General features: G+C 60.9%; 42 protein-coding genes and 4 pseudogenes (1 of these 46 cut by a window edge). 37 read left to right on the top strand and 9 right to left on the bottom strand.

All coding sequences use genetic code 11. The features are described from left to right. The 4 genes from AC07V0_RS17990 to AC07V0_RS17975 form a co-directional block, all read right to left on the bottom strand. Positions 1-1,251 carry the 5' portion of an efflux transporter outer membrane subunit gene (locus AC07V0_RS17990; RefSeq protein WP_018926021.1) on the bottom strand. Its footprint begins 171 nt before the window's first position, so the window shows 1,251 of its 1,422 coding nt (coding positions 1-1,251); its start codon is at positions 1,249-1,251; the stop codon falls past the left edge of the window. Continuing rightward, complete coding sequence (locus AC07V0_RS17985; RefSeq protein WP_018926020.1) at positions 1,248-4,439, bottom strand: efflux RND transporter permease subunit; 3,192 nt, start codon at positions 4,437-4,439, stop codon at positions 1,248-1,250. The genes AC07V0_RS17990 and AC07V0_RS17985 overlap by 4 nt, the downstream gene beginning before the upstream one ends. A 15-nt stretch (positions 4,440-4,454) precedes the next feature. Then, a complete protein-coding gene (mexE, locus tag AC07V0_RS17980; protein WP_018926019.1) occupies positions 4,455-5,708 on the bottom strand; it encodes a multidrug efflux RND transporter periplasmic adaptor subunit MexE in 1,254 nt (417 codons plus the stop codon). A gap of 506 nt (positions 5,709-6,214) precedes the next feature. Further along, positions 6,215-6,796 carry a helix-turn-helix domain-containing protein gene (locus AC07V0_RS17975; protein ID WP_086944242.1) on the bottom strand — a complete coding sequence of 194 codons (582 nt, stop codon included), beginning with the start codon at positions 6,794-6,796 and terminating at the stop codon, positions 6,215-6,217. Positions 6,797-6,951: 155 nt separating this feature from the next. Here AC07V0_RS17975 and AC07V0_RS17970 point away from each other — a divergent pair, with 155 nt between their 5' ends. From AC07V0_RS17970 to AC07V0_RS17915, 12 genes and pseudogenes are all read left to right on the top strand, one after another. After that, positions 6,952-7,845 carry a DMT family transporter gene (locus AC07V0_RS17970; RefSeq protein ID WP_495019804.1) on the top strand — a complete coding sequence of 298 codons (894 nt, stop codon included), beginning with the start codon at positions 6,952-6,954 and terminating at the stop codon, positions 7,843-7,845. A gap of 56 nt (positions 7,846-7,901) precedes the next feature. Beyond that, positions 7,902-8,939: a beta-ketoacyl-ACP synthase III gene (locus tag AC07V0_RS17965; RefSeq protein ID WP_495019787.1), complete on the top strand. Its 1,038-nt coding sequence runs from the start codon at positions 7,902-7,904 to the stop codon at positions 8,937-8,939. 46 nt (positions 8,940-8,985) lie between these two features. Beyond that, positions 8,986-9,216 (top strand): acyl carrier protein, encoded by a 231-nt coding sequence (locus tag AC07V0_RS17960; protein ID WP_007936684.1) that lies wholly within the window; start codon positions 8,986-8,988, stop codon positions 9,214-9,216. Continuing rightward, positions 9,216-10,433, top strand: a complete 1,218-nt coding sequence (locus AC07V0_RS17955; protein WP_495019786.1) for a beta-ketoacyl-[acyl-carrier-protein] synthase family protein — start codon at positions 9,216-9,218, stop codon at positions 10,431-10,433. The genes AC07V0_RS17960 and AC07V0_RS17955 overlap by 1 nt, the downstream gene beginning before the upstream one ends. Positions 10,434-10,463: 30 nt before the next feature. Further along, positions 10,464-11,708: an acyl-CoA dehydrogenase family protein gene (locus AC07V0_RS17950; RefSeq protein WP_495019785.1), complete on the top strand. Its 1,245-nt coding sequence runs from the start codon at positions 10,464-10,466 to the stop codon at positions 11,706-11,708. Beyond that, positions 11,618-12,295: an acyl-CoA dehydrogenase gene (locus AC07V0_RS17945; protein ID WP_495019803.1), complete on the top strand. Its 678-nt coding sequence runs from the start codon at positions 11,618-11,620 to the stop codon at positions 12,293-12,295. Before AC07V0_RS17950 ends, AC07V0_RS17945 begins: the two co-directional genes overlap by 91 nt. 46 nt (positions 12,296-12,341) lie before the next feature. Further along, on the top strand, positions 12,342-12,773 hold the full coding sequence (locus AC07V0_RS17940) for an acyl-CoA thioesterase (RefSeq protein WP_495019784.1): 432 nt from the start codon (positions 12,342-12,344) through the stop codon (positions 12,771-12,773). Next, entirely contained in the window at positions 12,761-13,630 is an 870-nt protein-coding gene (locus AC07V0_RS17935) for a fumarylacetoacetate hydrolase family protein (RefSeq protein ID WP_495019783.1), read from the top strand. The genes AC07V0_RS17940 and AC07V0_RS17935 overlap by 13 nt, the downstream gene beginning before the upstream one ends. After that, positions 13,627-15,072 (top strand): annotated as a pseudogene (locus tag AC07V0_RS17930) (FAD-binding oxidoreductase). Before AC07V0_RS17935 ends, AC07V0_RS17930 begins: the two are co-directional and overlap by 4 nt. Then, complete coding sequence (fabG, locus tag AC07V0_RS17925; protein WP_495019782.1) at positions 15,069-15,827, top strand: 3-oxoacyl-ACP reductase FabG; 759 nt, start codon at positions 15,069-15,071, stop codon at positions 15,825-15,827. The pseudogene AC07V0_RS17930 and the gene fabG overlap by 4 nt, the downstream one beginning before the upstream one ends. A 74-nt stretch (positions 15,828-15,901) precedes the next feature. Continuing rightward, positions 15,902-18,580 carry a pyruvate dehydrogenase (acetyl-transferring), homodimeric type gene (gene aceE, locus AC07V0_RS17920; RefSeq protein ID WP_495019802.1) on the top strand — a complete coding sequence of 893 codons (2,679 nt, stop codon included), beginning with the start codon at positions 15,902-15,904 and terminating at the stop codon, positions 18,578-18,580. 19 nt (positions 18,581-18,599) lie between these two features. After that, entirely contained in the window at positions 18,600-18,749 is a 150-nt protein-coding gene (locus AC07V0_RS17915) for a hypothetical protein (RefSeq protein WP_495019781.1), read from the top strand. Between the two features lie 40 nt (positions 18,750-18,789). Here the strand turns inward: AC07V0_RS17915 and AC07V0_RS17910 are convergent, their stop codons facing one another. Further along, entirely contained in the window at positions 18,790-19,704 is a 915-nt protein-coding gene (locus AC07V0_RS17910; protein ID WP_086944243.1) for a LysR family transcriptional regulator, read from the bottom strand. Positions 19,705-19,972: 268 nt separating this feature from the next. Here AC07V0_RS17910 and AC07V0_RS17905 point away from each other — a divergent pair, with 268 nt between their 5' ends. The 4 genes from AC07V0_RS17905 to pgm all read left to right on the top strand — a co-directional run bounded on the left by AC07V0_RS17905 (position 19,973) and on the right by pgm (position 26,299). Next, on the top strand, positions 19,973-20,995 hold the full coding sequence (locus tag AC07V0_RS17905) for a zinc-dependent alcohol dehydrogenase family protein (protein ID WP_495019780.1): 1,023 nt from the start codon (positions 19,973-19,975) through the stop codon (positions 20,993-20,995). 588 nt (positions 20,996-21,583) lie between these two features. Continuing rightward, complete coding sequence (locus tag AC07V0_RS17900; RefSeq protein WP_495019779.1) at positions 21,584-23,074, top strand: hypothetical protein; 1,491 nt, start codon at positions 21,584-21,586, stop codon at positions 23,072-23,074. Between the two features lie 67 nt (positions 23,075-23,141). Beyond that, positions 23,142-24,542, top strand: a complete 1,401-nt coding sequence (locus tag AC07V0_RS17895) for an aminotransferase-like domain-containing protein (RefSeq protein ID WP_064618032.1) — start codon at positions 23,142-23,144, stop codon at positions 24,540-24,542. A gap of 110 nt (positions 24,543-24,652) precedes the next feature. After that, entirely contained in the window at positions 24,653-26,299 is a 1,647-nt protein-coding gene (gene pgm / locus AC07V0_RS17890; protein WP_495019778.1) for a phosphoglucomutase (alpha-D-glucose-1,6-bisphosphate-dependent), read from the top strand. A gap of 155 nt (positions 26,300-26,454) precedes the next feature. On the opposite strand, the gene AC07V0_RS17885 is transcribed toward pgm, so the two are convergent. Continuing rightward, positions 26,455-27,150, bottom strand: a complete 696-nt coding sequence (locus AC07V0_RS17885) for a pirin family protein (RefSeq protein WP_495019777.1) — start codon at positions 27,148-27,150, stop codon at positions 26,455-26,457. A gap of 281 nt (positions 27,151-27,431) precedes the next feature. On the opposite strand from AC07V0_RS17885, the gene AC07V0_RS17880 reads away from it, so the two are divergent. From AC07V0_RS17880 to AC07V0_RS17870, 3 genes are all read left to right on the top strand, one after another. Beyond that, on the top strand, positions 27,432-29,906 hold the full coding sequence (locus AC07V0_RS17880) for a UvrD-helicase domain-containing protein (RefSeq protein ID WP_495019776.1): 2,475 nt from the start codon (positions 27,432-27,434) through the stop codon (positions 29,904-29,906). 179 nt (positions 29,907-30,085) lie between these two features. Next, positions 30,086-31,462: a pyridoxal-phosphate dependent enzyme gene (locus tag AC07V0_RS17875; RefSeq protein WP_064618027.1), complete on the top strand. Its 1,377-nt coding sequence runs from the start codon at positions 30,086-30,088 to the stop codon at positions 31,460-31,462. Continuing rightward, positions 31,459-32,655: a cystathionine gamma-synthase gene (locus AC07V0_RS17870; protein ID WP_018926010.1), complete on the top strand. Its 1,197-nt coding sequence runs from the start codon at positions 31,459-31,461 to the stop codon at positions 32,653-32,655. The genes AC07V0_RS17875 and AC07V0_RS17870 overlap by 4 nt, the downstream gene beginning before the upstream one ends. Positions 32,656-32,761: 106 nt before the next feature. On the opposite strand, the gene AC07V0_RS17865 is transcribed toward AC07V0_RS17870, so the two are convergent. Further along, positions 32,762-33,037: a DUF1652 domain-containing protein gene (locus AC07V0_RS17865; protein WP_018926009.1), complete on the bottom strand. Its 276-nt coding sequence runs from the start codon at positions 33,035-33,037 to the stop codon at positions 32,762-32,764. A gap of 279 nt (positions 33,038-33,316) precedes the next feature. Between AC07V0_RS17865 and AC07V0_RS17860 the strand changes: the two genes are divergently transcribed. From AC07V0_RS17860 to AC07V0_RS17845, 4 genes and pseudogenes are all read left to right on the top strand, one after another. Beyond that, a complete protein-coding gene (locus AC07V0_RS17860) occupies positions 33,317-34,132 on the top strand; it encodes a helix-turn-helix transcriptional regulator (RefSeq protein ID WP_495019775.1) in 816 nt (271 codons plus the stop codon). A gap of 51 nt (positions 34,133-34,183) precedes the next feature. Further along, entirely contained in the window at positions 34,184-35,590 is a 1,407-nt protein-coding gene (locus AC07V0_RS17855) for an NAD(P)/FAD-dependent oxidoreductase (RefSeq protein ID WP_495019774.1), read from the top strand. Between the two features lie 2 nt (positions 35,591-35,592). After that, a pseudogene (locus tag AC07V0_RS17850) lies at positions 35,593-35,679 on the top strand (cupin domain-containing protein); the annotation flags it as partial. Positions 35,680-35,738: 59 nt separating this feature from the next. Further along, a complete protein-coding gene (locus AC07V0_RS17845) occupies positions 35,739-36,824 on the top strand; it encodes a polyamine ABC transporter substrate-binding protein (protein WP_495019773.1) in 1,086 nt (361 codons plus the stop codon). Positions 36,825-36,897: 73 nt separating this feature from the next. Here AC07V0_RS17845 and ahr read toward each other — a convergent pair whose 3' ends face one another. Further along, complete coding sequence (ahr, locus tag AC07V0_RS17840; RefSeq protein WP_495019772.1) at positions 36,898-37,929, bottom strand: NADPH-dependent aldehyde reductase Ahr; 1,032 nt, start codon at positions 37,927-37,929, stop codon at positions 36,898-36,900. A 514-nt stretch (positions 37,930-38,443) separates the two neighbouring features. Here ahr and AC07V0_RS17835 point away from each other — a divergent pair. The 11 genes and pseudogenes from AC07V0_RS17835 to AC07V0_RS17785 all read left to right on the top strand — a co-directional run bounded on the left by AC07V0_RS17835 (position 38,444) and on the right by AC07V0_RS17785 (position 53,442). Then, a complete protein-coding gene (locus tag AC07V0_RS17835; protein WP_495019771.1) occupies positions 38,444-39,892 on the top strand; it encodes a serralysin family metalloprotease in 1,449 nt (482 codons plus the stop codon). A 67-nt stretch (positions 39,893-39,959) separates the two neighbouring features. Beyond that, entirely contained in the window at positions 39,960-40,382 is a 423-nt protein-coding gene (locus AC07V0_RS17830) for an AprI/Inh family metalloprotease inhibitor (RefSeq protein ID WP_495019770.1), read from the top strand. 212 nt (positions 40,383-40,594) lie between these two features. After that, positions 40,595-42,382, top strand: coding sequence for a type I secretion system permease/ATPase (locus AC07V0_RS17825; protein WP_495019769.1), 1,788 nt, complete (start codon positions 40,595-40,597; stop codon positions 42,380-42,382). Further along, positions 42,379-43,728 (top strand): HlyD family type I secretion periplasmic adaptor subunit, encoded by a 1,350-nt coding sequence (locus AC07V0_RS17820; RefSeq protein WP_111453380.1) that lies wholly within the window; start codon positions 42,379-42,381, stop codon positions 43,726-43,728. The genes AC07V0_RS17825 and AC07V0_RS17820 overlap by 4 nt, the downstream gene beginning before the upstream one ends. A gap of 2 nt (positions 43,729-43,730) precedes the next feature. After that, positions 43,731-45,095 (top strand): TolC family outer membrane protein, encoded by a 1,365-nt coding sequence (locus tag AC07V0_RS17815; RefSeq protein WP_138867582.1) that lies wholly within the window; start codon positions 43,731-43,733, stop codon positions 45,093-45,095. Positions 45,096-45,275: 180 nt separating this feature from the next. Next, positions 45,276-45,779, top strand: a pseudogene (locus AC07V0_RS17810) (S8 family serine peptidase); the annotation flags it as partial. After that, positions 45,775-46,032 (top strand): annotated as a pseudogene (locus tag AC07V0_RS17805) (autotransporter domain-containing protein); the annotation flags it as partial. The pseudogenes AC07V0_RS17810 and AC07V0_RS17805, both read left to right, overlap by 5 nt. A 66-nt stretch (positions 46,033-46,098) precedes the next feature. Next, complete coding sequence (locus AC07V0_RS17800) at positions 46,099-49,146, top strand: autotransporter domain-containing protein (protein ID WP_495019768.1); 3,048 nt, start codon at positions 46,099-46,101, stop codon at positions 49,144-49,146. Between the two features lie 23 nt (positions 49,147-49,169). After that, entirely contained in the window at positions 49,170-50,867 is a 1,698-nt protein-coding gene (locus AC07V0_RS17795) for a polyurethane esterase (protein ID WP_495019767.1), read from the top strand. Between the two features lie 97 nt (positions 50,868-50,964). Then, a complete protein-coding gene (locus tag AC07V0_RS17790; protein WP_495019766.1) occupies positions 50,965-52,818 on the top strand; it encodes a polyurethane esterase in 1,854 nt (617 codons plus the stop codon). A 258-nt stretch (positions 52,819-53,076) separates the two neighbouring features. Continuing rightward, on the top strand, positions 53,077-53,442 hold the full coding sequence (locus AC07V0_RS17785) for a hypothetical protein (RefSeq protein ID WP_086944260.1): 366 nt from the start codon (positions 53,077-53,079) through the stop codon (positions 53,440-53,442). Positions 53,443-53,471: 29 nt separating this feature from the next. On the opposite strand, the gene AC07V0_RS17780 is transcribed toward AC07V0_RS17785, so the two are convergent. Further along, on the bottom strand, positions 53,472-54,398 hold the full coding sequence (locus AC07V0_RS17780) for a 2-hydroxyacid dehydrogenase (RefSeq protein ID WP_026286404.1): 927 nt from the start codon (positions 54,396-54,398) through the stop codon (positions 53,472-53,474). A gap of 272 nt (positions 54,399-54,670) precedes the next feature. Between AC07V0_RS17780 and gabT the strand changes: the two genes are divergently transcribed. The 3 genes from gabT to AC07V0_RS17765 all read left to right on the top strand — a co-directional run bounded on the left by gabT (position 54,671) and on the right by AC07V0_RS17765 (position 57,250). Next, positions 54,671-55,963 carry a 4-aminobutyrate--2-oxoglutarate transaminase gene (gene gabT, locus AC07V0_RS17775; RefSeq protein ID WP_204123552.1) on the top strand — a complete coding sequence of 431 codons (1,293 nt, stop codon included), beginning with the start codon at positions 54,671-54,673 and terminating at the stop codon, positions 55,961-55,963. A 96-nt stretch (positions 55,964-56,059) separates the two neighbouring features. Then, positions 56,060-56,716 carry an HAD family hydrolase gene (locus tag AC07V0_RS17770; RefSeq protein WP_064617999.1) on the top strand — a complete coding sequence of 219 codons (657 nt, stop codon included), beginning with the start codon at positions 56,060-56,062 and terminating at the stop codon, positions 56,714-56,716. Between the two features lie 45 nt (positions 56,717-56,761). After that, on the top strand, positions 56,762-57,250 hold the full coding sequence (locus tag AC07V0_RS17765; RefSeq protein WP_003174918.1) for an Lrp/AsnC family transcriptional regulator: 489 nt from the start codon (positions 56,762-56,764) through the stop codon (positions 57,248-57,250). The last annotated feature ends 421 nt before the right edge of the window (positions 57,251-57,671 follow it).

Below are 57,671 nucleotides of genomic sequence, written 5' to 3'. Positions count from 1 at the left end.
AATTTCGGCGAGGTCCGCAGCGGCGCGGCTTGATTCGCTTTGACGAATCAGCGAAATCAGGCGCTGCTGGCGTTTGCCGTAATCACTGAAGGCGTTCTCCGACTCTTCCAGTGCCAGCAATACGTGCTGCTCATAGGTCGCCAGGGCGCCCTCGGCTTCAGCATCGGCGCCGCGCAAACGGGCCCGCACGCTGCCCAGGTCGAACGCCGCCCAGGTAATGCTCGGGCCCAGTGCCCAGGCATTGGCCGCCGACGAGCCGATTTGTGAACCGCGCCCGGCAGTCCAGCCAAGAAAACCGCTGAGGCTCACCCGAGGGAACAAGTCAGCCTTGGCCACGCCGATACGCGCAGTGGCAGCCGCCAGTTTGCGTTCGGCGCTGCGGATGTCCGGACGACGTTGCAGCAGTTCACCCGGGTCGCCGATGGGCAGGGCCTTGGCGATCGCCGGCAAGTCTTTTGGACTCAGGTCGACGGTCAGCTTGTCTGGACGTTCACCCAGCAGGGTGGCGATGCGGTTGCGCTGACGAACCTGTTCGGCTTGCAGTTGCGGCACGCTGGCTTCGACAGACGCCAGGCGCGCATCGGCACGAACCACGTCCAGCTGATCGCCAACACCGGCGTCACGCAGGCTTTCGGTGATCTTGCGTGACTCCTGCTGATTGTTCAGGTTGGCCAGCGCGATTTTTTCTCGCAGTTGCGCGCCGCGCAGTTGGCCATAGGCGTCCACCAGTTCGGCAATCATGGTGACTTGCAGTTGGTAAAGATCGGCTTCGGCCGCTTGCTGCTCCGCGTCGCTGGATTCCAGGTTGCGCTGGATGCGACCGAACAAGTCCAGTTCCCAGGCCATGTCCAGACCCAAGTCATAGCGTTCGCTGTTGACCCGTTTGGTGGTCTGACCCGGAATCTGCCCTTTGCCCAGATCGCTGCTCGCGCGGCTGGTGATGGTCGGCATGGCGTCATTGCTGGCGTCATCGCGAATCGCCCGGGCCGCTTTCCAACGGGCAAAAGCCACACGCAAATCACGGTTGCCCTGCAAGGATTGCTTCACCAACTGGTTGAGGGTCGGATCGTCGAATTGCTGCCACCAGATGCCTTCGAAACGGGCGCGGTCAAAGTTCTTCTGACCGGCGCTGCCATCGTTGGCGGCCGTGATGTTGGCCGCCTCGGTGGCTGGGGTTTTATAGTCCGGGCCGACGGCACAGGCGCTCAGCGCCAGTACCAGCAGGCTCGGCAGGAAGGCTTTCAGGCTCATTGTTGCGCCTCCAGTTGCTTTTCCAATTTCAGTGCCTTGGCCGCTTTGCGTTGCTCACCGCGCTCCACAAAGTTGCGAATCAGTACGTAGAACACCGGCGTCAGCAGCAGACCGAAGAAGGTCACCCCGAGCATCCCGGAGAACACCGCCACACCCATGGCATGACGCATTTCGGCACCCGCACCGCTGGAGAAGACCAGAGGCACAACACCCATGATGAACGCGAAGGAGGTCATCAGGATCGGCCGCAGACGCAGACGGCAAGCTTCCAGTACCGCTGCCAGCGGGCCGAGACCTTCTTCCTGCTTATCCTTGGCAAACTCGACGATCAGAATCGCGTTCTTACAGGCCAGTCCCACCAGTACGATCAAGCCGATCTGGGTAAAGATGTTGTTGTCGCCGCCCGAGGCAATCACCCCGGTAATGGCCGACAGCAGAGTCATCGGTACGATCAGGATCACCGCCAGTGGCAGGCTCCAGCTTTCGTATTGAGCCGCGAGCACCAGGAACGCCAGCAGTACGCAGAGCGGGAACACGAACAGCGCAGTGTTGCCGGACAAAATCTGCTGGTAGGTCAGGTCGGTCCACTCGTAGGTCATGCCGTTCGGAAGTTCATCCTTGAGCAGTTTCTCGATGGCTTTCTCGGCCTGGCCGGAGCTGTAGCCTGGGGCTGCCGCACCGTTGATTTCAGCGGTGATGAAGCCGTTGTAGTGCATCACGCGGTCTGGCCCCGAGGTGTCGCTGACCTTGATGAAGGTCGCCAGCGGGATCATCTCGCCACGGTTGTTACGCACTTTCAGCTGACCGATCTGGTCCGATTCGAGGCGGAACTGTTGCTCAGCCTGAACGTTGACCTGATAGGTGCGACCGAAGCGGTTGAAGTCGTTGGCATACAGCGAACCCAGGTAGATCTGCAGGGTGTCGAAGATGTCGCTGACGGCCACGCCGTGGGTCTTGGCTTTTTCCCGGTCGATGGCGGCATCGACCTGCGGCACGTTCACGGTGTAACTGGTGAACAGACCGGCCAGTTCCGGCACGCTGCGGCTCTTGGCGATGATGTTCATGGTTTCTTTGTACAGCTCGTCATAGCCCAGGTTGCCCCGGTCTTCGATCTGCAGGCGGAAACCGCCAATAGTCCCCAGGCCTTGTACCGGCGGTGGCGGGAAGATCGCCATGTAGGCTTCCTGAATCCCGGCGTACTGGCCGTTCAACGCGCCGGCAATCGCACCGGCGGACATGCTCGGGTCTTTACGCTCGTCGAAAGGCTTCAGGGTGACGAACACGATGCCGGCGTTAGGGCTGTTGGTGAAACCGTTGATCGACAGGCCGGGGAAGGCCACCGCGCTTTCCACGCCAGGCTGTTTCAGGGCCAGGTCGGACATGCGCTTGATCACGTCTTCGGTACGGTCCAGGCTCGCGGCATCCGGCAGTTGCGCGAACGCCACCAGGTATTGCTTGTCCTGGCCAGGTACGAAACCGGTCGGCGTATTGGAGAAACCGAAGAAGGTCAGCACCATCAAGCCGGCGTACAGCAGCAGGGCGATACCGCTGCTGCGGATTACCCGGCCCACGGTGCCGACATAGCCATGGCTGGCCTTGTCAAAGAAACGGTTGAACGGACGGAACAACCAGCCACCGAAGATCTTGTCCAGCACCTTGGAGAAGCGGTCCTTCGGCGCGTCATGGCTCTTGAGCAACACAGCGGCCAGTGCTGGCGACAAGGTCAGCGAGTTGAAGGCCGAGATCACGGTCGAAATCGCAATCGTCAGGGCGAACTGTTTGTAGAACTGACCGGTCAAGCCGGAGATGAACGCGGCCGGGATAAACACCGCACACAGCACCAGCGCCGTCGCGATGATCGGACCGGTCACTTCACGCATCGCACGCTTGGTGGCTTCTACCGGAGTGAGTCCGAGCCCGATGTTTCGCTCGACGTTCTCCACCACCACGATCGCATCGTCGACCACGATACCGATGGCCAATACCAGTCCGAACAGCGACAGGGCGTTCAGCGAGAAGCCGAACAGGTGCATCACGGCAAACGTACCGATCAGCGAAACCGGCACCGCCACCAACGGGATGATCGAGGCGCGCCAGGTTTGCAGGAAGAGGATCACCACCAGCACAACCAGGATCAGTGCTTCGAAGAGGGTGTGAACCACCGCCTCGATGGAACCGCGCACGAAGATCGTCGGGTCATAGACGATGCTGAAGTCCATGCCTTCCGGGAAGTTCTTTTTCAGCTCGGCCATTTTCGCCCGAACGTCGTTGGAGATCTGGATCGCGTTGGAGCCTGGGCGCTGGAAGATCGGGATCGCCACCGCCGGTTGGTTGTTCAGCAAGGAGCGCAGGGCGTATTGGCTGGAGCCGAGTTCGACACGAGCGATGTCTTTGAGGCGAGTGATTTCACCATTTTCGCCAGAGCGAATGATGATGTTCTCGAACTCTTCCTCAGACACCAGACGGCCTTGGGTGTTGACCGACAGCTGGAACGCGGTGGCATTCGGCGCAGGCGGAGCACCCAGGGCACCGGCCGCCACTTGACGGTTCTGTTCACGAATCGCGGTGACCACATCGGTGGCGGTCAGATTGCGCGAAGCGGTCTTGTTCGGATCGAGCCACACCCGCAGCGAGTAATCGCCCATGCCGAACAGCTGCACATCACCGACACCGCCCAGACGCGCCAGCTCATCCTTGATGTTGAGCAAGGCGTAGTTGGACAGGTAGAGCATGTCGTAGCGTTTGTCCGGCGAGGTCAAGTGCACAACCATGGTCAGGTCGGGCGACGCCTTGTCGACGGTGATACCGATGCGCGTCACTTCCTCGGGAAGTTTCGGCTCGGAACGCGTCACGCGGTTCTGCACCTGCACCTGCGCGTTGTCCAGGTCGGTGCCCAGGGCGAAGGTGATGGTCAGGGTGATCTTGCCGTCAGCGGTGGATTGCGAGGACATGTACAGCATGTTCTCGACGCCGGTGATGGCTTGCTCCAGAGGAGCGGCCACGGTTTCACCGATGACTTTAGGGTTGGCGCCGGGGAAGTTGGCACGGACCACCACGGTTGGTGGCACCACTTCCGGGTATTCGCTGATCGGCAACTGGAACAGCGAGATGGCACCGGCGATCAGGATCAGCAGCGACAGTACCGCTGCGAAGATCGGCCGTGAAATGAAGAATTGGGAGAAATTCATCGGAGTAATTGCCCCTTAACCGCGTGGAGTCGCAGCAGCCAGTTTCACAACCGTACCCGGCGCGACCTTGGCAGGTGCGACTTGGGGCAGGTTGCTGGCTTCCAGCGCTTGTCGTTGTTGAGCAAGGGCCGCGAGGGTTTCCTTGCTGGCCATCGGGATCACTTCAGGGCTGACCGGCGAACCAGGGCGAACCCGTTGCAAACCCTTGACGATGATGGTGTCGTCTTTGTTCAGGCCGCTGCGCACGATGCGCAAGCCTTCGATTTTCGGACCCAGCTCGACGGGGCGATAAGCCGTTTTGTTGTCGGCATCCATCACCAGCACGAACTTTTTACCCAGGTCGGTACCGACCGCTTCGTCGTTGATCAACACCGCGGAGTAGGTGCCGCTGCCCACCAGTTTCAGGCGTGCATAAAGACCCGGGGTGTAGCTGCCGTCTCTGTTGTCGAACACCGCACGACCGCGGATGGTGCCGGTCTTCGGGTTGACCTGGTTGTCGACGAAGTTCATCTGGCCCTGGTGCGGGTTGCCGTCTTCATTGGACAGGCCCATGTAAACCGGGGTAGTGGCGCCGCGTTGACCCTGGCGGGCGAGCTGGTTGTACTTGAGGAACACACGCTCGTCGGCGTCGAAGTAGGCGTAGACCTTGTCGGTGGACACCACGCTGGTCAGCGCGGTGGTGTCGGCGGTCACCAGGTTGCCGGCGGTGATTTCCGCACGGCTGACGCGACCGCTGATAGGCGCAGTCACGCGGGTGAAGCTCAGGTTCAGTTTGGCCAGGTCCAGTTGTGCCTGAAGCGCGCCGACGGCGGCGCGAGCTTCTTGAGCAGCGCTGGTGCGCGAGTCGGCGAGTTCGGCGGAAATCGCGTTGCTGGTGCGCAGGCGTTCACCGCGTTGGGCTTCGTTTTCACTGCGGGTAGCCGTGGCGCGAGCTTGCGCCACCAGGGCTTCGAGGCGGCGGACCTCAGCCTGGAACGGACGCGGGTCGATCTGGAACAACAGATCGCCTTTCTTGACCAATGCGCCTTCGGTGAAGGTTACGTCATCGATCTGGCCGGAGACCCGTGGACGAATCTCTACCGTTTCTGGCGCTTCCAGGCGCCCGGTGAATTCGTCCCACTCGTTGACCGGTTGCTCCAGCACCTTGGCCACGCTGACTTTGGCCGCGGGCATGGTGGCGGCAGCGTCCGGAGTCTTGCCGCAGGCGCTCATCACCATCACGGCCAACAGGGCCAAGGGGAAGCGCAAATGTTTGAGTGACTGTTCCATGGATGCATCCGCCAATGTATTGAGATGGGCGGATAATGCTTGGCGGGGCGGTATCAAACGAATCGAACGAGGCAAAGGTAACTATCATTCGGAATGATATATGCCAGAAGCAAGCCCTCTAGCATGCACCTTTCGTTAGCGGGCTATCAAATGAAATGATGACAATTGTGTGTTGCGTGGAGTGCAAAGGTCTGGCTTGAAACCGTGTAGTGGCCTTCGCGGGCAAGCCTCGCTCCCACTGGGGATTTGTGTATCGTTGATCCGGTCCAGGAGCGAGGCTTGCCCACGAAGAGGCCATCAGCCTCAATACAACATCAGGATCAGGCCAGACTATCCGGATCCCCGAAGAATATTTTGACTTGACTCCAGGGCGGTGGTTTCAGGTGATAAAAAACTGGCGATGCCCCCACTTTTACCCCACTCACTATTAGAGTCAGGGGCATCGTGCGCAGCTGTCAGGGCGTCTAGAAAATTCAGGGTGATTCACCGTGTCGATGGCACCCACCTCAGGAATGCTCTATCACCATCACCGCAGTGGTGTCCGCCTCGAGTGCTTCGAACACGTGAGGCACATTCGCCAGGTAGCTGATGTAGTCGCCAGCGTTCAGCAATACAGGTCCAGTCGCCGGGCCGATATGGGCGCTGCCGCTGCACAACACCACGTGCTCTACGGTTCCCGGTGGGTGAGGCTGAGACAGCCGAACTTCGCCGGGCTGCACTTTGAGCCGGTAGATATCACGTTGTACTCCCGCCGGGCAATCGGCAAGCAGTGTCGCTGCATAATTGGCAGTCTCGGCATAGGTCGTCATACCCTCGTTGGCGCGAATCACCCGCAGGGTCTGCTGGGGTTGCTCGAAGAACCGAGTGACTTGCAAGCCCATTGCCATCGCCAGCGACCACAAGGTTTCGATGCTGGGGTTACCGATTCCCGACTCCAATTGAGACAAGGTCGACTTCGCCACCCCGGCGCGCTTGGCCAGCTCGGTCAAGGAAAGCCCGGCGGCCAGGCGCTCGCGTTTGATTGAAAGGGCCAGCAGATCGATTCGGCTCGGGTTATTTCTCAGTAGGGTGTTCGTTATGTTGGTCATTTGTTTTGTAAATCGTCCTGAAATTGGTTGACGCTCTCAGGCGTCTTGTTCAGTATAGTGGTCATCAGTTCATTATAAAGTTAGATTTGCCGAACCAACCCCCGCGAATGGCGGCTTAGGTTACGGCAATGCCGGCAGCAAGGAAGCAGTGAGTGATGAAGTCGCAAACCCGTGGGACGCTCGAAATGATTTCGGCCATGGTGATCTCCGGCACGGTGGGCTGGTTCGTCATCATGTCGGGGCAGAGCCCGGAGGCCGTGGTGTTCTGGCGTTGCTTGTTCGGCGCCATGGCGATGCTGGTCACATGCCTGGTGCTTGGGGTGCTGCGCCGCTCCCTGATCAACGCCCGGCAGTTCATTCTGGTGTGCCTGGGCGGGGTGGCGCTGATCCTCAACTGGGTGCTGCTGTTCAGTGCCTACAAACATTCCTCTATCGCCATTGCCACGGTGGTCTACCACGTTCAGCCGTTCATGCTGGTCGGTCTGGGTGTGCTGTTCTTCGCCGAGCGTCTCAGCACCGCCAAGGTCGGCTGGTTGCTGTTGGCCTTCGCCGGTCTGATGCTGATCGTGTCCGCCAAAGGCAGCGGGCAGGGCACTGGCGCCGACTACCTGCTGGGCGTTTGCCTGGCCCTGGCTTCAGCCTTCTTCTACGCAGTGGCGGCGGCGATCACCAAGCGCCTCAAGGACCTGCCCGCGCACCTGATCGTGCTGATCCAGATGGTGGTAGGCGTGCTGGTCCTGGCACCGTTCGTGGATTTCAGCAGGGGCGATACGGTCGAGGGCGCCTGGACATACCTGATCATTATCGGCGTGGTCCATACCGGGCTCATGTCGACCCTGCTGTACAGCGCTATCCAGAAAATCCCCACGGCGCTGGTCGGGGCACTGTCGTTCATCTATCCGATCGTCGCCATCCTGGTCGACTGGGTTGCCTTCGCCCACCCGCTCGGCGTCCTGCAAGTGATTGGCGCGAGCGCCATCCTGTTGGCGGCTGCGGGCATGAACTTCGGTTGGTCGCTGGGCCGCGCCCCGCGTCAGGAAGTGACCTAGGACCGGGCGCGACACCACACGCCATCTGAACCATCGTTAAATCAAGGGAGTTGATCGTGACTGTGATCTTGTGTGGCCTGGGAGGCTGCCTTCCGCCTCAGATAATTGACAATCAGCAAATTTCCAGCGGGCTGGATACCACGCCCGAATGGATAGAATCGCGCACGGGCATTCGTGAGCGTCGAATGGTCAGTGATGGGTTGAGCATGCTCGACCTGGCAATCAAGGCCGGCGCCCGTGCGCTCGCCTCGGCAGAGGGGCGGGCGGTGCAGGCGGTGGTGGTCGCGACCACCTCGCCGGAGCGCATCTGCCCGGCGGTGGCACCGGAAGTGGCGTCGGTACTGGGCCTGGGCGACATCGCCGCCTATGACATCACCTCTGCCTGCAGCGGCTTCGTGTATGGGCTAGCCACTGCTTCCGGACTGATTGCCGCGGGCATCGCCGACAGTGTCCTGCTGATCGGCGCGGAAGCCTTTACCACCTTCGTCAACCCGCAAGACCGCGCCACCCGGCCGATCTTCGGTGACGGTGCCGGTGCCGTGGTCCTGCGCCGTGGCGAGGCGGACGAGGCGGACGAGGCCGGCGCGCTCGGTTGCTTCGACCTCGGCAGCGACGGTGCCCGTTCGGACTTACTGGCCATTCCCGCCGGCGGCTCGCGACAACGTTCGGCCAGCGCGGGGCTGGGCCATGACGCGGTAGCGCCGGGTGAGTTCTATCTGCACATGGACGGTCGCGCGGTCTATGAGCAGGCCGTTGCACGCATGTCCACGTCGGCCCAGAGCGTGCTGGACCGCTCGCACTGGTCGATGGGCCAGGTCGACTGGTTCGTCGGTCACCAAGCCAATGTGCGCATCTTGCAATCCGTGGCGTTCGAGCTGGGCCTGCCCGCAGAGAAGGTGGCGGTGAATATCCAGCGGCTGGGCAACACCCTGACGGCCTCCATCCCGCTGCTGCTCAACGACCTGGCCCTGCGCGGCGACCTCAAGGCCGGCCAACGTGTGTTGGTGAGTGCATTCGGCGCGGGCCTCTCGTGGGGCTCGACCGTACTGCGCTGGCCGCAACTGACTACCCGCAACAGCGAGTGGCAGGACTGATTCAGACTTTTCCCAACCTACAGTTCCACACAACAGGAGTCATGTGATGACCGTAAGTAACGAAGCTATCGCCCAAGCCATTGCCGCGCGTTTCAACATCGAAGAAAGCCGTATCGTTCCTGATGCCTCCCTTGAGGACCTGGGTTTCGACTCGCTGTCGCAGGTCGACCTGGCCCAGTTGCTGAGAAAGAAACTCGGTGTGCAGATCAGCGATGCACAGCTGTCGGAGGTCGCCACTGTCGGTGACGTTCTGGCGCTGGCCAACGGTAAGGCGTGATGGCCGCCGAAGCGGTGGTTGTGACCGGTATCGGCCTGGTCACACCCGCTGGCATCGGCATCGAGGCGAACTGGCAGCGGGTGGTGGCGGGTGAAGCCACGGCCGCGCCGGACAAGATCCTCGAAGCGATGCCGGTGGGGATTTCGTGCCGTGTGCCGAGTTTTGACAGCGCCTTGCTGGGCGTCAAGAACCCCTGGCAATGGGACCGTTATGCGCAGTTCGCCTTGCTGGCGGCGCGCCAGGCCCTTGCGGATGCCGGTCTCGAGGCCGGCAGCTGGAAAGATGAGAGCCGTGTGGCGGTGATCATCGGTTCTGGGGCAGGGGGCACCGCCACCCTGGAGCAGCAGCATGCCGTGTTGCTCGCCGAAGGGCCTGACGATGTGTCCTCGCTGACCCTGCCCATGGGCCTGCTGAACATGGCCGCCGGGCAGGTTGCCATTGAACTGGGCGCACGCGGCCCGTGCCTGGCCCCGTGTTCGGCGTGTGCGTCAGGGGCTTCGGCGCTGGGCATGGCCAAGGACCTGATCAACCGCGGGGTATGCGACATCGTGGTGGCCGGCGGTGCGGAAGCACCGATCACACCGCTGTATGTCTCCGCGTTTGCCAAGATGCGCGCGTTGTCGCGCAACACCGATGCCGGCGGCGCATCGCGCCCGTTCGATGCCGCGCGTGACGGCTTCGTCATCGGTGAAGGCGCCGGGATGTTCGTGCTTGAGTCCGAGGCGCATGCCCGGGCCCGAGGTGCGCGCAACCGCGGGCGTCTGCTCGGTTATGGCGCATCGGCAGATGCTCACCACGTCACCACGCCTCATCCCCAAGGGCTCGGTGCCCGTTTGGCGATGCAGGCAGCACTGCGCGACGCCGGTATCGAGGCCAGCGCCGTGGATTACGTCAATGCCCATGGCACGTCGACGCCGGGTAACGATGTGATCGAGTCGCGCGCCATCGCCGAGTTGTTCGGTGCTCGCATGCTGGTCAGTTCGACCAAAGGTGTTACCGGGCATCTGCTGGGCGCCGCCGGTGCCATCGAGGCGGCCTACACCTTGCTCGCGCTTGAACACGGGCTGGTACCGCCGACGGCCAACTTGCGCAACCCCGACCCGCAGATAGCGGTTGACCTGGTCCAGGGCCAGGCGCGCGCGCAGCCAATCAAGGTGGCTATCTCCAATTCGTTCGGATTTGGCGGCCAGAATGTCTCACTGGTGTTCGCCGCCTGAGACCTCGCAGCTCACTGCACAGGACATGTCATGACTTATCCAAGCATCCCGGGAACTGTCGCCCCCTTGGCGCGCGACGAACTGCGCGACCTGCTATTCGCCGGCACGTTCGAGAGCCATCACCAGAGCATTCGCGACGTGCTGCTCGACCCGATCTTCGACCCGCAGCCGGGCCTGAACATGGAGCAGGCCGGACGGTTGGCCTATGCTCGCAGCCGTCATGTGCACGCGGCGCTCGAACGCCCGCTGCAGATTCTGGCCAACCCGCGTCGGCTGTTTGCCCTGGCGGAATGGCCAAGTCTGCTGGACGTCGCCAGCTTCTCGCTGCTGATGGTCCACTACAACCTGTGCCTGGGCACGGTATTCGATCATGCCCAGGGCCGTCCCGACATCGCCGGGCTCACCGAGGCGCTGGACGAACTGACCTCGTTCGGCCCCTACATGGCGACCGAACTGGGTTTTGGGAATAACGTCGCGGCATTGCAGACTGAGGCGGTGTATGACCGCCATAGCCAGACCTTTACGCTCAATACGCCGAGTGCCAGCGCGCAAAAGTACATGTCCTATAGCGGGTTCGGCGATATCCCCAAAGTCGCGACCGTGATGGCGCGCTTGAAAGTCGAAGGCAAGGATCACGGCGTATTTCCGTTCCTGATCAGGCTTTCCACTGAGGCAGGCTTGTGCCCCGGTATCCGCGCGGCCTTGTGCCCGGAAAAACCGGTGCAAGGGTTGGACAACGGCTTGACCTGGTTCGACAACGTGCGCGTATCGCGTAGCAGCTTGCTGCACGGCGATCTGGGCCACTTCGCTGAAGACGGCAGCTTTGTACTCGGCGCGGGCAATGCCCGGTCACGCTTCCTGCGCGCCATGTCGCGGATCGTGCCAGGCCGTTTGTGCGTGGCCAGTGCCGCCCAGGGCGCAAGTCGCGCGAGCCTGTACATCGCGTTGCGCTATGGTCAGCAGCGGCTGACCAACGCCCCCGGGACCAACGACATGCCGGTCATCGAATACCGCAGCTATCAGCGTGCGATGTTCTCGGCACTGGCCAGCACCTATGCGATGACGCTGCTGCTCAACGAAGCCAAGGCACGTTTCCTGGCCAATACAGCTGAGCCGGCTGCCGATGTCGTCAGCCTGATCAATATCACCAAGGCACTGGCTACCTCTGGGATGCCACCGCCGTTATCGCCGAGTGCCGCGAGCGCTGTGGCGCACAAGGTATTTTCAGCGTTAACCGCATCGCCGATTACGGTTCCCTGCTGCAAGGTTTGGTAACGGCCGAAGGTGACAACCTGGTGCTGCTCGCCACCGTAGCCGGCCAACTGCTCGCCCAGGCCTGGCAAGGTCCGTTGCCGCTGCGCCCAGCACGCGCGCGGCGTCTGGCCGAGCCGGAGTGGTTGATCGCGGCTATCGCCTTTCGCGAGTACCAGCTGTGGCTGACGGTTCGCGAAGAGATGAACGCTGACGAGCGCGGCTATTTCGAGGTGTGGAACGACGCCATGAATCCCGGCCTGGAGCTTGCGCGTTTGCGTGGTGAACGTGTGGCCCTGGAGCAACTCTGGAGTGCCTCGCTGCATGCGCAGCAGGACGAGGCCAAGGCGGCGCTCAATGGCCTGGCATCGCTTTATGGCCTGAACCTGCTGCAGCGTGACGCAGCGTGGTTTCTGGCACATGAGCTTATCGACGCCGGCCAGGCCCTGTCGCTGCCAGGTCGGATCGACCAGCAGTGCGCAGCCCTGCGCCCGCACGTTTCGACCGTGATCGACGGCTTTGCCCTGTCGCCTGAGCTGCTGCGCGCGCCCATCGCCCAGGACGACTACATCCAGGCGTTCTGCAAGCAGGTGCACGCCAATGTCGACTGATACCGCCAGCGCACGCGTTGCCCCTTCGGCCACTGCGGAGACCTCCATGTCCGTACACATTTATCAATGCCCCGTCCGTTGGTCCGACATGGACGTGTATGGGGTGGTCAACAATGTTTCGTTCCTGCGCTTGCTGGAGGAAGCGCGGGTGGACTTCATCTGGCGCCTGGGCGCGGAGCAGGGCGATGCCTTCTTCAGCGGCGGCTCGGTGGTGGTCAGGCATGCGATCGAGTACAAGCGCCCGCTGGTCCACCGTCACGAACCCGTGGCCATCCATATGTGGGTCTCAGAAGTTCGTGCCGCCGCCGTAACGATCGAGTATGAAGTGCGCGACGGCGACACGTTGTGCGCCCTGGCAGCGACCACCATGGCGCCATTCAACTACGAAGGGCGCTACCCGCGCACCATGAGCGATGAGGAAACGGCGTTTTTCGAACGCTTCCTCAACCCACACAAGGCGCTGTCATGCGTCTGCTGAGGGTCGGTGCACCGGGGCGCGAGCGCCCCTGCGCAGTCGGCGTCGATGGCTCGGTTCGGGACCTCAGTAGGTGGGTCGATGACTGGACCGGGGCAGCGCTGGCCGTGGTGGCAATGGAGGCGCTGTCGCGGCGCTTCACGCTGGAATGGGCGCAACTGCCGCAGGTTCATGTCGAGCACGAACGCATCGGCCCGGCATTGCGACCGGGGCAGATCCTGTCGATCGGCCTGAACTACCACCGGCATGCCCGGGAGGCCGGGATGGCGGTGCCGGAAGAGCCGATTGTGTCGAGCAAATCGGTGCATGCGTTGGGAGGCCCGTTCGATGACCTGGTGCTGCCGCTCGACGGCGACAAGACCGACTGGGAAGTGGAGTTGGGTGTGGTCATCGGGCGTCGGGTCCAGTACCTGGCCACGCCCGGCGACGCTGCAGCCTGCATCCTGGGTTACTGCACCGCCAATGATTTGTCCGAACGCAGTTGGTTACTGGAGCGGGGCGGGCAATGGATCAAGGGCAAGTCATTCGATGGGTTTGCGCCGCTGGGACCGTATCTGGTGACTGCCGATGAGGTGCCGTCGCCCCAGGCGCTGGAACTGATCTGCCGGGTCAATGGTGAGGTCATGCAGCGCGACAGCAGCGAGGACATGATCTTCGACGCGCATCACCTGATTCATTACCTCAGCCGCTTCATGACCCTGCACCCTGGCGACGTGATCCTCACCGGAAGCCCGGGCGGCATGGCGTTGGGGCGACCAGACCAGCCGTTTCTGCGCGACGGCGATGTGGTCGAGGCCGAGGTGGTCGGCCTGGGCGCGCAGCGTCAAGTATGCCGCGCATTCTATAAGGAAGTGATATGACCCAACTCGCTCAGACCTTTACCCGCACGGTACTGCGTGAAGCGCCGGCCGAGCTGATCGAGGCGCTCGCGGCACGTTTCGATGAGCGCTGTTCGACCGCTACGGCCATACGCGAGCAGCATGGCCGTGACGAGTCGGCGTATGTCGATGCGCCGTTACCCCAGGCCGTGGTGTTTGCCCGCAGCACAGAGGACATTGTTGACACCGTGCGCCTGGTGGCCGCTCACCGCGTGCCGCTGATCGCTTACGGTGCCGGATCGTCGGTCGAAGGCCATCTGCTGGCGGTGCAGGGCGGCATCAGCCTTGACCTGAGCCAGATGAACCAGATCCTGGCGATCCATGCCGAAGACATGAGCATCACCGTGCAGCCGGGCGTGACCCGCCGCCAGCTTGAAGAAGCCTTGAAAAGTACCGGTCTGTTCTTTCCCATCGACCCGGGTGCCGATGCGTCCATCGGTGGCATGTGCGCCACGAGTGCCAGCGGGACCAATGCCGTGCGCTACGGCACGATGAAAGAGAATGTGCTGGCCCTGCAAGTGGTCACCGCTGGCGGCGATGTCATCCGTACCGGTACCCGCGCGAAAAAAAGCAGTGCCGGGTATGACCTTACCCATTTGATGGTTGGCAGCGAAGGTACCCTGGGCGTCATCAGTGAAATCACGTTGCGTCTGCACCCGGTGCCGGAGTCGATCTGCGCTGCGGTGTGTTCGTTCGACAGCATCGACCAGGCGGTGAACGTGGCGATCCAGGTCATCCAATCCGGTATCGCCGTGGCGCGAATCGAGCTGATCGACGCCAACACCGTGCGCATGGTCAATGTGCACAGCAAACTGGAACTGCCGCAGGCACCGATGCTGTTGATGGAGTTCCATGGCAGCGAACTGGGTGTGCGTGAGCAAGCGCAGTCCGTGGAAGCGATTGCCGGCGAGTGGGGCGGCCAGGCGTTTGAGTGGGCGACCAGCGTCGAGGCGCGTCGGCGGCTATGGACGGCCCGGCACCATGCCTATTTTGCCGCGATTCAATCGCAGCCCGGCTGCCGAGCAATCAGCACCGACACTTGCGTGCCAATTAGCCGCCTCGCCGAATGCCTGCTTGAGTCCATCACCGAAGTCGACGCGACGGGCCTGCCGTATTTCCTGGTGGGGCATGTGGGGGACGGGAATTTCCACTTCGGCTACTTGATTGATCCTGACGACCCTCAGCAAAGGGCATTGGCCGAGTCTCTGAACGATCGGCTGGTGGCACGGGCCATTCGGCTCTCGGGCACCTGCACCGGCGAACATGGTATCGGGCTGCACTAGCAGGGCTACCTGGTCGACCAGGCAGGCGCAGGCGCCGTCGAGATGATGCGCGCGATCAAGCGCACGCTGGACCCGGACAACATTCTCAACCCCGGAAAGATTTTTTCCTTCGAAACACCTGCCAGGGAGGCGCGTCCATGACCGATAAATCCAACGAGGCCGGTAGCCCAATGCGTACGGTTCTGGTAACCGGCGGTTCACGCGGGCTGGGCGCCGCGGTAGTCGAAGACCTCGTGGCACGGGGCCTGAACGTGTGTTTCACCTACCTCAATAATGCGGATCAGGCCGAACAATTGGCGGCGTCCCTAGGCACCGACCGGGTGCTGCCGGTGCGCGCCGACGGGCGTGATGCCAATGCCATCGAGCAGGCGGTCAAGCGTTGCGTGGCGCACTTTGGCGCCCTCGAGGGTTTGGTCAATAACGCCGGTATCACCCAGGACCGCAGTGCGTTGGCCATGAGCGCCGAACAGTGGCACAGCGTGATCGGCAGCAACCTCGACAGCGCATTTCATGCCTGCAAGGCGGTATTGCCGCTGTTCGTCGAACAGGGCTTTGGTGCGGTGGTGAACATGGCCTCGATTTCCGGGCTGATCGGCGTCCCTGGGCAGGTCAACTATTGCGCGAGCAAGGCGGGTTTGATCGGTATGACGCGCTCAATGGCAGTCGAATTCGCCGCTCGTGGCGTGCGTCTCAATGTCGTCGCGCCAGGGTTCATCGACACCGATATGACCCGCAAGCTTAACGAGCGACGGGTAGCAGAAATGGAAAACCTCATCCCCATGCGTCGCTTCGGCACCCCGCAAGAGGTGGCCAAGGTGGTGGCCTTCCTGTTGTCGCAGGATGCGGCCTACATGACCGGCCAGGTGATGGTGGTGGATGGCGGCCTGGTGACCTGAGCTGTCGGGTGAGCACTCGCCGGACTCGGGTGCCGACGCGCTACTTTAATTTTTCGGAGCCTATCAACATGACAATGGATGCCAGACTTGGGGGCGTGCAGCTGGGTGCTGCGCTGCAGCTTCCCGTTGACGTCGACCCCGAGGAAACCAAGGAATGGCTGGACGCCTTTGATGGCGTCGTGCACCACGTGGGAGTGGAGCGCGGACGCTACTTGTTACAGCGCCTGATCAGGCAGGCCGGGCGTTGTGGCATTGCAGCGTCTACCACATTGCGCACGGCTTACTGCAATACGCTTCATCACAGTGAGCAGGGGCACTTTAGCGGTGACCTGGAACTGGAGCGCCAGTTGGCGGCATGGGGCCGCTGGAACGCCATGGCTATGGTCGTCCAGGCCAACCGCCGTCAGGGCGAGTTGGGTGGTCACATTGCCAGCTACGCGTCGGCGGCCGACCTGTTCGAGGTGGGCTTCAATCACTTCTTCAGCGCCGGGCCCAGCGGCGAAACCAATGACCTGGTGTTCTTCCAGGCGCATTCGGCGCCGGGCATTTATGCGCGCGCGTTCCTCGAAGGCCGCTTGAGCGAGCGCCAACTGGCCAACTACCGGCGCGAAGTCGGCGGTGAGGGCCTGTGTTCCTACCCCCACCCATGGTCAATGCCTGATTTCTGGCAATTCCCAACCGGTTCCATGGGGCTGGGACCGATCAGTGCCATCTACCAGGCCCGTTTTATGCGCTACCTGCAGCATCGTGACCTGAGCCCATTGTCGGCACGTCACGTCTGGGGCTTTTTCGGCGACGGTGAGATGGACGAGCCCGAATCGCTCGCGGCGCTAGGCCTGGCGGCACGTGAAGGGCTCGACAATCTGACCTTCGTGATCAACTGCAACCTGCAGCGCCTCGACGGCCCGGTGCGTGGCAACGGCAAAGTGATTGAAGAACTCGAGGCGCAGTTTCTCGGGGCCGGCTGGAACGTGGTCAAAGTGCTGTGGGGCAGCGAGTGGGATGCACTGCTCGACCAGGACCACGATGGCGTACTCCAGCATTACCTGGACATCACCGTCGATGGTGAATATCAGTCGCTCTCGACGCTGGACGGTGCGGCCAGGCGTCAACGCTTTTTCGCCCGACACCCACGTTTGCTGGAGAAGGTCGCGCACCTGGAGGACAGCCAGCTCGAGCAAATGCGCCGTGGCGGCCACGACCCGTTGAAGATTCACGCCGCCTACACGGCTGCGCTGGCCTGCAAGGGGCGCCCGACGGTGATCCTGGCCAAGACCGAGAAGGGCCATGGCATGGGGCGCTGGGGGCAGGGCAAGATGATCGCGCACCAGCAGAAACAGCTCGACGATGAGGCGCTGCTGGCGTTTCGCGACCGCTTCGCGCTACCCCTGAGCGACGATGATGTTCGCGCGGCTCGTCTATTCAAGCCTGAAGCCGACAGCCCGGTGATGCGCTACCTGCACAGCCGTCGTCAGGCCCTCCACGGTTATCTGCCCACCCGCAATCGCGTTGCAGCGCCGCTGGAAACGCCGGCGGCCAGTGCATTCGCCGGGTTTGCATCGGCGGGGGAAAACAAACCGATGTCCACCACCCTGGCGTTCGTGCGCATGCTGGGCACATTGCTCAAGGCCCCAGTGTTGGGCGAGCGTATTGTGCCGATCGTGGCCGACGAGGCGCGCACGTTCGGTATGGCCAATCTCTTCCACAAATACGGTATCTATTCGCCCCAGGGCCAGCTTTATGCGCCCGAGGACAAGGATTCTATCGTGTCGTACCGTGAGGCTCGCGATGGTCAGATCCTAGAGGAAGGCATCACCGAGGCCGGGGCGATGTCTTCATGGATTGCTGCAGGTACCGCCTACAGCACCCACGGGATGGCGATGCTGCCGGTGTACATCTTCTATTCCATGTTCGGCTTCCAGCGTGTCGCCGATTTGATCTGGGCCGCGGCCGACCAGCGCACCCGCGGTTTTCTGATCGGGGCGACGTCAGGTCGCACAACCCTGGCCGGGGAGGGGTTGCAGCACCAAGACGGTTCCAGCCACGTAGTCGCGGCTACGGTGCCCAATTGCCGGGCCTACGACCCGGCGTTTGCCGGTGAATTGGCGGTGATTGTCGACGACGGGCTCAAGCGCATGCTGACCGCCCAGGAGGACATCTTTTACTACCTCACCGTGACCAATGAAAACTACCTGCAACGGCAACTGCCGGAAGGTGTCGAGGCGGATGTGATCAAGGGCATGTACCTGCTAGACACGCTGGACGCCGGGCCGGACGCGCTGTTGGTGCGCCTGCTTGGCAGCGGCGCGATCCTCAATGAAGTGCTGACGGCGGCGAACCGGCTGCGCGAGCAATGGGGAGTAACGGTGCAGGTCTGGAGTGTCACCAGTTTCAGCGAACTTGAACGCGATGCCAGGCATGCCCAGCACGCGCGCCTTGCCGGTGCGCAGACGACGCTGGGACATGTTGAACGATGCTTGGGTGGGGCCGCGCCGGTCGTGGCGGCGACGGACTATGTCAGGGCCTATGCGCAACTTATCGCCCCCTATGTCAGTGCGCCGTTCAAGGTGCTGGGCACGGACGGCTTCGGCTGTTCAGACACCCGGCGCGCCCTGCGGCGTTATTTCGAGGTAGACAGCCAGGCGATCTGCCTGATGGCCCTGCAGGCACTGGTGGAGCAAGGACGCCTTGCCGCAGACGTGGTCGCTACAGCCCGTCGCACCATGGACGGTACGGACAATCGCCATGCTTGACCACTGTGGATAGCCCCGATTGACTTGGGTGGTGTTCCACCACAGCTACCTGTGGCTGTGGTTGGTGTGGCAGGCGCTGTCATACGACCTTGAGGGCTGGCGGACCCTGCTGGTCGCCACCCATTTGGCTCAGCAGCAGTGCCTGCGCCTCTTTTGTGGGCCGTTGTGAACAACCGGTTGCTAGTAATCAGGCGCTACGCCGGTTTGATTCAAAGACTCTCAGGGTCGCCGAAAAACATCTGAATCCGCGACCTCAACCACCGCTCACCCGGATCATTATCCTGCGACCCGCGCCAGGCCATGTGCAATTCAAAGCTGCGCACCGGCAACGGTGGATCTTCCGCCCGAACACCACCGGCGGCGGTCAACGCTTCGGCGGTGTAGTCCGGGACGGTGGCCACGATGTCGGTGCCGCTGATCAGTGTGCTCAGCCCATTGAACTGCGGCACCGCCAGCACCACGTGCCGTTTGCGCCCCAGCTTCTCCAGCTCTTCATCTATAAAGCCGCTCAGGTCGCCCGCGAACGACACCAGCGCGTGGGGGCGGGCGCAGAAGTCATCCAGGCTCAACGGCCCCGGCACGGAGTCGGCTCGCAACAGTTTCGGCATGCTGCGGCGCAGTACTTTGCGCTTGGCGTTGGCCGGCAGGTCGGCGGTGTAGCTGACGCCAATGGAAATTTCACCCGAGGCCAACAGGTTCGGCATCAGGATGTAGTTGGCCCGACGCACCACCAGCACGATGCCCGGTGCCTCGGCGCGCAACCGCTTGAGCAGCATCGGCAGCAACGCGAACTCGACATCGTCCGACAGGCCGATGCGGAACACCGCGGTGCTGGTGGCCGGATCGAATTCCGCCGCGCGACTGACCGCGGTGGAAATCGAATCCAGGGCCGGCGAGAGCAGGGCGAAGATTTCCACCGCTCGGGCGGAAGGTTCCATGCTGCGGCCGGTGCGCACGAACAACGGGTCATCGAACAGCCCGCGCAGGCGCGAGAGCGCCGCACTGATGGCCGGCTGGCCGAGGAACAATTTCTCCGCAGCGCGGGTCACACTGCGCTCGTGCATCAGTGTTTCGAAAACGATCAACAGGTTCAGGTCGACACGACGCAGGTCATTACGATTCATCTGGGGTCCTGGCAGATTCAGCAAACTTGACGTGAGCGACCATATGAGAACAATGGCCGGCGTGAATCTTACGGGGAAAGGCTGGTACTCTGCACAGGGTAATTCAGTTTTCCCTGAAAGGCTGCTTCGGTTTTTACGGCATTGGATGATGTCGCCGTCGCTGCGGAATCAATGACAGGCATGTCGACTATTAATAGCCACTGATGGTCTTGGGTAGAAAGCCCAGATAGAGTTCAGGGCATTAGAGGTTACTTTGACGAGGTTTGCGATGTCCCGCACGATCCGTTTTCACAAGTTTGGTCCAGCCGAGGTGCTCAAATGCGAAGAGCATGCGGCCGCTCTGCCTGCGCCGGGCGAAGTGCAGGTGCGTGTCGAGGCGATAGGCATCAGCTGGTACGACATTCTCTGGCGCCAGAACCTGGCCTCGTCCCATGCTCGCCTGCCTTCAGGCCTGGGTCATGAAATGGCCGGCGTGGTCACGGCGCTCGGCGAGGGGGTCGATGACCTCGCTATCGGTGACAAGGTCGCCAGCTTCCCGGCCGAAAGCCCCAACGATTATCCGGTCTACGGCGAACAGATCGTTCTGCCGCGCACGGCGCTGACCCGCTACCCGGACGTGCTCAGTCCGGTCGAAGCCAGCGTGCATTACACGCCGCTATTGGTCGCCTATTTTGGCTACACCGATCTGGCGCGCGTCAAGCCCGGGCAATTCGCTCTGGTGACCGACGCCAGTCACTGCGCCGGGCCGTCGTTCGTACAGCTGGGCAAAGCCCTTGGTGTGCGAGTAATCGCTGCGACCAAAACCGCGGACGAGCGTGAATACCTGCTGTCGCTGGGTGCCGAAAAAGTCATCGTCACCGAAGAAGAAGATCTGCTGATGCGGATCAACAAAATTACCGACAACCGTGGCGTCGATGTGGTGTTCGATGGCCTGGGCGGCCCGCAGATGTCGCTGCTCGGCGATGTGCTCGCGCCTCGCGGCAGCCTGGTGCTCTATGGCCTGCAAGGTGGTAACCAGACGCCATTTCCGGCCTGTGCGGCGTTCCAGAAGAACATTCAGTTCTTCGTGCACTGCATCGGCAACTTCACCGGCAAGCCGGAGCTGGGCATCCTCCAGGATCAGGCCGCACTGCAACGTGCCCTGCGCGACATCAACCAGTTGACCGCAGACCATGTGCTGCTGCCACTCAAGACTCGGGTATTCCCGTTTTCCCAGTTTGTCGAAGCACACCGCTACATGGACGAATGCCCATGCCGCGAACGGGTCGCCCTTGAGGTCGAACCTACCTGAGCTCTTCGTACGAGCCCCCTTGTATAAACCCCTCTGGAAAGGTCCGTGCAGGCGCGGACTTTTCCGCTGTCAAAACCTCCAAAATGAGACATCCCATCGATCCCTCGGTGGGGCGGTTCAGCAACTGAACTGGTTTTTGCTCTCGATCTGTATCTTCTAATCATTATGTAAGCCCTGATAATTGAATGATTATTTCATCTCAAGGAAAGAGTCATGGCTGGGTATCAGGTTGAAACTTTTCAACGCGCATCGGCAATACATGCTCAACAAATAATTCGACGCCGCTCGGCGGTCATACATTTATTGGCAACTTCTTTCTTTATTTCTTGTATTACACGTCTGTGGGATGTTGTCGGAAATTTCCTAGGACATCGCTCGGGGCCGAAAAACACCCGTCCAGCCTGGCGTTGCGGCGGTATTGCCCTGTTTGGGGTTCTCGAGACATGCAACCATTTCAAATAATTACAAAATGCTTAAGTGCTAGCATTTGATAACAACCCCGGCACCCCATTCATGACAGGCAATCCGTCGCGCAGTGCATGTAATTGTTTGCGTGGCGTCGAACTTATGAGTAACAGGTAAACAATGATGACCCATACCCATGAACAGGCAATGAATTATGTTTATCAACAAGTACTGCAGCGCTTGCTGAGCTTTTTCTCTCGCGCCGAGCGCACGGCATTGCAACTGATGATTCAGCGCCTGGTGGTGTCGGCTGGAGGTATGGAGCGTATCGGCGATTACAAGGTGTTGGCGATCCAGTCCGGGTCCCGTGACAGCTGCTACACACTGGCGCTGCTGCGCGCCGCGCAACTGAGTATCGCCGGTCGGGCACCGGCGACGTTTCAGCTGCGAGTGGCCACTTTGCGCTTGAATGGCACGGCTGCGACAGCACTGGAAAACATCCATCGCAGCAGCAGTGCATTGTTTCTCTACGACGATCCCCGGGTCGAAATGTTGATGGTCGATAATCGTGAGGTCCTGCCGTTCAATCACTTGGCGCCAATCTCCGATGCCGGCCGCGAGTCGAATCGGCTCAACCTGCTGATGGTCGGGCACCGTCGGGCCTGGAACGGGCCGCTTGAGTTGTGGGACGATGGGTACCTGGCCACAGGTGATTTTTATGGACAAATTGCCCGCTGGGACAACGGCGTCGATGTCATGGTCAGCAGCGATTCACCCCGTCGGCAGGCTCAGTTTATCGAGGGTTTGAACCGTGCCGCAGCCAAGGCCGGGCTTGCGCCGACGAGCCGCCATGAAACGGGCTACGAGGGATTGTTCGCGCGGCTCGATGAACTGGGCAGCGACTGCTATCGCGAGTTTTATCCCGACTCTGCTCAGGCTGCGTGGCGTCCTGTCGAGCGCTTTGAGGCCTGCCGTCGCACGACCTTCATCGACATCCACGACATGCTGGTCAGCAACCTGGAAGAGCGCTGGCCGCTGCTCACTGACTTCCTCGGCTTCCAACCTGACGAACTGACGGCTCAACTCAGTGATAACGACCATGTCAGTCCGTCGATATCCGCGCTCCTTCGCGGCTTGCAAGCGCGCTTTGTACACGGTCGCACCTACGAAGAGGGGGTCAGCGAATACCTGCAGCGGGCGTTGGTGATGATGCGTCGTAAACAATTGCCCGAGCGCTTTTGCGAGCAGGCAGTGGAGACCTTCGGCAATCCGCTGACCATGGCCGATCAGCGCGGATTGGCGACAGCCGAGGCACAAAAAAATCTCGGTTTGAGTGAAGCCCAACTGGTGTGCCTGCTGTTCGCCCCGTTTGTCGATAACGGCGCGGCCCTGGAGCATTTTCTTCGTCAATGCCATCCCGGCATGCTGGTAGCGCTGCCGGAATTGCACCGGGCGATGCAGGGCGGTCCGGCACCCGAGCAGGTTCTGCAGTGGATGGTGGATGTCAGCGGGTTGCCGGTCAGCCTGATCGGTACGCTTTACCGCATGAGGCCGGTGGTTCGGGATGAGGGTAGGGTGCCAGGCACGGAAAGCGGCGACGCGGGCGTGCAAGTCGAAGACATGGACCCCGAGAATGAAACAGCAGTGACTGGCGAATGGTCGATGGGCCAGTGAATGTTCCTGGTTTGGCGGATGCATCAAGAGTGCGTCATGACGTTCGTAGCGTGTTCGGTCATCACCCATGAAAGGATCACGAGATTCCGATTTCGCGTACCAGGCGGTGTACCGCTACCTGAACAATCTGATCAATGAGCCGGGCAGTGACGTGCGAGTGCGCCTGCCCTCATTGCGGCAGTTGGCGGATCGTTTGAGTGTGTCGATCTCGACCATTCAATACGCCTATTCGCTGCTGGAGAAGGAAGGACGCATCTATTCGGTTGCCAAGTCAGGCTATTACGCACTGCCGGTGTCTTCTATCGGTCTTCCCGGCAGCGGCAAAGACCTGCTCGAAACGGTCTATGTCAACGCCAGGCGCCCCGGCATGCTGGTGTTGAGCGCCGATGAGCCGGCGTTGTTACAACCCCTGGACAGCCCGTTGTTGTTGCTGGAGAGAGAATTGCTGCGCCAGTATCCGCGCCAGCCACAACCGTCTTCACAACCCTGCGGCGAGCTGGAACTGCGCACGGCCCTTGCGGCACGCTACACCACTTCGCCGACACGCTGCTGGCATGCCGATGATGTCTATATCGGCGCAGATATGCGCGGCGTACTTGAAATATTGATCGCCGTTCTTGAGCTCAAAGATTCGGTGGTGGTGGTCGAGTCGCCGTGCGACTGGGTGATTCTGCGCTTGTTCCAGGACGCCGACGTGCAGGTTGTCGAGCTGCCGCTGCAAGCCTGTGGTGGCCTGGATCTCGAACAGCTGAGAGAGCTGCTCGAGACCGGGCGGGTGCGACTGATGATGCTTTCATCAGGACTGAACATGCCGCGCGGGAGCGTGGCGCCTGACGACAACCGGCAGTCCACTGCGCAACTGCTGGGACGGCATGGCTGTTGGGTGTTGGAAAACGATTGTTACGGCGAGCTCGAATTCGAGCCGAGCGGCTTGCGGTTTCGCGACCTGGTGGACCCTGATCGGCTGATCGTGTTTTCCACTTTCGAGAAAATCATCGGCTCGGAGGCACCCTTTGGTTACCTGCTTTCGCGACAACTGCGTGCCGAACTGCAACGGCACTTTCTGCTGCGGGCATTCCGTTTGTCGCTGATTCGTCAGAAAGCCATCGCGCGGCTGTACAGCAACGGACGAATCGATCAACACCTGCTGGTGTTGCGTCGACTGCTCAAGGAACGCATGGTGCTGATGACCCAACTGCTCCAGGAGCGTCTGCCGGAATCGCTGCATTTCGTCGAGCCCCAGGGCGGGGCGACGGTGTGGATTCGCTCGTTGCGCCAGGTCAATGTACATCGAGTGTTCCAGAGACTGCTCAAGCAGCAAGTGGTCATCGCACCGGGGGAGTTGTTCAGTTTGCAGGGCCTGCACGCGCAGCACTTGCGCCTGAGTCATACGTTCGGTGGCGACCACGAGCTCGTCGCTGCACTGGGGCTACTGGGGGATGCCTTGCGTCTGGAATCGATCGATTGAGCCGAGGTGGCAGAGCTCCTCGGAACCTGACATTCGATAACGTCGCGCAACGGCCAAACTGTCAGTAAACTGCGCTCCTATCCCGAACCACTCTCTCTCAGAGGTTTTGCATGACACTCAGTCCTTTTGCGGGCAAACCGGCACCGGCAGAACTGTTGGTCGACATCCCGCGACTGGTAACGGCCTATTACACCGGCCAGCCCGATGCAGCCATTTCTACCCAGCGCGTTGCCTTCGGCACGTCCGGACACCGAGGTAGCTCGTTCGACTTGAGTTTCAACGAATGGCACGTCCTGGCCATCAGCCAGGCGATCTGCCTGTATCGCGAGGCCCAGGGCATCGATGGCCCGCTGTTCGTCGGGATCGACACCCACGCGCTGTCCACGCCGGCCGGTGCCAGTGCCCTGGAAGTGCTGGCAGCGAACGGTGTCACGGTGATGATCGCCGAAGGCGACGAGTACACCCCGACGCCGGCCATTTCCCATGCGATTCTTTGCTACAACCGCGGGCGCACTTCAGGCCTGGCGGACGGCATCGTCATCACGCCGTCCCACAACCCGCCGCAAAGCGGTGGCTACAAGTACAACCCAACCAACGGCGGCCCGGCCGATACCCACATCACCAAGTGGATCGAAGCCAAGGCCAACGAGTTGCTGGCAGCCAAGCTCGCCGGCGTCAAACGCATCAGCTACGAGCAGGCCCTGAAGGCCAGCACTACCCATCGTCATGATTACCTCAACACCTATGTCGCTGACCTGATCAACGTGATCGACTTCGACGCCATCCGCGATGCGAAACTGCGTCTGGGTGTCGATCCGCTGGGCGGAGCAGGGGTGCGCTACTGGTCGGCGATTGCCGAGCACTACCGCCTGGACCTGGAAGTGGTGAATAAACAGGTTGATGCAACGTTCCGTTTCATGACCGTCGACTGGGACGGGCAGATCCGCATGGACCCATCGTCCAGCTATGCCATGCAAGGCCTGATCGGCCTGAAAGAGCGTTTCGACGTGGCGTTTGCCTGCGACCCGGACCACGACCGTCATGGCATCGTGACCCCGTCCGGTGGTTTGCTGGCGCCGAACAACTACCTCGCGGTGTCGATCGACTACCTGTTCCAGAACCGTCCACTGTGGCGCGCCGATGCGGCCGTGGGTAAGACCGTGGTCAGCAGCGGCTTGATCGATCGCGTCGCCAAACGCCTGGGCCGTCGTCTGTACGAAGTGCCGGTCGGTTTCAAATGGTTTGCCGAAGGTCTGTTCGACGGCTCCCTGGGTTTTGGCGGTGAAGAAAGCGCCGGTGCGTCGTTCCTGCGCAAGGACGGCAGTGTCTGGAGTACCGACAAGGACGGTTTGATTCCGGCGCTGCTGGCCGCTGAAATGACCGCTCGCACGGGCCGTGATCCAAGCCAGGCCTATCGCGCGTTGACCGATGAACTGGGTGAGCCGTTCTCGGTACGCGTTGATGCCAAGGCCAACCCTGAACAGAAAGCACTGCTGAGCAAATTGTCGCCGGACCAGGTCACTTCGACTCAACTGGCGGGCGAAGCGATCCAGAGCATCCTCAGCCATGCACCGGGCAACGACCAGGCCATTGGCGGTCTGAAAGTCATGACCGAGAACGGCTGGTTCGCGGCGCGGCCGTCGGGCACCGAGGACATCTACAAGATTTACGCAGAAAGCTTTGTCAGTGACGACCACCTGAAACAACTGGTGGCCGAGGCCCAGACACTGGTAGATGGCGCAATTTCTGCGAAGTGATTGAAAGTCCTGTGGTGAGGGAGCTTGCTCCCTCGCCACAAATGAAATTGTCTAGTCCTGAAGCTGGTGTAAACCTTGTTCAGGACGGGACACACAGCCAAAAAAAGGGGCGACCATCAACGGTCGCCCTTTTTTTTTGCCGCGCATTTACCGCCTCAAGCCACATCTACCAAGACGATTTCGCTGTCTTCGATCGCAGTCACCCGCAACACTTGCTTATCGGCAACCGCGACCCCGTCTCGCGCTTGTGCGCGCAAGCCATTGACTTCAATCGCTCCTGTCGCTGGCACCAGATAAGCGCGACGGCCACTGTCCAGACGATATTCAGCCGTTTCCCCGGCTTTCAGGTTGGCCGCCACCAGACGTGCATCGGCGCGAATCCGCAGGCTTTGATCGTCGCCGGCCTTGCCACTGGCCAGGGTCACGAAGCCTTCGCGCTGGCCTTTGGGGAAGGGCTTGGCGCCCCACGACGGTGCCAGACCGGTTTCGTTGGGGATGATCCAGATCTGAAAGATCCGGGTCTCGGTCGCTTCCAGGTTGTACTCACTGTGGGCGATCCCGGTGCCGGCGCTCATGACCTGCACATCACCGGCTTCGGTACGGCCCTTGTTGCCCAGGTTGTCCTGGTGGGTAATCGCGCCTTCACGAACGTAGGTGATGATTTCCATGTCCCGGTGCGGGTGTTGCGGGAACCCGGTGCCGGGGGCAATCACGTCATCGTTCCACACCCGCAGGTTGCCCCAGTTCATGCGTTTGGGGTCGTAGTACTCGGCGAACGAAAAGTGGTGATGGGCATCCAGCCAGCCATGGTGCGCGCCGCCCAGGGAGTTGAAAGGTCTGAGTTCAAGCATGATCGTCTCCTGAAAAAGGTTCGTCATGGGGGCAGAACGTCTGGGCCACAAACGAGAACCGGTGGTTGATGGTCAGTATCATCCATCAGGTACCCATCGATAAAAAGCGTAAAAAATGCCTCAATACAATCGAATTATTTGATGCCGAATAATCTCGAATTTTTCTCATCCAGCCTTCACTTCATCGCATAAGCCAATGACCTGTAAGCATTTCACTAGAACTCAACGGCAAATGCAGACACCATAGCCCCCGACAGCCTCACACACTGGAGTCCGCCTGCGTGCCGCAACACACACCCGATCTTCCGCCCGAACTTCGTCCCTTGGCCGAGATGCCTTTGCTCAAACGTCTGGCCGCCCGGTTCTTTGGCCACGGCCTGACCCGCCTGCGCGCGCAACACCGTGCGTCCTGGCTGCACGGGCAAGCCGACGGTTTTCGCAGCGGTCACAGCGCTGGCGTGGAATACGGCTATAAGGAAGGCAAGCTCGAGGGTCTGGAAGAAGGCCGGCAAGTGCTGCTGATCCGCGACTCGCGCTCCACCGAGCATCGACCGCCCAACGTCGATGACAACCTGTTCGACGATTGGCGCCTGCCATTGAGCGCCGAGCTGAAGAAGCGCATGAAGGCCGACGTGGCGCGACTGCTGCCTGCGCATGCCCAGCCGAGCGCTGCCCAATGGAAAATGATCTTCAGTGACACACCGTCGACTTCGGTGATCGCCGGCGCGGGCGCGGGCAAGTCGACCACCCTGGTGTTGCGTATCTTGCTGCTCAGCCATTATCTGGGGTTTGAGCTGAGCTCGATGACCGTGGTGACCTTCACCCGCGAGTCGCGCAAGGACTTCATCAATAAGCTGATCGAACTGTTTACCGTGTGGGGCCGGGCACTCAGCTTCAAAGAAGCGCGGGACCTGGTGCGTACTTTTCATTCGCGGATCCTGCCAATGGTGCGCAGCCTGCCGGGTTTCGAACGACTGCAAGCCTTCGAAAACCTCAGCTTTCGCGTGCAGGGCACCGATGAGGAGGTCGACAGCAACCCCTTCGACCTGCGAATCAACGACGCCCAGCGCCAGCAGCTCAACGCCTGCTATCACAGCCTGCATACCCGCGATGAGCGTTTCCGCGAATTGATCAAGCCGTTGTCTCGTCACGCCTTGCAGCTCAAGGAACTGGAGCGCGATCACCCGGACGTGCAAAAGCGCATGGCGGTGACTGAACTGGCGGCCAAGCGCGATGAAGAGCTGTGCGACACCATCGAGGACCTGTGGTTTCGCGCCGGCGCCTGGCCGATCAAGGGCATCGAGCCGAATCGTCAGACCTTCGACATCAACGGTTCGACCTTCCATTGCCACGGTTACATTCCGGCGCTGGATGCCTGGGTGGTGCTGGGTTTCGATCCTCGGGAAAATCCCCAGGTCAGCCGCCCGAATGCCAAGCTGACCGTGCGTGCGGAATGGGCTGTAAAGCGCACCTTGTTTCAAGCTTTCTGTCGTAAACCATTGATATGGCTCGATAGTTACGAATCTTCAAAACGTGTTTTGGCGTCGCTTGCCGGTGATGCCAGCGCCGGGCCGGGCTTCGATTACAAGGTCAAGGGCGAGCTTGCTTCCGCGCCGTTGCTGGACTGTTTTGTCGCGGCAGCCGGGTTTATCGAAAACCTCGGCCTGGATGTGCCCAATGCCGTGGGCCAGATGAGTTTCGCCAAGGATGACCCGGACCGATTCTTCTTCGAGGCCTTGAGCCTGTTCTGGCGAGCGCTGGAAGATCATCTGCTGGATCAATCGCCACCCGTGATGACCTACAACCGGATGTTTGCCCTGTTCAGCGAGCATTCACCGGAGAATTTCAAGTTGCTCGGCGATGAACTGCTCAGGCCAATGTCGCACTTGATGATCGATGAGTTCCAGGACGTGTCGCCGCAGATCGTTTCCTGGATTCGCGCCAGCCTGGCCGAGATCCGCAGTCGTGGCCCGGCCATGCACGTAGGGCGAGGGGCGCAACGTTCGTCATTGCTGTGTGTGGGGGACGACTGGCAATCGATTTACGGCTGGCGTGGCAGTTCGCCGAGCTACTTCATGGAGTTCAACAAGGAGTTCCCGTCGCCGAGCACGACCAAGGTGATGCTCAGCGACAATTACCGCAGCCATCAGCACATCATCGACGCGGCGGAGCACATCGTCCGCGCCGCACCGGCAATCGCCGGCAAGAAGGCCAAGGCCAGCGGAGAACCCAAGGCGTTGCTGCCGGTGAACGTCCTCGATCGGGATGACCATGGCATGGCCCAGCGCCTGATCGAGCACTACAGAAAAGGCGATTCAATCTTGATGCTTTATCGAAAAAGCAGCGATAAGTCATTGATAGAAGAACATATTCAGTCTGTAGTTAATGTTGATTCTAGCTTGCCGTACGACGCGCGACGGCTCAAGCAACTGACCTATCACAGCGCCAAGGGCCTGCAAGCTGATGCGGTGTTCCTGCTGGGTGATTGCCAGCATCTGACCAGTTCGCCTTACAAGAACCAGGTCTATCGCATGGCCGGGCTCGGCAAGGCCGGCGACAGCGAGCCCTACGACAGCGCACAGAAAGACGAGATCCTGCGTCTGGCCTACGTGGGCATCACCCGGGCGGTGAGCCATTGCTACTGGTATGTCGATGGCCAGGATACCCAGGCGGCGAATATGCCCAAGGCCTCCGACCGGATCGGCAAGGGCAAGGCGTTTTTTGCCGATCACCGTCAGGGAAAAGTGCAGGCCTGAACCTCAAGAGAGTCTTGAGTCAAAAAACCTGTGGCGAGGGAGCAAGCTCCCTCGCCACAAAAGTTGCGAGGGGCGCGATCCCGGCCTATGGTCCAAGCGAGGCTTTGATTGCGACGAGGCGCTCGACACGCTTCAGGTCGCTGTCCATCCAGTGCGGATACCCGTAGCGAGGTGACGACATGCCGAACAACTCCCGTCCCGCCGTGCTCGAACTGATCGGCAATACGCCGCTGGTGCGTATCAGCCGCTTCGATACCGGCCCATGCACACTGTTCCTCAAGCTTGAATCGCAGAACCCCGGTGGTTCGATCAAGGATCGCATCGGCCTGGCGATGATCGACGCCGCCGAGCGCGACGGTCGCCTGCGCCCCGGCGGTACCATCGTCGAGGCCACGGCCGGCAACACTGGCCTGGGGCTGGCACTGGTCGGTCGCGCCAAGGGCTATCGGGTGGTACTGGTGGTGCCGGACAAGATGTCCACCGAGAAAGTCCTTCACCTCAAAGCGATGGGCGCCGAGGTGCATATCACCCGCTCCGACGTCGGCAAGGGCCATCCCGATTATTACCAGGACGTCGCTGCGCGGCTGGCCAAGGACATTCCCGACGCCTTCTTCGCCGATCAGTTCAACAACCCCGCCAACCCGCTGGCCCACGAGTGCAGCACCGCGCCGGAGATCTGGGCGCAGACTCAGCATGATGTGGATGCCATCGTGGTTGGTGTCGGTTCGGCCGGCACGCTGACCGGGCTGACTCGTTTCTTTCAGCGCGTACAACCGAATCTGGAAATGGTGCTGGCCGACCCGGTCGGCTCGGTGATGGCGGAATACAGCCGCAGCGGCACCCTTGGTACGCCCGGCTCCTGGGCGGTGGAGGGCATCGGCGAGGACTTCATTCCGTCGATTGCCGACCTTTCCAGCGTGCGCAAGGCCTATTCGATCAGCGACGAGGAAAGCTTCGATCATGCCCGCCAACTGCTGCGCGCCGAAGGCATTCTCGGCGGCTCTTCGACGGGCACCTTGCTGGCGGCGGCATTGCGCTATTGCCGCGAGCAAACCGAGCCGAAGCGGGTGGTCAGTTTCGTTTGCGACACCGGCACCCGTTATCTGTCGAAGATCTACAACGACCAGTGGATGAACGATCAGGGCCTGCTTGCGCGCAAACGCTACGGCGATTTGCGTGACCTGATCGCGCGGCGTTTCGAGGATGGCCGGGTGGTCAGCGTCGGCCCGGACGACACCTTGCTCACCGCCTTCCAGCGCATGCGCCTGGCGGATGTGTCGCAACTGCCGGTGCTGGTGGACGGGCAGCGGCTGGTCGGGGTCATCGACGAGTCCGATATTCTGTTTGGCGTGCATGAAGACGCCACGCACTTTCGCATGACCGTGACCAGCGCGATGACCGACAAACTCGAAACCCTGCCTCCCGGCGCCAGTCTTGCTGAACTGGAGGCGGTGCTCGACCGTGGGCTGGTGGCGATCATCGCCGATACCTCGGGCTTCCATGGCCTGATTACCCGCGTCGACATGCTCAATCACTTGCGGAGATCACTGGCATGAGTCAGCACGATGAAAGCACCGCGCCACGGGGCTTTGCCACCCGTGTGATCCATGCCGGACAGACGCCGGACCCGACCACCGGGGCGCTGATGCCGCCGATTTACGCCAACTCCACCTATGCGCAGCAGAGCCCCGGTGTGCACAAGGGCTTCGATTACGGGCGTTCGCACAACCCGACGCGCTTTGCCCTGGAGCGTTGCGTGGCGGACCTTGAGGGCGGCACCCAGGCGTTCGCTTTCGCCTCCGGGCTGGCGGCGATCGCCACTGTGCTCGAATTGCTCGACGCGGGTGCGCACATCGTTTCTGGCAATGACTTGTACGGCGGGACTTTCCGTCTGTTCGAACGGGTGCGCCGGCGCAGCGCGGGGCATCGCTTCAGCTTCGTCGATCTGACGAACCTGGCGGCCTTCGAAGCGGCGCTGCAGCATGACACGCGGATGGTCTGGGTCGAGACGCCGAGCAATCCTTTGCTCAGCCTCACTGACCTCGCCGCCGTCGCACGCATCTGTCGCGAGCGCGGCATCATCTGCGTGGCGGACAACACCTTCGCCAGCCCGTGGATCCAGCGTCCTCTGGAATTGGGCTTTGATATCGTGCTGCACTCGACGACCAAGTACCTCAACGGTCATTCCGACGTGATCGGCGGCATCGCAGTGGTCGGGCAGAATGCAGAACTGGCCGAGCGCCTGGGCTTTCTGCAGAACGCAGTGGGGGCGATCGCCGGGCCGTTCGACGCGTTCCTCACCTTGCGCGGGGTGAAGACCCTGGCGCTGCGCATGGAACGTCATTGCAGCAACGCGCTGGAGTTGGCGCAATGGCTGGAACGTCAGCCGCAAGTGGCACGCGTGTATTATCCGGGCCTGCCATCGCACCCGCAGCACGAATTGGCGCGGCGGCAGATGCGCGGGTTCGGCGGGATGATTTCCGTCGAGCTGAACAGCGACCTGACGGGCGCCAGGCGTTTTCTCGAGAGTGTGCGGATCTTTGCCTTGGCCGAGAGCCTGGGCGGGGTGGAAAGCCTGATCGAGCACCCGGCGATCATGACTCACGCCACCATTCCCGCAGAAACACGCGCACAGCTAGGCATCAGCGATGCGCTGGTGCGTTTGTCTGTGGGGGTGGAGGATGTCGAAGACCTACGCGCCGATCTGGCCCAGGCGCTGATGCAAGTTGCGGCGACGCATTCCTTGTAGCAGCTGTCGAGCAGCGCGAGGCAGCTGCTACAAGCCGATCGGGCTCGGCAGCTGCTACAAAAAGCCCGCTAAATCGATAAGCGGGCTTTTTGTCGGGTGTTGGCTGTCAGGCATAACTCCTGAGCGTCTGCGGAGGAATGAACGCTTCCAGCTCATCCTCGACCGCTTCGATAATCCGCTCTACATCGGCAGCGTTCATGACCGTTGCACAAGGAATGCCGGCAATGGCGATCATGGTTTCGCCGCTGGCTCGGTCGAACAGGCGAGCAACCATGCTGCCCGGTGCATCCATGGTCGCCTCGAAACCCATGGGATGAAAATGCCAGCGCATCAGCTGGCAGGCATTTGGAAAAGTAACCTTGCTGAATGAACCTTGATTCATGTGTTGCCCACCTTCTTCATCGAGCGCTTCCTTTAGCTCATGTTAGGAGGGAAGAGCCTTCAATGGCTCAACCGGTGACTGTCTTTAAAAGTAGCACCCGGATGTGAAAATCATGTGGAATTTTTCAGACCGTTCAGCGATTGGTTCAGTTTTTTTGATGCAGGTCATGAGATACGGGCATCTCGGCCAAGGGCCAGCATTGCCGGGCCGGGCATCCCATTGGTCATTGAAGCCCGGACAGAACTTCGGCAAGCTCGATTTTTTCTCGTCGAGTCCTCTATGCACGCCGATGATGATGGTCCGTCGCAAACCCAGGCCACGGGCGACACGGTCATGCGTTACCACCTGCGCTGGAAGCACCGGGATCTGGATGGTGTGATGGCGCTTTATCACCCGGACATTCAGTACAACGACTTTTTCCAGAACCGCGTGATGGGGCTGGATGCGTTGCGCGACTACGTGCGCGACAGTATGCCCCGGGATCCGGATGAGGTGCTGGAGCACTCGGACCGTATTCGACTGGATGGCAACACGGCGTTCATTCAATACCGCATCACCCTTCGCGGCGGTGAAGGGCTGGTGTCGTTTCGGACCAGCGAGGCGATCACCGTGCGTGACGGGCTGATCTGGCGGGTCAATGAATACGCCACCCTTGTACATGAGCAAACATCCGGCAAAGCCGCCCGCAACCTGCGCCCGGCGGTCAGTCGGCTCGGGTTGTCACCGCGACAGCTGAGTTTCATGGCCGAAGACTTGCAGCAGTATTTCCAGGGGCAGCAGCCGTATCTGGATCCCGAACTCGACCTGCAACGGGTGGCGAAGGAGTGCGGTTACAGCCGCAATCAGATTTCCTACCTGTTGAACCAGGTGCTCGGTCAAAGCTTCTACCGTTACGTCAATCAGGCGCGGTTGCAGCATTTGCTCGCGGCACTGGACAGTGCCACTCCACCACTGCGTATCGATGAGCTGGCCTTTGCCGCAGGCTTCAATTCGCTGTCGGCGTTTTACAGCTGTTTCCGCCAGCACACCGGTCTGTCGCCCAAGGCTTACGCCAAACAAATTTCTTTGCGTGCACGCGCGCAAGACGGCCCCTGAGCCCACGCACTAGGATCGACGCCATCGAAGTATTGAGCGGCGGAGTCTTGCATGGCAGCGTGGCGAACGATCAGTTTGTGGATGGATCAACTCGACGAGCCGATGCTGGCGCGCCCGGCGCTGGAACAGGACCTGGACGTCGACGTGGCCATCATTGGCGCCGGGTACACCGGGCTCTGGACGGCGTACTACCTCAAACGCCTGGCGCCGGGACTGAACATCGCCATCGTCGAAGCCCAAACCGCGGGGTTTGGTGCGTCGGGCCGTAACGGCGGCTGGTTGATGGGCAATCTGCTGGGTGAAGACCGCTTGCTCGCCGGACTACCGGCGGAACAACGTCGCGCCTCTTTCGATCTGTTGCACAGGATCCCTGATGAAGTAGAGATCGTCATCGAACGAGAAGGCATTGACTGCGATTACCGCAAGGGCGGGGCGCTTTACTGTGCGGCGCGTTACCCGGAGCAGGAAGCCAGCCTGCGTGATTATCTGGACGCGCTCTACCGCCAAGGGCTGACCGAGGCCGACTACCGCTGGCTCAACACCGAGCAATTGGCGCAACAGATCAGAATTGCCAAACCTTATGGCGGTATCTATGCACCGCACGTGGCGACCATTCACCCGGCAAAGTTGGTGCGAGGTCTGGCACGGACGGTGGAGCGCATGGGGGTCAAAATTTATGAAAACAGCCCGGTCACCCAATGGCAGTCGGGCAGTTTGCGCACCGCCCGCGCGCAGGTTCGCAACCGCTGGATCGTGCCGGCGGTAGAAGGTTACGCAGTCACGTTGCCGCCGCTGGGTCGTTATCAATTGCCCGTGCAGAGTTTACTGGTGGCGACCGAACCGCTGTCCGCCGCGACCTGGGACGACATCGGTCTCAGCCATGGTCAGGCGTTCAGCGAAAGCAGCCGCCAGGTCACCTACGGCCAGCGCACGGCCGACAACCGTCTGGTGTTTGGCGCCCGTGGCGGCTATCAGTTTGCCGGCAAGTTGCGCCATGACTTCGAGCTGAGCGCCAGCGAAGTGCAGTTGCGACGCTACCTGTTCGGTGAACTCTTCCCACAGCTCAAGAACGTGCGAATCACCCACGCCTGGGGCGGCAACCTGGGGATGTCCCGGCGCTTCAAGCCGCACATGCTCTGCGATCAGGCCAGCGGCATCGCCTTGTCGGGCGGTTATGGCGGGGAAGGCTTGGGTGCCAGCAACCTCGGCGGGCGGACGCTGGCCGATCTGATTCTTCGGCGCGATACCGAGTTGGTGCGCCAGCCGTGGGTGATTGCGGAGGGCGGTCTCGACGCGCTCAAGGCCTGGGAGCCGGAGCCCTGCCGCTGGCTGGGCTACAACGCAATCATCCGCAGCTTCGTTCACGAAGACCAGACCCTGGCCAATCCGTCCACCGCGCCCTGGCGTCGCAAACTGGCCGGCCGGGTCGCGGGGTTCATGGAAGGTTTCATGCGCTGAACGGCGATGCACTGATGTTGCCAGCCAACAGCCTCGGCATCTGGGACATCCAGGAAACCGTGCGCAAGACCTACGTTTTGATTTTTTGATCTCTGATTGCCTGCCAGTTCTCCAATAAAAAGAAAACAACCCATACAGGAATCGACCCATGATCCGAAAGACACTGACGCTTGCTCCACTTGCGCTCGTCGCGACCCTCAGTCAGGCCGCCGAGACCGTGAAAATCTACAACTGGTCGGACTACATCGCCCCGGACACCACAAAAAACTTCCAGAAAGAAACCGGTATCGCCTTCAGTTACGACGTCTTCGACAGCAACGAAACCCTGGATGGCAAGTTGATGACCGGCACATCCGGGTATGACGTGGTATTCCCGTCCAACCACTTCATGGCCCGACAGATTGAGGGCGGGGCCCTGAAGAAACTCGACAAGAGCCAGCTGCCGAACTGGAAAAACCTCAACCCGGTGTTGCTCAAAACGTTACAAGCCAACGACCCGGGCAACGAGCATGGCTTCCCGTATTTATGGGGCAGCACCGGCATCGGCTACAACGTGGCCAAGGTCAAGGCTGTGCTGGGCGACAACGCGCCGGTGGATTCCTGGGACCTGATCTTCAAACCCGAGAACATGGCAAAACTGCAAAAGTGCGGCGTGGCGATCCTCGACAACGGGCCCGAACTGTTGCCGGCGGCGTTGAATTACCTGGGGCTGCCGCATCACAGCAAGAACCCCGAAGACTATAAAAAGGCCGAAGCGCTGCTGATGAAAGTCCGGCCCTATGTCAGCTATTTCCACTCGTCCAAATACACCAGCGACCTGGCCAACGGCGATATCTGCGTGGCCGTCGGCTTCTCTGGCGACATTCTCCAGGCGGAAAACCGCGCCAAGGAAGCCGGGAATGGTGTGGACATCGGCTATTCGATTCCCAAGGAAGGCGCGGCCATCTGGTTCGACATGGTCGCCATGCCCGCCGACGCCCCGGACGAGAAAGCCGGTTACGCGTTCATGAACTACCTGCTGCGTCCCGACGTCATGGCCGGCATCAGCAACTACGTGCACTACGCCAACGGCAACGAACAGGCCGACCACCTGATCGATCCGGCGATCAAGAACGACACCAAGGTGTATCCGAGCCCGGAAATGATGGGCAAATTGTTTGCCCTTGAGGCGATGCCGTTGAACATCGACCGGGTGCGGACGCGGGTGTGGAACAAGATCAGGTCCGGTAGCTGATCGGTCTGCCTGCAACACCTCTCGAGTAGCGATGGCAAAAGGCGCGTGCGGTATTACCCGACGCGCCAGTCTGTCATTTGCTGGCGTCCAGCACGACGCGGTAACGCGCCTTGCCACTGCGTAGGTGATCAATGGCGTCGTTGATCCGGCTCATGGGAAAGTGTTCGACCTGCGGCAAGATCTGATGCCGGGCGCAGAACTCAAGCATGGTTGCTGTGTTACTGGGCGAGCCAACCGGCGAGGCGGACACACTCTTTTGTTGGGGCAGGAGGTTGAATACGTGCACTGGAATAGCGCCAGGCACGACGCCGACAAAGTGCAGGCGACCCTTGCCGCGCAGCGTGCCGAGCATGGCCGGCCAGTCGAGGTCGGCGTTGGCGGTGACCAGGAGAAAATCCAGGGTGCCGGCAATGGATTTCAGCGCGTTACTGTCGGTAGAGGCGAGTACGTTGTGTGCCCCCAGGCGCCTGGCTTCGTCCTGTTTGCTCAGCGACGAGGTAAAGGCCGTGACGTCGCAACCCCATGCGTTGAGGAAGCGTAGTGCCAGATGACCGAGGCCGCCGATTCCCACGACACCGACCCGGTCAGTGGGCTTGACGTCGAATTCCACGAGCGGGTTGAACACCGTCGAGCCTGCGCAGAACAGCGGTCCGGCCATGGCCGGGTCAAGTCCGTCCGGTATCGCAAGCGCCCAGGCCCAGTGCGAACGCAGGCGATCGGCGAAGCCGCCGTTGCTGCCGACGATGGTGGGTTGGACTGTGCTGCATAGCTGGTGGGAGCCTTCGATACACGAAGAGCAATGCATGCAACTGCCCTTGTACCAACCGATGCCCACCCGTTGCCCCACTTCGAGACCGCGTACCTGTGCGCCCACTCGCACGATACTGCCGACTACTTCGTGGCCAGGGATAAACGGGTAGTGGCTCAGACCCCATTCGTTATCAATCATCGATTGGTCGGAGTGGCAGACGCCGCAATACTCCACGGCGACTTCCACCTCCTCGGCGCCCAATGGACCGGGGTCGTAGCTATAGCGCTCCAGCGGCGCGCCTGCCGATGTTGCGGCCCAGCCGGTAAAAGTTGTGAGTTCGGTACTGTTGCTCATGGGATACCTCCAGATCAGGAGACAGGGACTTTGGCCGTTCGGATGCGGTGGCCTGGCAAGCCAGAGCGTAATCAGTCTAGCAGGCCGCAATCACGAGCATGGTCTGAGGGCGGTGCCGGGATTAACGGGTCGTCGGAGCCCTGTCGTTGTCCACTGCGGCAACTAACTAGACGTTTAATTTGATTGATATCAATACACTAGCACTGATACTAAGAAGTCCAAAAAAAGAGAGCCAATCAACAAAAAAACAACTTACCAATATTTAATATTTAAATATGAAATTGTCGGACAATCCGGCTGAAACCCTGTACTAAGAACAATCTTTCGACAGCACAAGCAATGTTTGCTGGAGTTCTGCGAAACAGTTCAATTTGACGTCAAAAAAAATGTAGACGTTTGATTTCGAATTGTGTCAGTTTTCATACGCCTTCATTGGGCGAGTGATAGGACGATCTCGCCAGAGATTGTCGTATCGGACAAAAACTGTTCCATTGCTAAACAAGGAAGTGTGTTTATGTCGAAAGTAAAAGACAACGCTATTGATCTTGCCGAACAGGCCTTTGCACCATTGGCTGCCGCCAGTTCTGCCTACAACCAGATCGATAGTTTCAGCCATCAGTATGATCGGGGTGGCAATCTCACGGTCAATGGCAAACCCTCCTTCTCCGTCGACCAGGCCGCTACCCAGCTGCTGCGTGACGGCGCTGCCTACCAGGACAAGGACGGCAGTGGCAAAATCGAACTAACCTACACGTTCCTGACCTCGGCCTCGTCGAGCACCATGAACAAGCACGGCATTACCGGGTTCAGCCAGTTCAATACGCAACAGAAAGCCCAGGCCGTGCTCGCCATGCAATCCTGGGCCGACGTGGCCAACGTCACCTTCACCGAGAAGTCCTCCGGTGGTGACGGTCACATGACCTTCGGCAACTACAGCGGTGGTCAGGATGGCGCAGCGGCATTCGCTTATCTGCCTGGCACGGGCGCCGGTTATGACGGTACTTCGTGGTACCTGACCAACAGCAGCTATACTCCGAACAAGACGCCGGACCTGAACAACTACGGCCGTCAGACCCTGACCCACGAAATCGGTCATACCCTGGGGCTGGCCCACCCTGGCGATTACAACGCCGGTGAAGGTGCACCGACCTACAATGACGCGACTTACGGGCAAGACACCCGCGGTTATAGTGTCATGAGTTACTGGAGTGAAAGCAATACCGATCAGAACTTCAGCAAGGGCGGTGTGGAAGCGTATTCTTCCGGCCCGCTGATGGACGATATCGCGGCCATCCAGAAGCTCTACGGTGCCAACACCACCACCCGTACCGGTGACACCACCTACGGCTTCAACTCCAACGCCGGTCGCGACTTCTTGAGCGCATCTTCCTCGTCGGACAAAGTCGTGTTTTCGGTGTGGGATGCAGGCGGCAAGGACACCCTGGATTTCTCCGGCTTTACCCAGAACCAGAAGATCAACCTCAATGAAGCCTCGTTCTCCGACGTTGGCGGCCTGGTGGGCAACGTGTCCATCGCCAAAGGCGTCACGATCGAGAACGCGATTGGCGGCTCGGGTAGCGACCTGTTGATCGGTAACAGTGTGTCCAACGAACTGAAGGGCGGTGCCGGCAACGACATCCTCTTCGGCGCGGGCGGTGCAGACAAACTGTGGGGCGGCTCGGGTTTGGACACCTTCGTGTTCGCGGCCAGCAGCGACTCCAAGCCAGGCGCGGTCGACCAGATCCTCGATTTCGTCAGCGGCCTGGACAAGATCGACCTGACCGGCATCACCAAAGGCGCGGGCCTGCATTTCGTGAACTCGTTCACCGGTGCGGCAGGCGATGCAGTGTTGACCACTTCGGGCGGCAACAGCCTGTTGTCGGTGGACTTCTCCGGGCACGGCGTGGCTGATTTCCTGGTCAGCACCGTTGGCCAGGCGGCGTTCTCGGACATCGTGGCCTGATTCAAGGCATAAAGGAGGGCGGCGCTTTACGCGTCGTTCTCTGCCCCGATCCAGAGTAAAACGCCCTATGACCCAGAACGCTTTTACCTGCAAAACAACCGCGTGGCTGTTAGCGACGCTGATGATGTTTCTTGGAGAAGTAGCCATGGCAAGCAGTCTGAAATTAGCCGATCCGTCGGAGCTCGCCGGCAAATGGCAAGCCATTTTGAATACCGCGCAAGACTCGCCCGAGTCCCAGGCGCTGCAGGACAAACCGTCGAATGTCTGCACGATAGAGCTTAAATCGGACCAGACCCTGGGTGAGGGGGCCGATTGCTTCAGTGCCTGGCTGAACAAATCGGCGATGGGCTGGTTCCCGGAGCCGGACGGCATTGCCGTGACCGGGGAAGAAGGCTCAAGAATTGTGTTTTTCAGCCGACAGCATGAGGGGTTTTATAAAAGCACCTTGAAGTCGGGGCTGATTATTACGCTCACGCGCGCAGCGCAATAAGCGAAAGGCGTCGGACCGACGACAGGTACTGAATATAAAGACCGTTGTTGCAGTTATAAGCAGCAGATCAATAACCAAGACTCTTTAAAGTCCACAAAGAGTTGTTATTAATCTGTCAGCAATAACCGGCAAAAGAATGTCTCGACCCGCGTGCGGACAGTTAATTGGAACCTTGCCAAGTGAGGCGAGGCTTAATACCTCAGGAAAAACCAATGAAGATGGCGAAGAGCCCGGCCACCGCACCGTTATTCAAGGCACTGGGCGACTATAAGAGCATCTTGATCAGCGTCGGCTGCTTTACCGCATTGATCAACGTTCTGATGTTGGTCCCGTCGATTTATATGCTCCAGGTTTATGACCGGGTGCTGTCGTCGCAAAACGAAACCACACTGGCGATGTTGTCGCTGATGGTGGTCGGGTTCTTCGCCTTCATCGGGTTGCTGGAGACCGTGCGCAGTTTCATCGTCATCCGTATCGGCAGCCAACTGGAACGCCGTTTCAACCTGCGGGTGTATCAGGCTGCTTTCGAGCGCAACCTGTTCAAGGGTGAGGGCAACGCCGGGCAATCCCTGGGCGACTTGACCCATATTCGCCAGTTTGTCACCGGTCCGGCGCTGTTTGCCTTCTTCGATGCGCCATGGTTTCCGGTCTATCTGTTTGTGATTTTCCTGTTTAACGTCTGGCTCGGCGTATTGGCCACCGCAGGGGCGGTGCTGCTGATCGGGCTGGCCTGCCTCAACGAGGCCATGACCAAAAAGCCTTTGGGCGAAGCGGCAGGGTTTTCCCAGAAATCCAGCCAACTGGCCACCAGTCATCTGCATAACGCCGAAACCATTCAAGCCATGGGCATGCTTGGTGCATTGCGCAAGCGCTGGTTCGGGGTGCACTCGCGTTTTCTCGGCCTGCAGAATCAGGCCAGCGATACCGGCGCGGTCATCAGTTCCTTGAGCAAAACCCTGCGCCTGTGCCTGCAATCCCTGGTCTTGGGGTTGGGCGCCTTGCTGGTGATCAAGGGCGACATGACCGCCGGGATGATGATCGCCGGCTCCATTTTGATGGGCCGGGTGCTGAGCCCTATCGATCAGTTGATTGCCGTGTGGAAACAGTGGAGCGGCGCCAAACTCGCGTACCGCCGCCTCGACGCCTTGCTGCAAGCCTTTCCTGCGAGTGACGAGGCCATGGCGCTGCCGGCGCCGAAAGGCCAGATCACGTTCGAGCAAGTCAGCGCCGGCCCGCCGGGGCAGCGGGCAGCGACCTTGCACATGGTCAATTTCAACCTCGGCGCCGGCGAAGTGCTGGGCGTGCTCGGGGCTTCCGGCTCCGGTAAGTCGACCCTGGCACGGGTGCTGGTCGGCGTCTGGCCGACGCTGGGCGGCACGGTGCGCCTCGATGGCGCGGACATTCATCGCTGGAACCGCGACGACCTCGGCCCTTACATCGGCTATCTGCCCCAGGACATCGAATTGTTCAGTGGCAGCATCGCCGAGAACATCGCCCGATTCCGTGAGGCAGACCCGCAAAAAGTCGTCGAAGCCGCGCAACAGGCTGGCGTCCATGAATTGATTCTGCGCATGCCCCAGGGCTACGACACCGTGCTCGGCGAAGACGGCAGCGGTTTGTCCGGTGGCCAGAAGCAACGCGTGGCCCTGGCTCGTGCGTTGTACGGTCATCCGAGCCTGGTGGTACTGGATGAACCGAACTCCAACCTCGATACCGTCGGCGAAGCGGCACTGGCCGGCGCCATCGCACACATGAAGGCCCGGGGCACCAGCGTGATTCTGGTCACCCATCGTTCTTCGGCCTTGGCCCAGGCCGACAAGTTGCTGGTGCTCAACGAAGGTCGCTTGCAAGCCTTCGGCCCAAGCCAGGAAGTGCTCAAGGCGCTTGCCGGCAACCCGTCGGCTACCCAGGAACAATCACGTGAAAAAGCCGCGCAGGCACCGGGCGGGCTCAGCATGAGCCGGCAGTATCAGCCCACGACCAGGAATTCGGGTGTATGAGCAGCACACGCATGAACAACGACAGCGAAGCGACGATGGAACACGATTACATTGCCGAACGCCCTGAGCGCGATGCCCGTTTCTTCGCCCGCATGGGTTGGATTCTGGCGATTGTCGGCGCCGGCAGTTTTTTCACTTGGGCGAGCCTCGCGCCACTCGATCAAGGCATCCCGGTGCAGGGCACCGTGGTGGTCTCGGGCAAGCGCAAGGCCGTGCAATCGATGAGCAACGGCGTGATCAGCCAGATTCTGGTGCGTGAAGGCCAAGTGGTGAAACAAGGCCAGCCGCTGTTCCGCCTCGACCAGACTCAGGTCGCGGCCGACGTGCAATCGCTGCAAGCGCAATACCGCATGGCGTGGGCCAGCCTGGCGCGCTGGCAGAGTGAACGGGACAACCTCAAGCAGGTGAATTTCCCCGCTGAACTGAGCAACGATCCCGATCCGCGCCTGGCGCTGGTGCTTGAAGGCCAACGGCAATTGTTCAGCAGCCGCCGCGAAGCGTTTTCCCGTGAGCAAGGCGCTTTGCGCGCGAACATCGAAGGCGCCAGCGCGCAACTGGCCGGCATGCGCCGCGCGCGCACTGACCTGACGGCCCAGGCCAGTTCCCTGCAACAACAGTTGAGCAATCTGCAGCCCTTGGCAGACAACGGCTACATCCCGCGCAACCGCTTGATGGAGTACCAGCGTCAGCTGTCGCAAGTGCAGCAACAACTGGCAGAGAACACCGGCGAAAGCGGCCGGGTGGAGCAGGGCATCCTCGAATCCCGACTGAAGCTGCAACAGCACAGCGAGGAATACCAGAAGGAAGTGCGCAGCCAACTGGCCGACGCGCAGCTCAAAAGCGTGACCCTGGAAGAGCAGCTGACTTCCGCCGGCTTCGACCTGCAACACAGCGAAATCGTCGCCACCGCCGATGGCATTGCGGTCAACCTTGGGGTTCATACCGAAGGCGCGGTAGTACGCCAGGGCGAAAACCTGCTGGAGATTGTCCCGCAAGGCACCAGCCTGGAAGTGGAAGGGCACTTGCCGATCAACTTGATCGACAAGGTCGGCACGCACTTGCCGGTGGACATTCTGTTCACCGCGTTCAACCAGAGCCGTACCCCGCGAGTGCCGGGCGAAGTCAGCCTGATCTCCGCCGACCAAATGGTCGATGAGAAAACCGGTGCGCCGTATTACGTGCTGCGCAGCAGCGTCAGCGATCAGGCGATGGAAAAACTCAACGGCCTGGTGATCAAGCCTGGCATGCCGGCAGAAATGTTCGTGCGCACCGGTGAACGTTCACTCCTCAACTATCTGTTCAAACCGCTGCTCGACCGGGCAGGCTCCGCGTTGACCGAGGAATAAGGATGTTCGGTTGTATGAATAAGCTTTCCCTGCTCGCAGCGACCCTGGCGTTGCTGACGTGCAACAGCGCAATGGCCATGGGGCCGTTCGACATCTACGAGCAAGCGTTACGCAATGATCCGGTGTTCCTCGGTGCCATCAAGGAGCGCGATGCCGGCCTCGAAAACCGCGACATCGGCCGCGCCGGGCTGTTGCCGAGGCTGGGTTACAACTACAACAAGGGGCGTAACTCCTCCAAGGCCACCAATCTGAATGCCCGCGGTAACAGCCAGAGTGAAGATCGCAACTACAGCAGTTACGGCTCGACCCTGACCCTGCAACAGCCGTTGCTCGATTACGAGGCTTACGCTGCGTATCGCAAAGGCGTGGCGCAATCGCTGTTCGCCGATGAAAACTTCCGTGGCAAGAGCCAGGAACTGCTGGTTCGCGTGCTGGAGAATTATACCAAGGCGCTGTTCGCCCAGGACCAGATTGACATCGCGCGCGCGAAGAAAAAAGCCTTCGAGGAGCAGTTCCAGCAGAACGAGCAGATGTTCCGCCAAGGGGAAGGCACGCGCACCGACATCCTCGAAGCCGAGTCACGTTACGAGCTGGCGACCGCCGAGGAAATCGAGGCGCGGGACGAACAGGATGCGGCTCTGCGGGAACTGGGCGCCCTGGTGGGTGTAGCCGCCATCGACATTGGCGACCTGACGCCACTGGATCAGAACTTCCAGACCTTCACCCTGCAACCGGCCAACTACGACACCTGGCACGAGATGGCGGTGGCCAATAACCCGAACCTGGCTTCCCAGCGCCAGGCGGTGGAAGTGGCGCGCTATGAAGTCGAACGCAACCGCGCCGGGCACCTGCCGAAAGTCAGCGCCTACGCCTCGATGCGCCAGAACGAATCGGAAAGCGGCAACACCTACAACCAGCGCTACGACACCAACACCATCGGTATTGAAGTCAATATGCCGCTGTACGCCGGTGGTGGCGTCTCGGCCTCGACCCGGCAGGCCAGCCGCAACATGGAACAGGCTGAGTACGAGCTGGACGGCAAGACCCGGGAAACCTTGATCCAGCTGCGCCGCCAGTTCAGCGCCTGCCTGTCGGGGGTCAACAAGCTGCGCGCTTATCAGAAGGCCCTGACCTCGGCCGAAGCGCTGGTGGTCTCGACCAAACAAAGCATTCTGGGTGGTGAACGGGTCAACCTCGACGCATTGAATGCCGAACAACAACTATTTACCACCCGCCGGGATCTGGCGCAGGCACGCTACGACTATCTGATGGCCTGGACCAAATTGCATTACTACGCGGGCACCTTGAACGAACAGGACTTGGCCAAGGTGGATGAGGCGTTCGGCCAGGGCGCGAGGGCACAGTAGCCGTTAGAAAACAGTGTGGCGAGGGAGCTTGCTCCCGCTGGGCTGCGAAGCAGACCCAATGGCGGTTGCTGCGCAACCGAACGGGAGCAAGCTCCCTCGCCACAGAATCACAGCAACACCTCGCCCCTGGGACCGGGGCCTAGAACTCTAAAAACGCCAAGAAAGCGAGATTTCATGCACATGGACGTACAGATCAAGCCGATGTCGGTCGGCACGCTGCTGCTCTTGATTTCATCAGCGCCGGGTTCGGCCCTGGCGCAGTACCTGGAAACCGGCACCCTCGGTGACCCGGCCAGTTGGCGTTCGGCGGAGTTCCAGCGCGATTGGGGCCTGGGGCGGATGCAGGCCGATCAAGCCTATGCCGCCGACATCACCGGCAAAGGCGTGAAAATCGGCGCGCTGGATTCCGGTTTCGATTCCAGCCATCCCGAATTCGCCGCAGATCGTTATCACGCGGTGACGGCCAGCGGCAGCTATGTCGATGGTTCAGCGCTCAATATCGACGGCACGCTCAACGCCCACAACGACTCCCACGGTACCCACGTCACCGGCACCATGGGCGCGTCCCGGGATGGCAGCGGCACGCACGGTGTGGCGTTCAACGCGCAAATCTACGTCGGCAACACCAACAAGAACGACAGTTTCCTGTTCGGTCCCACCCCCGACCCGCGCTACTTCACAGCTGGACCTGAGCGGCAGCCTCGGTTGGCAGCACAACCTGAGCAACACCGATTCCGAAGAACACCTGGCGTTTGCCAGCGGTGGCGCACCGTTCGCGGTGCAGAGCTCGCCGCTGGTTCGTGATGCGGCGCTGGTGGGCGCCCATGCCTGCCTGGTCTTGAGTCGGGACATTCGGTTGAACCTCGATTACACCGGCCAACTGGCCAGCCGCGAGAAGAGCCATGGAGTAGGGCTGAGTCTCAATTGGCAGTTTTAGTAGCAGGACAAGACACGCCTTTGAAGGCCCAAGGATCTTTGCAACACAACTAAGGACGGTAGCTTGATGGATAACAAGTACAACAAACTTGCCTTGCTCTGTGCACTGGCAACCCTGGGCACCGCACACGCGGCACCCTACGTGGAAAACGGCAGGGTCGGTGACCCGAACAGTTGGCGCAGCGCGGAGTTCAACGCCGACTGGGGGCTGGGGGCGATCAACGCTCAGGATGCCTATGCGGCCGGTTACACCGGCAAAGGGGTGAAACTGGGGATCTTCGACCAGCCGGTCTACGCCTTGCACCCGGAGTTTTCCGGGGCCAACAAGGTAATAACCCTGGTCACCAGCGGCATCCGCGAGTACACCGACCCATACATTCCGGTCAAAGCCGGGGACGCCTTTCTCTATGACGGTTCGCCTTCAGTAGGTTCCAACGGCAAACTCGGCGCCCACGGCACCCACGTTGGCGGGATCGCCGCGGGCAGTCGCGATGGCGGACCGATGCACGGCGTCGCCTTTGGCGCGCAAATCATCAGCGCTGACAACGGCGACCCAGGCCCGGAAGACGGCATCATCCGTGGCAACGACGGCGCGGTGTACAAGGCCGGCTGGGACGCCCTGATCGCCAGCGGCGCGCGGATCATCAACAACAGCTGGGGCATCGGCATCACCGACCGCTTCGACCTCGGAGGCCGGGACCCGGCATACCCGCACTTCACCGTGCAGGACGCGCAGCTGCAATTCAACGAAATCCAGACCTTGCTCGGGACCAAACCCGGCGGTGCCTACGACGGCGCCATTGCGGCGGCCCGCAGCGGCATCGTCACGATCTTCGCCGCCGGCAACGATTACAACCTCAACAACCCGGACGCCATCGCCGGCCTCGGTTACTTCGTCCCCCAGATCGCGCCGAACTGGATGACCGTCGCCGCGTTGCAGAAGAACCCGGACATCAACAGCCCCGACCTCTACACCATCAGCACCTTCTCGTCGCGCTGCGGCTACACCGCGAGTTTCTGCGTGTCGGCACCGGGCAGCCGCGTCTATAGCTCGATCATCAGTGGCACCAATGCCGATAACCTGACCACCGGCTACGCCAACTACAACGGTACCTCGATGGCGGCGCCGCACGTTGCCGGCTCGGTGGCAGTGTTGATGGAACGCTTCCCGTACATGACCGGCGCGCAAGTTGCCAGCGTGCTGCGCACCACCGCCACCGACCTCGGCGCACCCGGCGTCGACGCACTGTACGGCTGGGGCATGATCAACCTGCGCAAAGGCATCGATGGCCCGGCGATGTTCGTCACCGAGCAGGACATTCCCGAGGAGTTCCGCATCAACGGCGCCTACGGCTCCAGCCAGTTTGTCGCGGACTTGCCGGGTATCGGCGCGATCATCGACGCTGGCAAACCCACCGAGCGTGTGTGCAATGACGTGCATTGCGGGCTCGACTATTGGCGTAACGACATTTCCGGCCATGGCGGCCTGACCAAGCAGGGCATCGGCACGCTGGTGCTGACCGGCGCCAACACCTACACCGGCCCGACCCTGGTCAATCAGGGCCGATTGGCGATCAACGGTTCGCTGCTGTCGGCCGTCACCGTCAACAACAGCGGCATCCTTGGCGGTAACGGCAGCATCGCGGCACTGACCGCGAAAAGCGGCGGTACTGTAGCCCCCGGCAATTCCATCGGCACCTTGCAGGTGGCGGGCGACGTGACCTTCGAACCTGGTTCGACCTACGCCGTAGAACTGTCGCCCACCAGCAGCGACCGGATCATCGCCGGCGGCAAGGCGATCATTGACGGCGCAACGGTCAGCCTGTCGCTGGAAAACAGCCCGACGCTGCTGACCACCGGCGAGGCGAAAACCCTGCTCGGCAATCAGTACAACATCCTGCAAGCGGCCGGCGGAATCGAAGGGCGCTTCGGAGCAGTGCTGCCGGATTACCTGTTTATCGGTGGCACCCTCGACTACGCGGCCAACGGCATTCAACTGGCCGTCGAGCGTAATGCGACGTCCTTCACCAGCGTTGGCCAAACCCCGAACCAACGCGCCGTGGCCGCTGCCGCCGAGCAACTGGGCGCAGGCAATCCGCTGTACGAAACCCTGCTGCTGTCGCCGACCGCAGCTGTCGCGCAACAAGCGTTCCAGCAGCTGTCTGGCGAGATTCATCCGGCGATCGGCACGCTGCTGATCAACGACAGCCACTACCTGCGCGATGCCGTCGGCGACCGTTTGCGCGAGCATGATCTGTTCGACGCCGGCGCACCGACCGATGACCGCAGCAATGCCTGGCTCAAAGTGCTCGGCGCCTGGGGCAAGAGCGATGGCGGGCATGACAACGCCAGTTCTAACAGCTCCATTGGCGGGTTGCTGGTCGGTATCGATGGCTTGATCACTGAAGATACGCGCTTGGGTTTCGTCACTGGTTACAGCGACAGCTCATTGAGCATGGGCGATGGCACGCACTCTTCAGCTTCGGTCGACAGCTATCACTTGGGCGCCTACCTGGGCCATGAGATCGACGCGCTGCGCCTGAGTGTCGGCGGCGCTTACAGCTGGCATCGCATCGACGTCAAACGCGACCTGCAATTCGGTGACGTCAGCGGCAAGCAGAAATCCAAACGCGATGCGACCACCACACAACTGTTCACCGAAGCGGCCTATCGCCTGGACCTGCAACCGCTGGCACTGGAGCCGTTCGCCAACCTGGCCTACGTGCATTTGAACAGCGACAGCTTCAGCGAAAAAGGTGATGCCGCCGCACTCAAGGGCGGTGAAAACAACCGCGATGCGGTGCTCTCGACCCTCGGCCTGCGGGCGAGCAAAGCCATTGCGCTGTCCGACCAGCATCAGTTGGAACTGTCCGGCACGCTCGGCTGGCAGCACAACCTGAGCAGCACCCGTTCCGAAGACCACCTGGCCTTCGTCAACGGCAACACCGCGTTCAGCGTGCAAAGCGTGTCGATGGACCGCGATGCCGCGGTGGTCGGCGCCCGTGCCGGACTGGCGCTGGGCCGCGATACCCGTTTGAACCTGGATTACAACGGGCTGCTCGGCTCCCGGGAAAAAGACCACGGTGTGGGCCTGACCCTGGACTGGCAGTTCTGATTTGACGCAAAGGAAGCCACAACATGGGACTGTTTGATTACAAAAATGCCGGCAGTGCGGCCGGCAAGGCGTTGTACTCCGACGCGATCGCGCTGACGCTCTACGCGTACACGCCCACCGGCCAGCCACTGCCAGCGACCGCTTGGGCGCCGATTGGCGCTGCAGCCCTGGGCTATCAGGGCAAGGTGGGGCCTCAAGGCACCTTCTATGGCGAGAAGGACGGTTTCACCAGCGCCGAAGCCGAAATCCTCGGTAAATACGACGGGGCAGGGCAGCTGATCGGCCTCGGCATTGCGTTCCGTGGCACTGGCGGCCTGGGTTACAGCGACACCTTCGGCGACATGAAAAACAACCTGCTGGCCGCGGTCGGACCGGCGGATTACGCGAGCAACTACGCGAAAAACGCCTTCGATACCTTGCTCAAAAGCGTCGCCGCGTTTGCCATCGCCCACGGCCTGAGCGCAACGGACGTGCTGGTCAGCGGGCACAGTCTCGGTGGGCTGGGGGTCAACAGCCTGGCGGAGTTGAGCGGCAATAACTGGGGCGGTTTCTTCAAGGACGCCAACTACATCGCCTTCGCCTCGCCAACCCAAAGCGCCACCGGCAACAACGTGCTGAACATCGGTTACGAGAACGACCCGGTGTTTCGCGTGCTCGACGGCACCACTTTCAGCAGTGGCTCGCTGGGCAAGCACGACGGTCATCAGGATTCGGCGACCAACAACATCGTCAACTTCAATGACCAGTACGCGTCCACCGCGCAGAACCTGGTGCCGTTCAGCATCCTCAACCCGCTGAACTGGTCGGCCCACGGCTCGTTGGGCTATGCCGACGGTTTGAACCGGGTGATCGACTCGCGCTTCTACGACCTCACCGACAAGGACTCGACGCTGATCGTGTCCAACCTGTCGGAGTCGTCCCGAGGCACCACCTGGGTCGAGGACCTGGGCCGCAGCGGCGAGCCCCACACCGGCAGCACGTTCATCATCGGCACCGACAGTAATGACTGGCTCAAGGGCGGCGCCGGCAATGACTTCATCGAAGGTCGAGACGGTAACGACCGGTTCCGCGATGACGGCGGCTACAACCTGCTGCTGGGCGGCAAGGGCAGCAACACCTTCGAGCTGCAGAAGCCGTTGCAGAACTTCAGCTTTGCCAATGACGGCGACGGCACCCTGTATGTGCGCGACGCCTACGGCGGCATCAGCATGACCCGCGACATCGGCGCGCTGGTGAGCAAGGAGTCGGGTTCGTGGTGGGGCAGCAAGGAGGTGACCTACAACGTCACCGCCAATGGCTTGCTCAATGGCACGGAACTGACCCACTACAACCATTCGCTCAACGGCGACGCCTACGGCAACACGCTGGTGGCCAGCGTCGACGGTGACTGGCTGTTCGGCAATGCCGGCGACGACCTGCTGCGCAGCGATAAAAGCCATGTGACCTTCGTCGGCGGCACGGGCAATGACGTGATGCATGCCTCGGGCGGCGGCAACACCTTTTTGTTCAGCGGCGCCTTCGGTTTCGACGCGATCAATGGCTACCAGGGCAGCGACAAACTGGTGTTTATGGGCGTCCAGGGCGCGGGGCAGGGCTATGACTACACCCAGCACGCTTCACAGGCCGGCAACGACACGGTGCTGAAGATTGGCGATTACGCCGTGACGCTGGTGGGGGTGGGACTGGATAACCTGTCGGCTTCGGGGATTACGTTTGCGTAAAGGCGGCATGCACTAGAGGCTCCGGGGCGCCTCGTGATCGAGGCGTCCTGGCTGTGAGCTATCTCTGACAATTCCAACAAAGAGAGAGGCAATAGCAATGGGTGTGTATGACTACAAGAACTTCGGCGCAGCAGACTCCAAGGCGTTGTTCAGCGACGCCATGGCGATCATGCTGTATTCCTATCACAACCTCGACAACGGTTTCGCCACCGGTTACCAGCAAAACGGTTTCGGCCTGGGCTTGCCGGCCACCCTCGTGACCGCGCTGATCGGCGGCACCGACTCCCAGGGCGTGATTCCCGGCATTCCCTGGAACCCCGATTCGGAAAAGGCCGCGCTCGACGCCGTGCAAAAGGCCGGCTGGACCCCGATCACGGCCACGCAACTGGGCTATGACGGCAAGACCGACGCTCGCGGAACCTTCTTCGGCGAGAAGGCCGGTTACACCAGCGCGCAAGTGGAGATCCTCGGCAAGTACGACGCCCAGGGTCATCTCACGGAAATCGGCATTGCCTTTCGTGGCACCAGCGGCCCAAGGGAAATCCAGATCGGCGATTCCATCGGTGATGTGATCAACGATCTGCTGGCGGCGCTCGGCCCCAAGGATTACGCAAAAAACTACGCGGGCGAAGCCTTCGGCAATTTGCTCGGCAAAGTCGCGGCGTTTGCCCAGGCCAATGGCCTGGCAGGCAAGGACGTGCTGGTCAGCGGCCACAGCCTCGGCGGGTTGGCCGTCAACAGCCTGGCGGACTTGAGCAGCGAAAAATGGTCCGGGTTCTATCAGGATTCCAACTACATCGCCTACGCCTCACCGACCCAAAGCAGCAGCGACAAAGTGCTGAACATCGGTTATGAAAACGACCCGGTGTTCCGCGCGCTCGATGGCTCGTCGTTCAACCTGGCTTCGGTGGGCGTGCACGACGCTCCCAAGGATTCAGCGACCGATAACATCGTCAGCTTCAACGACCATTACGCCTCGACGGCGTGGAATGTGTTGCCGTATTCCATCACCAACATCGCCACCTGGATTTCACACTTGCCCACCGGTTACGGCGACGGCATGACCCGGGTGCTGGAGTCCAAGTTCTACGACCTGACCAGCAAGGACTCGACGATCATCGTCGCCAACCTCTCGGACCCGGCGCGAGCCAACACCTGGGTCCAGGACTTGAACCGCAACGCCGAAACCCACAAAGGCAGCACCTTCATCATCGGCAGCGACGGCAATGACCTGATCCAGGGCGGCAAGGGCAACGACTACATCGAAGGCCGCGACGGTAACGACACCTTCCGCGACAGTGGTGGCTACAACATCCTGTTGGGCGGCAAGGGCAGCAACGTGCTGGACCTGCAGCAGTCGGTGAAGAACTTCGTCTTCGCCAATGATGGTGCCGGCAACCTGTACGTGCGCGACGCCAATGGCGGCATCAGCATCACCCGCGACATCGGTAGCATCGTCACCAAGGAGCCGGGGTTGCTCTGGGGCGTGTTCAAGGATGACGTGACCCACAGCGTCACCGCCAATGGCCTCACCGTCGGCAGCAACCTGACCCAGTACGCCTCGAGCGTGAAGGGCACCACCGGCACCGACACCCTCAAGGCCCATGCAACGGGCGACTGGTTGTTTGGCCTGGACGGCAATGACCACTTGATCGGCAGCGCCGGCAACGATGTGTTTGTCGGCGGGGCGGGTAATGACCTGATCGAGTCGGGCGGCGGGATTGATACTTTCCTGTTCAGCGGCGCGTTTGGCCAGGACCGGGTGGTGGGCTACCAGGCCAACGACAAACTGGTGTTCCTCGGGGTTCAGGGCGTTGCGCCAAACGACGACTTCCGTGCCCATGCCACTGCGGTGGGGCAGGATACGCTGCTGACGTTTGGCAGTGATTCGGTGACCCTGGTAGGCGTTGGGCTGGACAGTTTGTCCAGCAGCGGCATTGTGATCGCCTGAGGGTGAGGCGGCGCCGGTAAGGGCCTCTTCGCGAGCAAGCTTCGCTCCTACATTGGAATCCATTTCCCCTGTAGGAGCGAGGCTTGCCCGCGAAGAACGATAACGCGGTAATCCTGCCTGTCCCCGTGACTCACTGGCCACTCCCGGACTCCAATACCTGCCTCAACAGCAACTGGCCCTAAAGCATCAGCCCATCCACGCGTTATCCTTATGACGCCGGTGCTGCATGCCGCCATTGAGTACAGGAGATTTTGCAACGTGAGTAACAGCAAGAGGTACACCTTCGGTCTGGCGCTGGCCTTGTTATCGGCAGCCGCCGCCGCAGAACTGCCTCAGAGCTCGATTCTGACCCGTTACGGGGTCACCTCCGATCAACTGCCGAAACCGCCAGCAACCGAAACCGCCAAGCCCATCGAAGAAAAAAGCCGCTTCCAGCTCCAGCCGGAACAGCCCTGGGTGACGTTGCGCCTGGGCGACGGCAAACAACCAGAGAAGACTGGCAATATCAGCATCGACCGTTCGATGCAGCAGGAACTGGAACGCTGCCAGCGCATGCAGGAACAACTGATCCGGCGTGGCGGGCAATACATTTCCTGCGATAACAGTATTCCGGGCACCCACTAAACACCGAGCGACCGTTATGGCATGGGCGTTCAATAACCCTGCGCGCGATCGATCTCGCCGAGCATCGGCTCACCCCGTTGATGCCGGCGGATGTTCTCCAGCAATACCCCGAACGCGCTTTCCGGCTGGGTCATCGCGGCGATATGCGGTGTCAGCAGAATCTGCGGGTGGTGCCAGAACGGATGATCTACCGGTGCCGGTTCCTGTTGCAGCACATCAAGGACTGCGCCGCTCAAGTGCCCGCTGTCCAGCGCTTCCAGCAGATCCTCTTCGATCAAATGCCCACCACGGCCCATGTTGATCAGCGCCGCGCCCTTGGGCAGTTGCTCAAACAGGTTGCGATCAAGAATGCCCTGGGTCTGTTCGGTCAGCGGCAACACACACAACAGAATGTCGCACTGGCTGAGGAACGCCGACAGTTGCGCGTTGCCGGCATAGCAATCGACCCCCGGAATGTGATGGGCACTGCGCGCCCAGCCGGACAAGGCAAAGCCCAGCGGTTGCAAGGTCGCCAGAATCTGCTGCGCCTGGGCGCCGAGCCCCATGACCCCGACCCGACGTTTGGCCGCCGGTTGCAACAAGTGCGCCTGCCAGCAGCGGGCCATTTGTTGCTGGCGGTAGCGCAGCATGTCGCGGTGCAGGCTGAGTACGGCAAAAGTCGCGTATTCGCACATGCCACGGGTGATGCCCGGATCCAGCAGACGCACCACCGGCAAGCTCGCCGGCAAGCGACCGAGGTCGAGTTGATCGACGCCGGCGGACAGGGCAAACAGCACTTGCAGATTCGGCAGCACAACGTCGAGATCGTCAGGTGCCTGCCACGCGGCCAGGTATTGAATGTCCTTCGGGTCGCCGATGTCCGGCCAGGCGCGCCATTCAATATCCGGGGCGTGTTCGGCAAACAGCGCTTGCCACTGTTTGCCGCGCACAGGGTCAGCTTTATACAGCAGGGCCATGGGCATTTCCTGAAAGGTGAAGGGGCTGCCCATCATCGCGCAATACCAGCGCAGGATCTGTCGAAAGCAGCGGCTTTAACGGGTTGTGTGATCTTGTATCGACCCGGCATCGGCAGATTCGGCGGGCTGAAGGAATCTGCCGTTTGGCGGGGTGAAAACAGTCGATCCGAATTTCTCAGGGGGCAAGTTCGGCGTAGTTCGTTTCGCGCAAGCCTTAACCTGAACACCATCGCAACCACTTCCCGGTTGCCGGACTCACGATGGGAAATGCCATGAATAGCAAAGTCGACGAAACCCCTCATTTGCTCCGTCAGCGCGATCAATTCGTGCCACGTGGCCTGGTTACCGCGCATCCGTTGGTGATCGATCGGGCCCTGGGTTCAGAATTGTGGGACGTGGACGGCAAGCGCTACCTGGACTTTGTCGGCGGTATCGGTGTGCTTAACATCGGTCACAACCACCCGAAGGTGGTCGCGGCGGTGCAGGCGCAGTTGCAAAAAATCTCCCACGCCTGTTTTCAGGTGGTGGCCTATAAGCCTTATCTCGACCTGGCCCAGCGCCTGTGCGAAATGATCGGCGGCCAGGACGCTTATAAAGCAGCGTTCTTCACCTCCGGCGCCGAAGCGGTGGAAAACGCGGTGAAGATTGCCCGCGCCCACACCAACCGCTCGGCGGTAATCGCCTTTCGTGGTGGGTTCCATGGCCGGACCTTGCTCGGCACCACGCTGACCGGCATGAGCCAGCCGTATAAACAGAACTTCGGGCCGTTCGCGCCGGAGGTCTTCCACACCCCGTATCCGAATGCCTATCGCGGTGTCACCAGCGACATGGCGCTCAAGGCACTGGACGAGTTGCTGGCGACCCAAGTGGCGCCTGAGCGGGTCGCGGCGATCATCATCGAACCGGTGCAGGGCGATGGCGGTTTCCTTGCGGCACCGGCGGAGTTTCTTCAGGCCCTGCGCGCCCTGACTGAAAAGCACGGCATCGTGCTGATCCTCGATGAGATCCAGACCGGTTTCGGGCGTACCGGCAAATGGTTCGGTTTCCAGCACGCCGGGATTCAGCCGGATCTGGTCACCGTGGCCAAGAGCCTGGCCGGCGGTTTGCCGCTGTCCGGTGTGGTCGGCAAAGCCGAGATCATGGACGCGCCATTGCCCGGCGGCCTCGGCGGTACTTACGGCGGTAACGCGCTGTCGTGCGCGGCGGCGCTGGCGGTGATCGAGGCCTACGAGCAAGAGCAGTTGCTGGCCCGTGGCGAAGCGTTGGGCGAGCGTCTGCGTCAGGGACTGTTGCGCTTGCAGGCCCGTTACCCACGGATCGGCGACGTGCGCGGCAGCGGCTTCATGCTGGCGATCGAGCTGATCAAGGATGACGAGGCACGGACCGCGGATGCCGACCTCAACCAACGACTGATCGATGAAGCCCGGGCCGGTGGCCTGTTGGTAATCAAGTGCGGCGTGCAACGCAACGTGTTGCGTTTCCTCGCGCCACTGGTGACCAGCGAAGCACAGATCGATGAAGCGTTGCAGATTCTCGACGCGGCACTGGCACGAGTCTTGAACTGAGCTCACGCCAGCTCACGGGCGCTGCCACACGGCATCGCCCGTGAGCATTTATGGAGCATGGATTGATGGAATGCATCATCGGAGGCTTTACACACCATGGGGCTGACTGATTATCGAGCGTTGCTGATCGATTGCGATGAGGTGCTGGTGGATCGCGATTCCGGAGTCTGGGCGGCGTTGCAGCCGCTGCTCGACAGCCGTGGCGGTCACCCGGACAAGGCACAGGTGCTGGCCGAATTCAGCGAGGTGGTGCGGGCGCTGTACCCGCGTTTCGGCGAGTTGGGCTTCAGTGGTTTGCTGTGTTTCGCCCACCGTCAATTGGCCGAGCGCTGGGCGTTGAAAGCCAGTTGGGAGGAGGGCATGAGCTTCGCCCGGTCCGTCGTCGGCTGGTCGTTGTTCGAGGATGCACCCGGCGCCATGCTGTACTTGCGCAAGTTCTATCGCCTGCTGGTGCATGGCGACCGTGACGCCGAAGATCGCGGCCTGCTGTGCGAACGCCTGGGGATTATGCCCGACGATTTTATTTCCCTGGCAAGCGACCCATTGCAGGACCATGACTGGCTGGCGGCCAATGACCTTGATGCCAACACCATCCTCCAGGTAACCCGGCCTGGCGCCCGGCAACCGGGGGCGGGGGCGGTCTGCCTGATCTGTCGCGGCCGGGCCAGACAACCGTCGCCGTGCGCGGCGGATTACTGCATTAACAGCATGGCGGATCTGGTGGCTCAGCATCAGCTGTCTTTACGGCGCTGATTTTGCTAGAAGATTGTCTTACAAACGGCAGTCAAGAGGTACGCAATGGAAGGTTTAGTAAAACTGGACCGAATCGACATCAGCATCCTGGTTGAGCTGCAAAAGGACGGGCGCATGACCAACGTCAGCCTGGCCGATGCCGTGGGCCTGTCGGCCAGCCCCTGCCTGCAACGGGTCAAGCGGCTGGAGTCGGCCGGGTATATTTCCAGCTACAAGGCTCACCTGAACCTGGCCAAGATCACCGACTCGGTCACGGTGTTCACCGAGATCACCTTGAGCGACCACAAGCGCGAAGACTTCGCCAAGTTCGAGTCCAATATCCGTCTGGTCGACGAAGTGCTCGAATGCCACCTGATCAGCGGTGGCTACGATTACCTGGTGCGCTTCATGACACGCAGCATCCAGCATTATCAGGAAGTGGTCGAAAGCCTGCTGGACAAGAACATCGGCATCTCCAAGTATTTCAGCTACATCGTCATCAAGTCACCCGTACTGAAGGACGGCGTGCCGCTGCGCAAATTGTTGCGGCACTGAAGCTGACTCCACATCCCCCCATTCCCTTGCAGCCTGCCGCGCCTTCGAAAGAGGCGCGCGACGGGCTCTGTGTAGCAGCTGCCGAGCAGCGCGAGGTGGCGTTCGGCTGCGTAGCAGTCGTAAACCCTGAATGCACGGTGTACCTGACGGATCGCAGTGACTGATTTTGCGGCTGCTTCGCCGCCGAACGCCGCCTCGCGCTGTTCGACAGCTGCTACGGAGAATTCGGTTTGGGCATGCACCTCAATCGGACATCGGGGCCGCACAACCGCTTCAACACGCTTCATGCTGGCGCAGGCCGTATAAACCGCTGTTTACGCGGCGAAAACAGTCTTCGTTTGCGTTACGGGCGATGAATTCGGAACAAAGCGCAAAATCGCCTGCGTTGTAATGCGTTCAGAGAGAGGGGCAGGTCGTTGCA

The organism is Pseudomonas sp. GW821-FHT01E10, assembly GCF_059422365.1.
Note: the sequence above shows the minus strand (reverse complement) of the source record. Positions and strands in the feature narration are given on the sequence as shown.

Excerpts from the sequence above, each read along its gene's own strand:
- AC07V0_RS17985 (WP_018926020.1), bottom strand. The coding sequence starts at position 4,439 with ATGAATTTCTCCCAATTCTTCATTTCACGGCCGATCTTCGCAGCGGTA.
- mexE (WP_018926019.1), bottom strand. The coding sequence starts at position 5,708 with ATGGAACAGTCACTCAAACATTTGCGCTTCCCCTTGGCCCTGTTGGCC.
- AC07V0_RS17975 (WP_086944242.1), bottom strand. The coding sequence starts at position 6,796 with ATGACCAACATAACGAACACCCTACTGAGAAATAACCCGAGCCGAATC.
- AC07V0_RS17970 (WP_495019804.1), top strand. The coding sequence starts at position 6,952 with ATGAAGTCGCAAACCCGTGGGACGCTCGAAATGATTTCGGCCATGGTG.
- AC07V0_RS17960 (WP_007936684.1), top strand. The coding sequence starts at position 8,986 with ATGACCGTAAGTAACGAAGCTATCGCCCAAGCCATTGCCGCGCGTTTC.
- AC07V0_RS17955 (WP_495019786.1), top strand. The coding sequence starts at position 9,216 with ATGGCCGCCGAAGCGGTGGTTGTGACCGGTATCGGCCTGGTCACACCC.
- AC07V0_RS17950 (WP_495019785.1), top strand. The coding sequence starts at position 10,464 with ATGACTTATCCAAGCATCCCGGGAACTGTCGCCCCCTTGGCGCGCGAC.
- AC07V0_RS17940 (WP_495019784.1), top strand. The coding sequence starts at position 12,342 with ATGTCCGTACACATTTATCAATGCCCCGTCCGTTGGTCCGACATGGAC.
- AC07V0_RS17935 (WP_495019783.1), top strand. The coding sequence starts at position 12,761 with ATGCGTCTGCTGAGGGTCGGTGCACCGGGGCGCGAGCGCCCCTGCGCA.
- fabG (WP_495019782.1), top strand. The coding sequence starts at position 15,069 with ATGACCGATAAATCCAACGAGGCCGGTAGCCCAATGCGTACGGTTCTG.
- aceE (WP_495019802.1), top strand. The coding sequence starts at position 15,902 with ATGGATGCCAGACTTGGGGGCGTGCAGCTGGGTGCTGCGCTGCAGCTT.
- AC07V0_RS17910 (WP_086944243.1), bottom strand. The coding sequence starts at position 19,704 with ATGAATCGTAATGACCTGCGTCGTGTCGACCTGAACCTGTTGATCGTT.
- AC07V0_RS17905 (WP_495019780.1), top strand. The coding sequence starts at position 19,973 with ATGTCCCGCACGATCCGTTTTCACAAGTTTGGTCCAGCCGAGGTGCTC.
- AC07V0_RS17900 (WP_495019779.1), top strand. The coding sequence starts at position 21,584 with ATGACCCATACCCATGAACAGGCAATGAATTATGTTTATCAACAAGTA.
- AC07V0_RS17895 (WP_064618032.1), top strand. The coding sequence starts at position 23,142 with ATGAAAGGATCACGAGATTCCGATTTCGCGTACCAGGCGGTGTACCGC.
- pgm (WP_495019778.1), top strand. The coding sequence starts at position 24,653 with ATGACACTCAGTCCTTTTGCGGGCAAACCGGCACCGGCAGAACTGTTG.
- AC07V0_RS17885 (WP_495019777.1), bottom strand. The coding sequence starts at position 27,150 with ATGCTTGAACTCAGACCTTTCAACTCCCTGGGCGGCGCGCACCATGGC.
- AC07V0_RS17875 (WP_064618027.1), top strand. The coding sequence starts at position 30,086 with ATGCCGAACAACTCCCGTCCCGCCGTGCTCGAACTGATCGGCAATACG.
- AC07V0_RS17870 (WP_018926010.1), top strand. The coding sequence starts at position 31,459 with ATGAGTCAGCACGATGAAAGCACCGCGCCACGGGGCTTTGCCACCCGT.
- AC07V0_RS17865 (WP_018926009.1), bottom strand. The coding sequence starts at position 33,037 with ATGAATCAAGGTTCATTCAGCAAGGTTACTTTTCCAAATGCCTGCCAG.
- AC07V0_RS17860 (WP_495019775.1), top strand. The coding sequence starts at position 33,317 with ATGCACGCCGATGATGATGGTCCGTCGCAAACCCAGGCCACGGGCGAC.
- AC07V0_RS17855 (WP_495019774.1), top strand. The coding sequence starts at position 34,184 with ATGGCAGCGTGGCGAACGATCAGTTTGTGGATGGATCAACTCGACGAG.
- AC07V0_RS17845 (WP_495019773.1), top strand. The coding sequence starts at position 35,739 with ATGATCCGAAAGACACTGACGCTTGCTCCACTTGCGCTCGTCGCGACC.
- ahr (WP_495019772.1), bottom strand. The coding sequence starts at position 37,929 with ATGAGCAACAGTACCGAACTCACAACTTTTACCGGCTGGGCCGCAACA.
- AC07V0_RS17835 (WP_495019771.1), top strand. The coding sequence starts at position 38,444 with ATGTCGAAAGTAAAAGACAACGCTATTGATCTTGCCGAACAGGCCTTT.
- AC07V0_RS17830 (WP_495019770.1), top strand. The coding sequence starts at position 39,960 with ATGACCCAGAACGCTTTTACCTGCAAAACAACCGCGTGGCTGTTAGCG.
- AC07V0_RS17825 (WP_495019769.1), top strand. The coding sequence starts at position 40,595 with ATGAAGATGGCGAAGAGCCCGGCCACCGCACCGTTATTCAAGGCACTG.
- AC07V0_RS17820 (WP_111453380.1), top strand. The coding sequence starts at position 42,379 with ATGAGCAGCACACGCATGAACAACGACAGCGAAGCGACGATGGAACAC.
- AC07V0_RS17815 (WP_138867582.1), top strand. The coding sequence starts at position 43,731 with ATGTTCGGTTGTATGAATAAGCTTTCCCTGCTCGCAGCGACCCTGGCG.
- AC07V0_RS17800 (WP_495019768.1), top strand. The coding sequence starts at position 46,099 with ATGGATAACAAGTACAACAAACTTGCCTTGCTCTGTGCACTGGCAACC.
- AC07V0_RS17795 (WP_495019767.1), top strand. The coding sequence starts at position 49,170 with ATGGGACTGTTTGATTACAAAAATGCCGGCAGTGCGGCCGGCAAGGCG.
- AC07V0_RS17790 (WP_495019766.1), top strand. The coding sequence starts at position 50,965 with ATGGGTGTGTATGACTACAAGAACTTCGGCGCAGCAGACTCCAAGGCG.
- AC07V0_RS17780 (WP_026286404.1), bottom strand. The coding sequence starts at position 54,398 with ATGGCCCTGCTGTATAAAGCTGACCCTGTGCGCGGCAAACAGTGGCAA.
- gabT (WP_204123552.1), top strand. The coding sequence starts at position 54,671 with ATGAATAGCAAAGTCGACGAAACCCCTCATTTGCTCCGTCAGCGCGAT.
- AC07V0_RS17770 (WP_064617999.1), top strand. The coding sequence starts at position 56,060 with ATGGGGCTGACTGATTATCGAGCGTTGCTGATCGATTGCGATGAGGTG.
- AC07V0_RS17765 (WP_003174918.1), top strand. The coding sequence starts at position 56,762 with ATGGAAGGTTTAGTAAAACTGGACCGAATCGACATCAGCATCCTGGTT.